We start from the raw sequence: 57,671 nt of genomic DNA on the forward strand, positions 1-57,671 counted from the left end.
GAGGTATAGGTGCTATGATAGGCATCACTCAGTCCGTGTTGGGGTTTGGGATTTTTCGCAATTGATCAGATCGCAAAAATCGGACTGAGTTCCCTCCAAGTGATCTATTATTTTGAAAAGTTATTTATATCACATTAATAATAATGCCGAAAAACATATAATATATATTTTTTTATTATATTTGATTTTAAATTTTAACTAATGTAAAAATCAATTATCTTATTTTCTATTATTTCTTTATAATTTTCCGCTTATAAGAATCATAACCTGATGTGCTCGTATCTGACGAGTCTAACACAAGCCTCAGTAGTCAGAAATGACGAATCCGGCCGCCTTTAAATCTATTATGCCTTTATTTCGTATGTTCATTACTGGAACAATAAAAGTGAATAAAACATGAGGAACATCACTATTTACGGTAAAAAATCTTACAGCATTAATCATGCAATAGTGGTAAAAATAACATCAATAAATTATCAAAAATGAGGTTTTTTATGTCAAATAGCATTTTACAAGCACTCACTTTATTGAAGTCAAAAAAATGGGTCGATTTGACGCATAGCTTCGATAAAGATTCTCCACATTTTTTTATGCTTGATTCAGCAGAGTTTAAAACACTTTTTGATTACAAAGATGGCTTTTTTGTTCAGCAATTTTCTTTTCCCGGCCAATATGGGACTCACATTGACGCTCCCTGCCATTTTGTTCCTAATACCCGTTATGTTGATGAACTGGAATTAAAAGAATTAGTTTTACCTTTAATCGTGCTTAATCAATCAGAAAGAGCAAAACAGGACCCCAACTTTTCACTTTCTAAAGAAGATATTCTTAAATTTGAAGAAGAATATGGAATTATTGAGGCAGGTACTTTCGTTGCGCTCAGAACTGACTGGAGTAAACGCTGGTCATCTCAGGAAAAAATGGACAATAAAGATGATTCTGGTAATAACCAAATACCTGGGTGGGGAATAGATGCCCTTAAATTTTTATTTGAGGAGCGTCATATTAAAGCCATCGGACATGAAACATTTGATACCGACGCCGCTAAAGATTTTAGAAAGAATAATGCCTTGTTGGGCGAAGATTATGTATTAAAGCAAGATACTTATCAGATAGAACTTTTGGCTAATTTGGACCAAGTACCTGTACGTGGCGCAGTTATTTTCAATATTGTAGCCAAACCTAAAAAAGCCTCTGGTTTTCCTGTTCGTTCGTTTGCCATACTGCCATGACTACTCCATCCTTGTGCCGTATATTCATTACGGCATTATATACCCGTTATCTTTCAAGCTGCCTCTTTGTTGGCTGCACTCGCTCACCCCGGTCACATCGTTACCTATGCTCCCGGGGATTCACTCCCTTGCCGTCGCGATCCATCTTGAAATCCATAGGGTATAGTCACCATCATGATTTTTCGATGAAATGCGTTTTTTATCTCCGTAACTTGGCACAAAGCAACAGTAAAGTGGTATGTCATGTGTTGAATATGGTATAAAACCCGCCGTTTTTTCTTATGAACCATTTTGCAAAGGATATTGTTTGCTACAATATACCTATTTCTTGTTCGTCATTTAAGGTAACCAGGTGAATATTCAGGCGATTCTTTCAGAAAAAGTCAGCCAAGCGCTGATTGCAGCAGGTGCTCCAGCCGACAGCGAAGCTCACATCCGCCAATCCGCGAAAGCGCAATTTGGCGACTATCAGGCCAATGGTGTTATGGCCGCCGCGAAAAAAGTGGGTATGCCTCCCCGACAACTGGCAGAAAAAGTTGTTAACCTGCTAAATCTGCAAGGTATCGCCAATAAAGTTGAAATCGCTGGCCCCGGCTTTATCAATATTTTCCTTGATAAAGCGTGGATTGCAGCCAATATCGAAACTGCACTGAAAGATGAAAAGCTGGGCGTTACGCCAGCCAAACCACAAACTATTGTTGTCGATTATTCCGCCCCCAATGTTGCGAAACAGATGCACGTTGGTCATTTGCGCTCCACGATTATTGGTGATGCCGCCGTCCGCACACTTGAATTCCTCGGTCATAAGATTATCCGCGCTAACCATGTGGGTGACTGGGGAACCCAGTTCGGCATGCTAATTGCCTATTTGGAAAAAGTGCAAAACGAAAATGCCAGCGATATGGCATTGTCCGATCTGGAAGCTTTCTATCGCGAAGCCAAAAAGCATTACGATGAAGATGAAGCGTTTGCCATCCGCGCCCGTAGCTATGTCGTAAAACTACAAGGCGGTGATGAATATTGCCGTACCATGTGGCGCAAGCTAGTGGATATCACGATGGCCCAAAATCAGCAAACCTATGATCGTCTAAATGTCACGCTGACTAAAGATTCTGTCATGGGTGAAAGTCTGTACAACGATCTGCTACCCGGTATTGTCGCTGATCTGAAACAGCAAGGGCTGGCAGTGGAAAGCGATGGTGCAACCGTGGTTTACCTTGATGAATATAAAAACAAAGAAGGTGAACCGATGGGCGTTATTATCCAAAAGAAGGATGGAGGTTATCTTTACACCACAACCGATATCGCCTGCGCAAAATACCGTTATGAAACCCTGCACGCGGACCGCGTTCTTTACTACATCGATTCCCGTCAACATCAACATTTGATGCAAGCCTGGACCATCGTTCGTAAAGCTGGTTATGTACCAAAATCCGTGTCACTGGAACACCATATGTTCGGCATGATGTTGGGCAAAGATGGCAAACCATTTAAAACTCGCGCCGGCGGTACTGTCAGATTGACCGATCTATTGGATGAAGCTATTGAACGTGCCAACACCCTTATCCGTGAAAAGAACCCGGATATGCCAGAAGATGAATTGAAAAAAGTGGTTGAAGCTGTCGGTATCGGTGCCGTGAAATACGCTGATCTCTCCAAGAGCCGTACCACAGATTACATCTTCGATTGGGATAATATGCTCGCCTTTGAAGGCAATACCGCGCCTTATATGCAATATGCTTACACCCGTGTTGCCTCCATCTTTAAACGTGCCGAAATCGATGAAAGCAGTCTGACCCTACCGGTTATCCTAAATGAAGATCGTGAACAAACATTGGCCACCCGTTTGTTACAATTTGAAGAGGCCATTACCACCGTCGCCCGTGAAGGTACACCACATGTGATGTGTGCTTACCTGTACGATTTGGCTGGTCTATTCTCCTGTTTCTATGAACACTGCCAAATCCTCAATGCGGAAAGCGAAGAGTTGCGTCAAAGCCGCCTGAAACTGGCGCTCCTGACCGCTAAGACATTGAAGCAAGGTCTGAATACATTGGGGATTGAGACGATAGAGCGGATGTAACAGGATAATCGCTGTTTTTCTGAAAAATTGGCGTGATTGGGCATATCTATTATCGCCTTATCACGCCTGTCACAATAGGCACTGCCACTCTTTATAATCCCCAACGCGACCACCACCCGCTGAGCGAATCCGCTTGTTACAATTAATGTTCATATATACCCTATGGATTTCAAGATGCATCGCGACGGCAAGGGAGCGAATCCCCGGGAGCATAGGTAACTATGTGACCGGGGTGAGTGAGTGCAGCCAATAAAGAGGCAACTTGAAAGATAACGGGTATAAGCTAACTCAGCGTCTGACGTGGATATTCAACCTGAGTGTCATTCCAACGTCGGATTGCATCATTATTGTGCTACTGTGATTGTGCTACTGGCAAAGCTGGAGTAGGAAAAGCCACCTGTTGCCAATCACGCTCAGCAACTAATCGAATCAATTGACAATAGCTGTCATGCATGGCCTTGATGGTATCGGCTTCAAACAGTTGTTCGACGTAATCCCATTCAGCAACAAATCCTTCATCAGTTTCATAAGCCCTATGATCCAGCCAGACCTGTGGAGTTTGGGAAATGGAATATTGCATCCCCTGATAGCTTTCATCCAACGGTAACTCAAACATGCTGGCTTTGCTACTCACCCCCAATACACTGGTTAACATAACCGGAGCAATAACGGTATTGTCTGGTAGCTCTCTCTGCTGTTTCAACATACGTTGTACATCAACCCCATCAAACAGATTATGTTCAATATCCTGCAACAGTGCGCCATGAACCTGTTCAAGTTGCTGACAAATCGAAATATCCGTACGATTTTGGTAAGCGAAGAGACTTAAGACGGTAAAATCACCAATAATCTGATTAACCTGCGGATGAAGTGGCAAGCGATTAAACCGTGTCAAATTAAGGCAAATCTGCTCTTGTCCGGCCCAATAGCAAAGGGTTCGGCTATAAAGTTCAACAATCAACGCCGTTGGGCTAATACTGTAATGTTGACATTTATCCAATAATTTCTGCCATATCGATTGTGGAATAACGCCACTGATACGTTGGAAATGAGGTTTACCCATTACAGCAGGACGTATTGCCAAAGGCAGATTCATTTCAAGTGACATGGAGCTGGCTTTCTGTCGCCAATAATTCTCAGCTTGCGTGAACAACGCACTGTTCCGTGCCCGCTCATACTGCAAATGATAATCACGATAGGTAATATCCAACACCGGTAACGGCAATTCTGGCTGCTGATAGAGCTGAATCCATTCTGAAAACAGAATTTCAAAGCTGGTCATATCAATGATGATCGCATCAAAGCTGATATGCAGAATGTATTTGCCTGCGTACTCACTTAACAGAATGTCGAATAGCGGATAACGTTCTGGCGCATAAACTTTATGTGAAAATTGTTCGCGCAGTGCCATAAATTCGGTATCCGTTGTGATCTGCCGATATGAGATATTGTAGTAAGGCACACTGTTTAGATAACGCTGTTCACCATTTTCAAATATCGTGCATAACGAAGGATGACGTGAGATAAGTTGGTTGAATGTCAGTTCTAAATGCCGATGATCCAATTGTCCAAAGACAAATTCACTGTAGATATGGGTTGATACCTCACTCAGTTCAAAACTCTTGAAGCGACCCAAATAGTAAGTTTGTTGAACATTATTCAGTGGGAACGGATGATAACGGTGTTCCAAATCAGCACGTTTAATCAGGTAATCCCGATACATGAATTCGCCACGACCCACCTCCACCAATGGAACTAAGCGAGAGATCATTTTCTGCTGGAAAATATCTCTAATTTTCAGATCACAATTCAACTCAGTATTTATCTGATTAACCAGATGAATCGCTGATAGGCTACTTCCTCCCAAACTAAAAAAGTCGTCAGTAATGCCAACTTGAGTTTGCCCATCACCTAATACCTGACTAAAGATCCGACACAATATCCGCTGGCACTCCGTGTAAGGCGCAACATAGTGTTGCTGCTCATGTAACTGAATGGCTGGCAGCGCTTTGCGATCCACCTTGCCGTTGGCATTTAACGGAATATTTGCCAGGAACATATAGGTACTGGGCAACATATAATCAGGCAGCAACGGCGTGAAAAAATCCGTCAGCAGTTGGCGATCCAAAGGCGCATTAGCCTGATAATAAGCAGCAAGGAAAGGTTCCCCGCCCGGAGTAACGGATTGCTGTAAAGCCACCACCGCACGCTGGATACCCGGATATTGCTGTAATACCGACTCAATTTCCCCCAATTCAATCCGGTGCCCACGCAATTTAATCTGATTGTCAACTCGACTGATATATTCCAGATTACCGCAAGGTAAATAACGAACCCGATCACCGGTTTTATACATGATTGGCCCAGGCCAGTTTTCCCCTGTGCAATAGAATGGGTTAGATATAAATTGACTACGGGTCAACTGTGGATTACCAAAATACCCACGTGCCACACCGGCCCCTGAAATATGCAGCTCACCAATCACACCAGGAGGAACCGGACAACCTGACTCATCTAAAACATAACACTGGGTATTGGCTATCGGTTTGCCGATTAGCACCTGTGGCTGTTCAACATTTAGTAAGCAACCCGTTGACCAAACACACGTTTCCGTCGGGCCATACATATTCCATGTCTGCATGGTCATCTTCGCTAACCGCCGTGCCAAATCATTGGAGACCGCTTCTCCGCCACATATCGCCCGAACTGGCAGAAATTGCCCATCCATCTGTAAAATGATCTGTTGCCAGAATGAAGGAGTTCCTTGCATCAAGCTGACACGGTACGTTTCCAGATAATGTTTTAGCCTATTCGTTTCGAGTAATTGACGTTGATCCGCTAATACCACGGTGGCACCAAACATTAGTGGCATAAAAATTTCCAATTTGCATATATCAAACGCCAACGTCGTAATAGCCAAAAAGCGATCCTGAGATGTCAATGCAATACGCCGCTGCACATCATTAAACACATTCAGAAGATTGCCGTGTTCGATGGCGACACCTTTCGGCTTACCCGTTGTACCGGAAGTATAGGTAACATAGGCTAAATCATGAGGTTGCACTTTTAATTCAGGGTTGCTGGTCGGTTCATCAGAGAAAATATCACTGCCCGCCTGACTATTGAGATATAAATGCTGCACGCCCTGAGGTAAAAAACCTGTAGGAACAGGCTGCGAAGTCAATAGCAACACCGGCTGGGCGTCTTCAAGAATCGAATGAGTTCTGATAGCCGGTGACTGGGTATCAATGGGAACGTAAGCGCATCCCAATTTAAGTATCGCCAACAATGCGACGAACAAATCGGCTTCACGGGACATCATGATCGCCACCCGATCACCAATTTCCAGACAATAGTGCCGCATCATATAGCTCGCAAGCTGATTGGCTCGCTGATTCAGTTCGCCGTAACTCATCGCAACTTGTTCAGTCAATACCGCCGGATGGTCTGGTGCCAAATTGACTTGCTGTTCAAACAGCGCGGGGATGGTGGTGTGCGGATAATCGCATTGTGTTTGATTATTCTGATAATAATAACGTTGCAACAAGTTTTCCGGTAACTGCGCCAATGCCATAAAACTGACTTTTCCCTGCTTAAAATCAGGCAAGCGACGCATAAATTCGGCAATATAATCGGCAACCGCACTGAAAAAAGGTATCCCCTGACGGAAGTTCAGCGTCAAGCTTTGGCTAACACTGTGCCAATTCAGACTCAGATTAAGATTCTCTTGGTCCCAATTCGGCTGGCAATCCACAAACACCGCGACACCCGGTACAGGCAGTGCGGATGAAACGCTTAAAGGATCATAAAAGGGGTTATCCAATTCACCGGACCAAAGGCAATCTATCTCATTTCGCAAACCGACATATTTCTCAACGCCTGTTAGTAACTGATAGTGATTCAACCGACGCTGATCATGATTCCAATCGAAACTGTAAAGTACAGAGCGGCGGGCATTAAATAAGAACTGTAGCAACAACGCCAATAACGCAACATCTTCCTGTTGGAAAATCCCCGTAACCGGTAATGTGACAATTTCTCTTTCACTTTGCTCAAGGTTAATTTCATCTTGCAGAACAAAACAGGTGTAATGTTGGCTCTGCTCGGCCAACACCCATTGCTGGTTACGCATCTGTTCCTGCGCCTGATACCATAGCGATATATCATTTTTACTGGGATACCACTGGGGTGTATGCTCCAAATCGTAACGGCAAAAAGTAATCAAACCGTCAATAAAAAGTTCCGCCAACAATTCATGAGCCTGTACTGATCGATACGCTTCCCAAGCCAATTTTTTTTCTGCCAATATCTGCCAACTTCCACCATGCTCACCCACAACCTGAAATAAAGCGGCCTCTTCTTGGTTAAAAGCCACTAACTTAATCGCAGCCGCCGCAGAAATCGCGGGCATCATGCCGTAACAAAACTCGCAATCAATAGCATAATCCGCAATATGCTCATGTGAAATCAGCATGAAATTATGCTTAAATGCGGCTTGCCAGGCTGCTTGCTGCTCTACATCATCGGCTACCACATAAACAAAGTGTCCCGCGTCCAATAGATAACGGACAACATGAGAGCTTAGCTGATCCAAATGAGCGCCAGTGAGTATGTTAAGTATTCTCATAACGTATCACTCCCTCACCGAGCTGACATGATGAGGGTTAACGGCAACCAGAACAGGTACCCCCCTATTTTCGTTATAATTAACTTCCTGTATCAAAATTAAGCTTTGACGATTAATCAAACGGGTTTTAATTTCTTTTACCACACTCTTGAGTTCTGCCATTGATACGGTTTGATGAGACATTACATTACTCATTTCCTCGGCTCCTCTCATGAAATAACCCATCCAATATTTTCAAAACCACGCCGAACCGCTTGATGTTCAAGCACCCCCGCTCTCTTTAATGCCAATAAAACATTTTTTACAATAGGGACATCGGGCGTTACCTCAAATCCCTGATATATTCTCTGTACTGACTTCTCACTATAAGCCCGATCATTCGTAATACTGCTTAGGAGTTCGGTATTAAACTGTTTCTCTGATTCAATATTAAGATAAAGTTTAACGAAGTCAGCAATATGCTGACCAATTCCATAAGTTTCATCATCACTCATATGATGCCAGGTATATTGTAATAATTCATGGAAATATAGATAATGCCTGGATTCATCATTCATGTGGTCATTAACATAATATTTTATTGAAGGATGAACATTTTCACTGTTGAAAAACTCCACCAACTCTTTCACCAGCGTTGTTTCAAAAATACAGACTGCAATTATTTCAAACAAATCATGGTAACGAGGAGAAAGACGCGACATTATCTCTGAAACCGCAACATAAGCATCTGATATAGGATAAGATAACTCTTTTATATCAGGAAATTTAGCCTTCAACTGGTTCATCATATTTCTGGCAATATAAACATGATAATATTCATCAATCACAATCGTATAAGCATTAATTTTCATCTGCTCATGATATTTCACTGATAAATCATTATAGATGATTTTATTACAGGCTGAATTAATGAGTTTAATTTCAAGATTAATAATATCATTCAAATATTTAAAAAATGCTTGTATCAAAATCTCATTTTTAATTTCATAACTAATATGTTGTAAACTCTCATCAAGTAACAAAGGCTGTTTTTCTTCAGGAAAGAAAAAACCGGGTATATCAAAGTCAATATACTTCTCTGGCCGGGTTCTTATTGAAGCCCGTTGTTCCCATTTAGCGGTATAAGAGGACAATAATCCCCCCTTTGACAATACATTGCCAATCAGTTCTGAACTCATGTGTCGTTCCTTATTTTAGGATAAAGCTGCTCCTCAATGTACATTCCAGTATCTGAACACTATTCATGCCCATTATTTTGACAATAATGGTCTGCTGCATCAATAACGCCTACTGGAATAAGCTCTCGATGTTATATAAGGTAAGATATTCACCCCAACTTAATAGAGAATACTATTCATAATTCATACCAACGGCTCCGTTAATTTCCATAATTAAAAAGACTAAGACTGATTACCCCTGATAAAACAATCTACAGAGAAAAAATTGACAAGTTGAGAGTGGTTAGCAACCTATTTCATTAGGTGACGTTATTTACCCATTTTCCTCCTATGTTACCCAGAAATTTTAACATCATCCATCTCATAATTTCCTATTTTCACCCATAGGAACATTGATTAATAATAACATAAATATCAATACGATAGATAAAGAAACATACAATTCAGTTTCTAAAGAATTAGAGATAACAATCTGCTGAATAACCCCGCCAGCAACACTAAAATTAACTGTCATATCAGCAAAGCCAATAACAGATCTATCAGCTTCGACATCTCCAAGCAGTAAAGAGATATTTGAGATTATTGATGATGGGAAAAATTTATAACACATAGTTCCATATATTCCTTAGAAATAGTTTACTAGTATTACAAATATCTAATTAATATCACATAACGAATATAGTCTATATGATAACTATGTTCCAGAACAGCATTCCTTATAATATTTATAGAAGAAATACGACCTGACACACATAATTAATTTTTCAATAAAATACTATTCAATCGAGTGACTATAATAGTCTAGTTACCACTGATTTATAAAAACTTATAACAATTAAATATATTACTTTTCATTCATAAATCGGATAAAAAATCAAATTGAACAATTGAGCATGTCAATAATTTCAACACAGAGAAATATAAATACAGCAAAATAACTTACCTGACAGGCATAAATAATCAATAGATAATAGATATATACTCAAGATACTTCAAAGTGCATGTTTGAAAAACGATTATGTTGTTGAATTTAAATGTTTTTATGTCTGACGACTCAAGCATCTTGAAGTTCATTCGGTATATACCCGTCATCTTTCAAGTTGCCTCTTTGTTGGCTGCACTCGCTCACCCCGGTCACATAGTTACCTATGCTCCCGGGGATTCACTCCCTTGCCGTCGCGATGCATCTTGAAATCCATGGGGTATAGTAGTAAACTCTAGAAAAAACAAGTAAAAGTCATAAATAAATCAATACATTACTCCCGGGGATTTGCTCCCTTGCCATCGCGATGCATCTTAAAATCCATAGGGTATGTAATCATTAGCTGATATCCCAGTAACCTCAGAAAACTCAAGCTCAGCTTGAGCTAACAATAACTACCGGGATACCTCAATTTATTAAAAACTGCGGTGGGCAAAATCTTTTAGCCGAAAACCCATCAGCACCAACGCAGCAAAATAGCTGCTTGCCCCGGCGATAACGACCACCATCAATCGCAACAGGCGCATAGCCATATTTCCCTGCTCCCATGCTGGCATTAACCATAAAGTAACAGCTAATACGGTAATCATTACCGCAATTGCCACAACCAGTTTAAATAAGAACCCCCCCCAACCCGCTAACGGCTTAAAAATATTTTTCTTACGTAATTGCCAGTAAAGCATACTAGCATTGAAACAAGATGCCAGGCCAATAGACAAGGCTAACCCGGCATGTTTCAGCGGGCCAACAAAAGCAAGGTTCATGAGCTGAGTCAGAATCAAAGTGACAATCGCAATTTTTACCGGAGTTTTAATATCTCGACGAGAATAAAAACCCGGCGCCAGCACCTTGACAATAATTAGCCCCATCAATCCAAAACAGTAAGCAATTAACGCTTTTTGGGTCATTACTGCATCAAATGCAGTAAAATTACCGTATTGGAATAGAGAAACTGTTAAAGGTTCTGCCAGCATACCTAAAGCAACAGCACAAGGCAGCGCTAATAAAAAACAGAGCCTCAACCCCCAATCCATTAATTTGGTATATTCCTCATGATTTCCGCTGGAAAAACTTTTCGCCAGTGAAGGTAAAAGAATTGTCCCAAGCGCAACCCCCAATACACCTGAAGGTAATTCCATCAAACGGTCAGCGTAATACATCCAGGAGACAGAACCGGACACCAGAAATGAGGCGAAAATCGTATTAATAATTAATGAAATCTGGCTGACTGAAACCCCAAGAAGTGCTGGCCCCATCTGCCGCATAACCCGCCATACGCCACTGTCGCGGAAAGAAATACGCGGTAATACCAGCATGCCGATCTTTTTTAAATGAGGAAGCTGATATAGAAGTTGCAAAATCCCTCCAGCAACAACCGCCCAACCTAATGCCATCACCGGCGGATTACAATAAGGGGCGACAAATAATGCAAACACAATCATGCTGATATTAAGTAACGTCGGAGCGAAGGCAGGAACAGAAAATCGATTCCAGGTATTTAATATCGCGCCTACCAACGAGGCCAGCGATATCAGAAAAATATAGGGGAAAGTAATTCTTAACAGATTTGTTGTCAGCGTAAATTTATCGGCGGTGTCGGTAAAACCTGGCGCGGTAACATAAATCACCCACGGCGCCGCTAAAACTCCCAGTACGGTAACAATTGCCAGAATTAACGTCAGCATACCGGAAACATAAGCAATAAACGTCCGGGTCGCTTCATCACCTTGCTGATTCTTATATTCCGCCAAAATGGGTACAAATGCCTGAGAAAAGGCGCCTTCTGCAAAAATACGGCGCAGTAAATTAGGCAATTTAAATGCAACAAAAAAAGCATCCGCTGCAACACCTGCCCCAAATATGCGGGCAATAATGGCATCTCGGATAAAGCCCAAAACCCGAGAGAACATGGTCATAGAGCTAACCGCAGCCAGCGATTTCAATAAATTCATCGTATTTATCTCAAAATCATGTTAGTTGATTTCCGAACTGCCTATACGACAGTGCAAAAATGGAAAATGAATTATACACGACTGAGATACTTGTAAGCTGTCTATACTTTTTAAGCCGCCTGTGTGTTAGTATAAAAAACAACCAAATTACACCATCTTAATCCAGCTTGCTAAACTACCTATCCAACAGTGCACTGTTGGATATTAACTTTAACCTACTGACGGTTAAAGTTAATATCGATAAAACAATAAAAAACCTTTTTTAAGATAAATAAATTATTATCCAACACAAAACTATGTACAGACGCAAGTTATATACCCTATGAATTTCAAGATGCATCGCGACGGCAAGGGAGCGAATCCCCGGGAGCATAGATAACTATGAGACCGGGGTGAGTGAGTGCAGCCAACAAAGAGGCAACTTGAAAGATGACGGGTATATAATTATTTATTTTCACTCACTCTTTATTTATCTATTTTTTCAATTCAATTACTATTCTTATTAAATAGACCAATCAGAATAATATCTATTTTATGGAATCAAGAAACCATTAAAATTATTTTCATGACAATTAGCCAATAATAAAATATCCAATGAATTATTTAAAGGAATACGGACATGTTTACTTCCAGAGTAACAATTTTACACTTATTATTCGAATCCACTCTTGACTGTTATTTTCCATAAGAAAAGGCAAAATATAATTAAAAAGCCCTTCTGGAAAAAATGAAAGGGCTTATTGTCATATACCTACCAAATTGTCCAACCGGGCATTTTGGCTTAACCCAACGGTGTTACCTGTTTATTAGGGTCTAATATCTTATTAGGGTCTACCGTCTTATTAGGGTCTAACATCAGAATAATTGTATTTGTTACTTGATTCTGAGATGACCCAGCATTCGCTGGTTTCTGAGGCACTTCAGCACTCACTGGTTTTTGAGGTAAATGGGCGTTCACTGCTTTTGGATGCAACGTATACATCCCGCCATTAAATGGATCAAATAAGAGCCAACCAATTAAACCACCAAATAAAAAATTACCCCCAATATACCAACCATTGGCGCTCGCCTTAATTGGTAATGTTACAGACTCCGAATCCTCTCTAGTAAAAGTAACCAGATAGTCTTTCTTACCAAAATAACTTCCATCGGATTTCTCTAAAAGTACATCTTGAGGCGTTTTCCCTTGAGCAACAACCCTACCTAATTCATCTTTGATAGAGAATGTGGCCCCTGATGGATTACTATCAACCTGAACATGCTGAGTTTTATCACCCACAATCGTAGCGCAACCGCTAGTAAACATCACAGCAGCCAAAGACAAGGCAGCAATATTATTCATGGTTAATCATTCACTTTGCTAACAAAAGCGGCGAGTATACATAAATTCATGCTTATGCACTAGAAATCATTAACTTTTATAAGCTGCCAATGTAGCATTGTACCTAGCCTTACTACAAAAAGCTCAAATAGCCACTTCAAAAAACGCACCAATCGAAGTCAGTGCGTCAAAATAAGTCAACTCATTGGAGCTTACTCAGGATAGAACTCTTGGGAAAAGATCTGATTTATATTCCAGATACATTCATCCGGGAACATATCCAGCCCTGTTTCATCGATAGCGGAAGAAACTGCATCAGCCCAAACTTTAGCAAACCAGTTTTCATCAGCAATTGTGCTTTTCAAGCTGGGTGTCTCTTTTATATGCAATGCCAGCGCTTTTCTCCGCTCTTTAATAGTTCGTTGCCAACTTGAACCACGACGCCCAGATTGAAATTGCCACTTCAAAAGATGGGATAACAAAACTGACATACGACTTGCTAGTTCACGTTTTTCACTTTTACCCACGTCCTCAATTTCCTCGGCAATATTAACTATATCGATCTCAGAGAGTTTACCTGCACGCAATAATGCTGCTTGCTCATTCGCCCAAACGACCACATCAGTTTCGTAACAGGTATGACTCATGATTGCCTCCGTTAATAAAAGCTGCCTGTACGGCAGTGAACTTCTTCTCCGTGAAAAGCAACCGTTTGAGATGTTTCTAAGCTGCCTGTACGGCAGTGAACGCCGTGCGGTTGTTGAACGATATCGGGGGGCGTTTCTAAGCTGCCTGTACGGCAGTGAACAGGCCATTATCAGACGGCTTCGTTTATTTTTGTTTCTAAGCTGCCTGTACGGCAGTGAACCAGCCGCGTGATGGATATATACATTTCACTTTTTTCTAAGCTGCCTGTACGGCAGTGAACAAAGTGGTGCAAATTCAAAGTCAATCCCGTCTTTTCTAAGCTGCCTGTACGGCAGTGAACTTGTTTTTACCCCGGTCAAATCTGGCTTGTCCTTTCTAAGCTGCCTGTACGGCAGTGAACAAAAATACCCGCGGCATAAGCTAGCCAATGACTTTCTAAGCTGCCTGTACGGCAGTGAACGTGACTTGACAAGCTTAAACGCGTTCTCAAATTTTCTAAGCTGCCTGTACGGCAGTGAACTGTCAAAATGAAGGTAAGCATTATTTCACATTTTTCTAAGCTGCCTGTACGGCAGTGAACATTCAGCCCATCCACATAATGCGGCTTCAATTTTTCTAAGCTGCCTGTACGGCAGTGAACGCTAGATTATGCAGTTGCTATTTGCGAGGGATTTTCTAAGCTGCCTGTACGGCAGTGAACGATGAGTGTATGTCTTTAAATTAGACAAGTAATTTCTAAGCTGCCTGTACGGCAGTGAACAATCTCATCTACTAATAATGGTCCCACTGTACTTTCTAAGCTGCCTGTACGGCAGTGAACTGTTACATATTAACTTTAAGCTACTGACAGTTAAAGCATATATTGATAAAACAATGAAAAAACCCTTTTTTACAGGAGAAATAATATTCCATTAAAAATCAATAGATTAAAATCCACCCTCAAAAAAGGGTCAAAAATAAGGTGTGGAGAAGGCAGATTTTCAATGGTGATTTAATTCATCATGACTAATTTACTTTATCTGGTGACAGTGCAGCTTAACAATCAACTTTTTCCACTCCATTTTTCATCTGTCAATGCGGTTAATACGTGATCCTGCCAAACGCCATTAATCATCAGGTATTTCTTAGCATAGCCTTCACGTTCAAAACCCAATCGTTCCAATAACTTCCCACTACGATGATTATCCGGCATATAATTAGCCATAATCCGATGCATCCCCTGTTGGCGTTGCATATAACGGATAGCTGGTTGTAAAGCTTCATACATCAACCCTTTTCCCTGCCACTTTTCACCAAGCGAATATCCCAAATAACAGGCATGAAAAGCACCACGCAGAATATTACTGAAATTGGCAACACCAATAACTTCACTCTCATTTGAATCAAGCAGCAGAAAATGAAAAGCCGCACCCTGTCTTTGCATTTCTATGATTAAATTCAATCGATTTATCCAACCGGAAGGCTGACAATGACTTCTATCTCTGGTCGGCTCCCAAGGTTTAAGAAACTCGTGATTTTCTGAATAGTACTCAGCCAAACGATAAGCATCCCGCTCGTACACCAAACGCACCACCATTCGTTCCGTGATCAGACGAACTTTCGGTAAAGTGGAATGATAACCAAACATTATTTCTCCCTAACTATACCTGTCATCCTTCAAGTTGCCTCTTTGTTGGCTACACTCACTCACCCCGGTCACATAGTTATCTATGCTCCCGGGGATTCGCTCCCTTGCCGCCGCGATGCATCTTGAAATCCATAAGGTATATGTTAATTTATCAGTTAAAAATTTAAGTTATTTATCTGTAAAAAACAGCTTCCAGTCATTACTTTACGACAAAAAAATATTATCCATAATTCACTATCCTAGTGTCCGAATTAAGTACAGAATATATAAAGAACTCTATTGTCCTCTCTTCTTACTACTCCAATGGTGAGCAATGTCACTGGTTTCACAAGCACGTAGCCTGGGTAAGTACTTCCTGTTATTCGATAACATGCTGGTCGTTCTGGGTTTCTTCGTCGTTTTTCCTTTAATATCAATACATTTCGTTGAGCAACTGGGTTGGGCGGCGCTGGTTGTCGGTTTTGCGCTTGGTTTACGTCAGTTTGTACAACAAGGTTTAGGCATTTTTGGTGGCGCAATCGCAGACCGTTTTGGCGCGAAGCCGATGATCGTCACCGGCATGCTGTTACGCGCTCTTGGTTTTGCTTTAATCGCCTTAGCCACCGAACCGTGGATACTGTGGCTTGCCTGCATATTATCCGCACTGGGGGGTACCTTATTTGATCCTCCCCGGACCGCACTGGTCATCAAACTAACCCGACCACACGAGCGCGGCCGTTTCTTCTCGCTGCTGTTGATGCAGGACAGTGCCGGCGCGGTTATCGGCGCACTGATTGGTAGCTGGCTGCTGCAATATGATTTCCAACTTGTCTGCTGGACAGGTGCCGGTGTTTTCGTTCTGGCAGCCATCTGGAATGCATTATTTCTCCCTGCCTACCGGATTTCTACTACCCGCACTCCCATCTGGGAAGGGATGGAGCGCGTTATTAAAGATCGTCGCTTCTTCACCTATGTGTTGACGTTGACCGGCTACTTTATGCTGTCTGTCCAGGTGATGTTAATGTTCCCGATTATCGTCAACGAAATCGCCGGAACACCCGCTGCGGTAAAATGGATGTACGCAATTGAAGCAACCCTATCGCTCACTTTGCTGTATCCGATCGCCCGTTGGAGCGAAAAACGATTCCGGCTAGAACAGCGTCTAATGGCCGGGCTTTTCCTAATGAGCCTGAGTATGTTCCCTGTCGGTTTGATTGGTGAAATAAATACCTTGTTTGGCCTTATTTGCCTGTTCTATCTCGGCACCATCACCGCTGAACCTGCCCGTGAGACATTAAGTGCTTCACTAGCTGATCCACGTGCGCGTGGTAGTTATATGGGATTCAGCCGTCTTGGTCTGGCATTGGGTGGTGCCTTGGGTTATACCGGCGGTGGTTGGTTATATGATACCGGCCATGCGCTGAACATTCCGCAATTGCCTTGGTTTCTGCTTGGGATTATTGGCTTGATAACGCTGTATGCCCTGCACCGTCAATTTAACCAACGTAAGATTGAATCTGCCATGCTGAGTGGCAATTAATGAGGTAAAATCCGCCCTCCAAAATAAAGGAGTCGATATGAGAAAATTTTTCTTGGGGGCAGTCTTGCTGCTAGCGGGGTTAATCAGTGGTTGTGATCAGTTCAAAGATGTCAGTATCAGCGAAGAGTTAATTAATGGTTATCTAGCAAAACACGTCCATTACCAGAAACAGATCGAATTACATGGTATTGCCAATGCGGATATTGAATTGACAGAACTATCCAGCCAAATTGGTCGAACAGAACCAAACAAAATAGCGTTAACTGGCCGTGCAAATGTAAATATTACATCCTTGCTTGGCCCAGCTAAAGCCGATATGAAACTCACCCTGAAAGCACAACCTGTTTTTGAGCAGGAAAAAGGGGCTATTTTTCTGAAAGAGTTGGAAATCGTTGATTACCAAATCACACCGGAAAAAATGGAAAAACCGATTAACGCATTACTTCCTTATCTGAATAAATCACTCAGTGCTTTCTTTGATATTCATCCTATTTATGTAATAAAAGCAGATCATAGTAAAGCTGAAGCCGCGGCTAAAACATTAGCAAAAAGGTTAGAAGTGAAACCTGGCAAATTAGTTATTATGCTGACCGATAAATAATTTTCATCAAAATATAGTAAAAAGGCAAATAATTCGACATTATTTGCCTTTTTATCATTTAAAAATTAAGAATCCAGTTCTTCTCTTAACGCCTGTAACGCTTCACGGGTAATCATTGCTAATGTCCGGTAGAAACCGGTTATTGCATGAGCTTCCACTTTCCCCAGAAATTGCCCACACCATGGCAGCAAATATTCATCAAACAGCACAATTTGCCCCTGAACCTCATCTTCTGCTGCCTGATCTTCCAGCCATGAAGCCCCTAATAGCAGAGAACCAAACTGATCGACTGGCCCATCGGACAATGGCATTCCTCGTTCAGTCAAAAATTGACGAATATCGTTTTCACTCTCCCCGGTATAGTCAGAACGGCGGCCTGGCACGCTAGCATTATCGCCATAAAACAGTGCCATATAATCAGCTTGCATTGCGGATAGATCGCAGTTTTGTTGCAAACGATCCAACAATGCATCTTGCTCCAATGGCCATAATTGCTTCAATTTACCTTCGACAATCATCGTCAGAAGTGGTTTCAGAATCGGGTCTTGCGGTTGACGATTAAATAAAGTCCCTAAAATACGGCAGACTATTGAAAATTCATTCATCTCAGTTTCCAAATAAATAGCAATTTTGCCGTTATTGTCTCCAATAGCCGCCCCTATTGTAAAGAGACGTTATTAATACCCTAGTTTTATATCCACAACTCCGGTTGATAATTCCCCTTGTTCAATTCGTCGAATATTTTCACTAATCGTATCCATAGCAATATCGGGAATAGTAATAGCCGCAATATGTGGCGTCACCGTTATACGGGGGTGAGTCCAGAATGGGTGCATCTCTGGTAGTGGTTCCTCAACAAACACATCCAATGAAGCCCCGGCGATATAACCTTTATCAATCGCCACCAACAGATCATGTTCTACTAAATGGGCACCCCGTGCGATATTAATCAGATATGATTTTGGTTTTAGCTGGCTAAACAGCGATAAACTCAGAATACCACGGGTTTTTGGTGTATCGGGCAGCAAATTGATAAGCACCTTGCTACCGGAGAGAAAATCGCCCAATTGATCTTCACCGTGAAAGCTAACTACATTATTAACCTGTTTTGGAGTACGGCTCCAACAACGCACAATAAAGCCCCATTCAACTAACGTCTGTGCAACACGGCCGCCCAGAACACCGGCACCCAACACACCCACAACAAAATCCTTGCGATCATGAGGTTCGAGTTGTTTCCACATCCTCTGCCCTTGTTGCAGCTTATACTCATCCATGCGTCGCAAATAATGTAAAACCGTTGCTACCGCATACTCCTGCATTTGCAGCCCCATGCCTGCATCTTCAAGCCGCATCAGTGGCACACCGGCGGGTAACATCCCTGGTTTTTGCTGTTCCTGCTTTAAAATCGCCTCGACTCCTGCTCCTAAAATAAAAATCCCCTTCAATCCAGAGCGATTTTCCAACATCTCATAGGGGGGAGCCCAAACCATTGCATAATCCGCATGCTTATTATCGCCGCGTTTCCATTGGCGGATATTGACATTGGGCAATCGTTGCTGCATACCTTGAATCCACTGAGCAGCATCAAAAAAGGGGTGGTAAAAGATAATCTCCACGATTAGTTATCCTCATCTTATTTTTTCACAAGGGTTATCTGATTGAGTGTAGGTTGCAAGTCCCTTTGTTAATCATCGTTACGAAAATTTTGAGAATGTTAAGTAGTTAACGAATTCATTTTTTTCTTATCAAAGGACTTGTACATTTTCTATTTCAGCTGCATCAGATGGATATCAATTCACCGAATTGACTCTTATTTAGCTAACTAATCAAAAAACCAAAGAAAAATATCAGAAGAGTGTTGACGCTTGTAACGCTTTTCCCTATAGTAGCGCCCCGTTGCAGCGACGATGTTAGACAAAGTTGCTGGGATGAAAAAAGATGGTGAGGTGTCCGAGAGGCTGAAGGAGCACGCCTGGAAAGTGTGTATACGTGAAAACGTATCGAGGGTTCGAATCCCTCCCTCACCGCCAGAATTGAAAGAAAGCTCAGGTTAAATACCTGGGCTTTTTTGCTTGCATATACCCCCGATGCAGGGAGGGTCGAGAACCCTCGAACAGGGTTCGACAAAACGGCTTGCCGTTTTGGACCGCCAACGGCGGCCCGTAGGGTGAGCGCAGCGAATCCATCCCTCCCTCACCGCCAGAATTGAAAGAAAGCTCAGGTTAAATGCCTGGGCTTTTTTACTTGCATATACCCCCGATGCAGGGAGGGTCGAGAACCCTCGAACAGGGTTCGACAAAACGGCTTGCCGTTAACTATGAGGATTATCATTAATGAAAATGTTTAACCCACCTCACCCAGGCGAAATTATTGCTGACTCTTTGGAAGAACTAGGTTTAGGAATTCGTGATCTAGCGCGAGCATTGAATGTTGCTCCGTCTACGGCTCAACGTCTAGTATCGTGCAAAGCAGCAGTCACACCAGAGATGGCAATAAAACTGTCAAAAGTACTTGGTAGTTCTCCACGGTTGTGGCTAAAACTGCAAGAAACTTATAGCCTCGATAAAGCAGAAAAGACAGTTGATATTTCCAAACTGACTCCGTTATTTAAACCAGTCCATTTATCTCATACCTAAAAATCAACAACCTCATCTCAGGTTTACCACCAGGGCTTTTTACTTGCATATACCCCTGATCCAATGAGGACGGATATATACCCGTCATCTTTCAAGTTACCTCTTTGTTGGCTGCACTCACTCACCCCGGTCACATAGTTATCTATGCTCCCGGGGATTCGCTCCCTTGCCGCCGCGATGCATCTTGAAATCCATAGGGTATAACAACAATTATACGGATAAAACTATTCAATCGAAATCCCATAGTAATCCCATCGCTTAAATGCTTCTTCTTTACTTACTACGCCTAAATGAGATAAATAATCAATGCCATTTACAGCCCGATAAAAACCAAGAAAATTAGAAATTAAATCCTCACTTTCCTGCCAGGGAATTAATTTGCTTATGGACCTTTGACAACCCCTCTTCCTAAAGAAGCTGCCACAAAAGAGTCAGGAGAATATCAACTATTAAATGCTTGGTTTAAGCTTAAAGCACACCCTTTTTGTGTCCTCGTATTGACACGACGTAAAATTTCAACGAGCACGCCGGGATACTTACCATATTCTCTGCTAATTATCCCGACATCATCAGTAACAATAAATGCTGGGTAACTCGTTGATGACGCATCCATATAACTCATCAAACCCGGCGTTCCATCAGGTACAGGTTTCAATGTTTCAGGATCAAGTGCTCGCGCATATACCCACGGCGGAACACGTTTACGTTGCATCTCATCTTCAAAGAAACACGTGTTGAGTTCAACTTGATTAAATATATCGCGAATCTGACTAATATCACTGAGATTGAAAGTGTCGAATAAAAGATGATTAAAGTCGTCGCGTTTCAGGGATTCTTTTTCGTAACTTTTCCAGCCGCCCCCCGTTATGATATACAGATTTTTATCCCCAGAAAATAAGATATTTTTATCTTTCATATACTGGCAGAGCAAATAAATAAAGTATGGTGAACCGATAAGACAAATATCTTTCCCTCGATTTTTTATTCGTTCAAGACTATTCAATGTCTTAACAAAATCTATTCGCTCTTCTGTTACGGTAAATGTCGTGGGATATAATAATTCTACCAAGCTCATAACATATTTAAACCAAATGTTATGAGCATTAAATCTATCTGGCCCCAAGTTGACCAACTCCATTTGATGATCAAACCAACTACCAACATATTTCATGCCATAACTCACAGAGCCTAAGAGTCTCTCAATACTTAGTCTATCACGCGCCACCTGACTTTTTAAACCACTCGTGCCGCTACTGGTAAACCAACTTTCAATCTCGTTCTCCTGAGAAGTTAATAAGCGAGTAAACTTAAAAACTGATGTTGGGAATACAGGTATGTCATCAATTTCCGTAATATTGTCATCTACTTTGTGTGCCTGACAGTAGTGACGGTATTCTTGACAATGTTTATAGTGATTACGAAATGCATCAAGCACAAGTTTGTTTCTGATTTTTTCCTGCTCATCGTAAGACCAGGCTAATGGATCGCTCGAAAAAATCAAATCATCAATTTCTGAGCTTGCTGTGATGTCTTGTTTATCAATATATGAAGTCATACCTGTTTTACCCCTCCCGATAATTTAGAGAGTATGGCAACATACGCTGCCATACTCTTTTACTACATGTGGTACTTTTTAATATTATCATTAACAATATTGATTACATTTTTTTGGTGCATCAAGTCATTCATTGGTTCAAAGGATAGCAATACACCTTTTGCACCACACTTTTCAATTGCCAGCTTAGCCGCAGCTATACATTCCGTATAATCTCCGACAGCGTTTTCTGTGATTATCTCTTCAAGTTTATTTTCGAGATTTTCATTAGGATACATTTCAAGAACATAATCACGGATAAATTCCCGTGTCTCTTGTTTAGCTTTCTTACTATCTTCGTTATAGTTAACCAATACCATTAACTGATGATCTATCACTGATAAGTCAATGCCATATTCATCAGCAACGGCTTTATACCTTTCAGCATATTCATATCTAACATCATTGGAGTCATCCCACTTAAAGATGAGAGGAATGCCTTTTTTAGCAGCCCACTCAACAATATGATGACTGGTTGCCGTGACATATCTCCGAGGCCCGCCTTGGGTATAAGCATGGGGGTTTACAGATATTTTAGGGAAACTATAAAAATCGTTATCGGGATTACAATAGCCTGTTGTTAAAGCATCGTTAATGATTTCATAACACTCTTCAAACAGTTGCTGTTGATATTCAACAGGGCGATTAAAAAGACGCATTTCATCTTTTTTTTCACAATCACTAAACCCGAAAATAAATCTCCCTTCGCTCAATTGATCCAATAAACAAGCCTCCTCCGCTATTCGGACAGGATGATGAGTTGTAATGATGTGATTCAATGAGCCAATTTTAATTTTTTCTGTTAAACCGAGCAAAAAACCAGAAACAGTCAGAGGAGCACCGACAATACCATTACCTGAAAAATGATTTTCATACACCAAAATCTGTTCAAAATTCAACGTGTCAACATGCTCCGTTATTTCCTGCATGCGAACTATACTTTGTTCTTGAGCAGTTGTTGAATTGATGAAGTTAAGGAAGAACAATCCAAATTTCATTTCTTTTTCCTTAGCTAATATAATAGCGATCGTTGTTTTTCTTTAAGAAACGGCATGACATCAGACTGGAAGAGCTTCATGGAGGCAATAATTTCGTCTACTGTTCCATTAGCTTCAAACCCACAACAGATATTTGATATTCCTGTGGCGTCAATGTCTTTTTGAATTATGTCAATGCATTCCTGCGGGGTTCCCACGGGATTGATTTCGTAACTATAATCAATGCGGCGATTAGTATCTTTATGTCCTTTTAATACAAAGTCACGCCACTGCCCTTTATTGAAATCATAACCTCTTGTTTTGTCTGAATCATCAAAAATAGTCGTGGCATTCACATAAGAGTCATACCAATACCCTAGAAAATTCCGACAAATCTCTTTCGCTTTATTTGAGTCATGATCTACAGATGTTATATATGATAAGCAATGGTCGATATTATGAATATCGTGCCCATATTCTTGAGCCACCTCGTTATAGAGCTCAAGTTGTGCTTTCTTTTCGTTAGTATTTATAATCCAACTTAATATCATCGGTAAACCAAATTGAGCGGCCCATTCAGTAGTCGAGGCTGATTCAGCAACCACATAAACAGGTGCTCCACCTTTACTATATGCTGTCGGGTTTACTTTTACCTTATGGAACTTGATATGTTCATTATCAGCTTCCATATATCCCTCTGTCATGCCATTTTTTATCAACCCGTACCAGCATTCCGCTAAAGCGCGACTGTTATTCATATCTGTGCCAAATACGCGAAAGTCTTTGTTGTAAAGCCCCCGACAAATACCAAACCGAAATCGTCCTTTTGACATTTGATCCAATAAATTCACATCTTCAAGTTGGCGCACTGGATGAGCTGTGGGAAGAACAATAGCCGCAGTCCCTACATTCAATTTTTTGGTTGCACCAAGTAAATACGCGGCAGCGACATAAGGGTTACCAAGCAAACCAAACTCCGTGAAATGGTGCTCCAGTAACCATACAGTATCAAAACCACACTCCTCAGAAATACGACCTAATTTAACCAAACGTTTCATTACTTCTGTTTGAGAAAATTGGGGGGGTTGGTATGTAAGCAAAAAATTTCCAAATTTCATAGTGAGTCCTTATATTTCTATTTGAGTGATAGAATTAACTATCTATCCCAATAGGTTTTAAGACAGCGAAATCGCTTGATTTTCAATCTCAATTTTCATTCGACGTTCATTGACTGTCGCAATAGTTAGATGTTCAAATGATGGTTCAATAATATCAACATCAATATCCAGACGATCATTATCCATCGCGATAGCGGCCTTCGTAACCGATTGATAAAAATTGCGCAGGACCACTAAGTTTTCACCCAAGTCATGAGAGCTTCCCAGCAAAGAATATATCTTGCATCGATTACTACGAATATTTGATAACAATGTGATAACTTCATCTTGCTTTACCCAATTGTCATTATTTGCAGTAAAAGCAATAAACGGTATATCAAGATACATCATGCTATTGATTGTAGAAGTTAAATCTTCCCAGCCAAAATCAAGGCAATCTCTCGCAAAGACTTCAGCACCCAATTTATGGCCTTCAAAATCCAGATTATTCGGCAGTTCATCAATGGGTAAACTGAGATAATCAAATCCTAAAGCTCTTTCAAGCGTATATCTTAAGTTAACAACACCGACCGCGGTGATTAAAAACGAAACATTAATTTCAGATAGACTTGCATAAACTATCCGTGCAGATAAGCTTGAAGCCAAAACACCACGGTTATTTATTTTTCGTGTATTTAACCAATCAACAACTGCTAATAGGCTCTGTTTTCCTATAGACATTGTAAATTCATCAATTGTCCCTGAACTCAACCCAACGTGGTGAAGTGAATCATAGCGAATCACATGAAACCCATTCTGCGATAAATATTCCGCCAGGCCAGCAAAATGATCCATCCTTCGGGCAAAGCCCGACGCAATAATAATGGTATTCTTTCTCTTTGGGCTGTTTTCTTCTGGCAGCGTTTCCCAAACATGAATTTTTTTATTTCCTTCAACACAAAGAACATGGTCGATGGTTTTATATTTGGATTTATTTTCCATACTTTTTACCTATTATGGGACAAATACAAGGAATTTATCTTCTTCCAGGAATCGAGTCTGTTCTATTTCAACCGCAACATCCTTAGCAGTATAGTTAGATGGCCTCTCATGAGAAATATATGTCACTAATCGTTGTAACGGCCTCATTCCGTCATGAGATCCACCAACTCGAAATATGTTATTCATTCCTGCTTCTACAATCCTTTCCGCACCTCTTAATGCCAACGCATCTCGATACTTAAATGCTGATTCCCAAGGAAAAATAGATATGGTTTGCGTCCTGTTTTTTTGAACATAAGGCAATATTTGCTCAATATTATCGACGTGATGAAGATACACACATCTGCCAAGTGGTTGATTAAATTCCACACCCGCATTTGATTCAATAATCATCCAACGTTGATGAATATCCACCTCTACTTTTAATCCAGCAAACAAGCTCTCTTTTTGGACTAAAGAATAGGCCGCCTTTTCATCAAAATCTTTTTTGGCGTTTGGTAATATATGCGCATATAGATTAAGTTTTTCTATCAACGCTAGCTTAAATTCTTCATAATGACTTCCCATGTAGTATATGTTTTGGGTGGAAAAACAAGCTCGCTGATCGTAAAAACAAATATCATGAGCCGCACCGGTAGCTGCTGATGTCAAGTCAACTGGGTCATCAATAATGCAAAAACTCTTCTTAGAACCAAATTTAATCACGTCAACATAAGGTGGTGCCTGTTCTACAGCCCAATTAATCGCATCTTCTCCTCCCCAAGCAACAACGACATCCGCATGTTGCATAATTTCTTTTGCGAGTGATGTATCCCCTTGATGTTGCCAATATACAACAGACAAAGAGCGCGTTATCGGATGATTAGGGTCTACATCGATAAAGCTTAACGCTAATGCATGAGCTGTAAAAGGATCGGTTGATGATGTTTTTATAATACACTGATTCTTGGTTAAAATTGCGCGCAATATAGACATGATCCCAGATAATGGAACATTACCTGCCAACAGATGTACAGACTTACCTTTTGGGAAAGCCTTAATATAACTCTCATCCTGAGGCAGCCACTCATCCATGATATGGCGAGAACCAAGCTCATTATTTACAACATCATAAAGGCCACCTTTAGAACATAAAATCATAGATATCCAGTTGGCCTCTAGCTTTGCCATTTCTTCTGAATATCCCATATATTTTTTTAAGTCACGAATATATGTCCTGCGTCTTGAATATTCTTCATTTTTCCATCTTTGCCCTACCGTATAGAGAAAATTGACAATATTATGCAACCGTAATTTATTATTTTCATTATAATCAATAATGTTTTTCACATGAGAATCATTCAATATTGGCAGGTAAACACTATTATCACCAAAGTCAATGGATTGCACTAAATCATCACTTTCAGGAAAGATTTCGACCTGGCCGTTAATAATGAATGAAATTTTTTTAGTCATATTTGCCATCCATTTAATAGGGTAATTTCAACTTAAATTGTTGTTTAACCATCTTGCAAACTGGTCGTACCAACTCTTACTTCTTGTATTTTTATATTAAGATAATGTAAGTGACAAAATATCCATAAAATTCAGATTCTTACTACCGGACTCCTGAACTGTGAATTTCGTTAGGATTATGATAATAATATGAATCTTCTGCTCAAGGCTGTTAATGTGAATGAGTAGATCGTCAATATAATTTCTGCTCCAGTTTTAATACCTGTTAAAATAGCAAAGGAAAATTTTCATATCAACAAGATTTGTTAATGAAAAGTTTAAATTAAAAGAGCCACGATTTTCTTATGCGTGATAATACTTATGTAAATTATTAGCTTGTTTATCTTATTCAAGATGCCTTAGCACTATTTCACAAATACCAGTTCGTTCACAAATACCAGTTCACAAATACCGGCAGAATGCATGAAGGGCAATGCTGCTTTTTGAGATATGCCGCGGCTTGTCGCACAGTGTCATAGTAGCTGGCTGGCAGTGTCCCCATACGCGGCGTCACAGGGATTGGCAACGTGCGCCAGGCTGGCGCAACCTCAAACCAGTTAGAATCATAAAATAGTTTTACTCGTGGCTAAGGTCGAATTTCGTGTCGTAAGCAAGGCCCATCAGTTCAAAATCAACATTCGTTGTCTGATGGAAAAGATGTGTTCCTATGTCATCAAATATCATCTCCAGATATTCTCCTCTGACGACAAAGAAACACATTTCATCCCAAAATCAATTAACTGACATTTTAATCAGAAAGCCAAGGGTTATTCTTTCCAGACAACAAACCCCTCAATATAAAGCTTATCCAGCGAGGTTTTCAAAAATGTTTCTATTGCAATCTCCGGTGACATAATAAGCGGCTGCCCCTGAATGTTAAATGAAGTATTCACCAGACAGCCATAACCGGTTATCTTCTGTACCTCTTTCAATAATCGCCAAAAAGTTGCGTTAAAAGTACGTTCAACAAGCTGAATACGCGCCGTCCCATCAGCATGAACAATACCAGACACCGGCCCCATCATTTCTGGTTTTACTTTGGCGGTGCAAAGCATATATCGAGTCGGTATTAAATTACGCGTCTCAAAAATAGTGTCGCAATCCTCATCCAAAATTGCCGGAGCAAATGGACGGAAAGCCTCACGGAATTTTACTGTGCTATTAATTCTATCCTTTATTCTTTCACCTGCCGGCAGAGCTAAAATCGAACGGTTGCCAAGTGCCCTTGGACCAAATTCCATTCGACCATGGAACCAGGCAATGATTTTATCTTCTGCGATATCTTTAGCCGCAGAAGCAAAATAATCATCATTCAGTCCTAAATAACGCCATTTCATTCCCGCATTGCCACCATGTCGGAATAATACATTACGGACTTCATCGGTGGAGAAGCGTGGGCCAAGATAAGGATTAAAGCAAGGATCTGCACCATTGTGGTAGCCACCAGCCACAAAAAGCGCCGCGCCCAAAGCCGACCCATCATCCCCCGATGCCGGTTGAATAAAGATGTTTTCCACACCATCAAGCTGACAAAGGACTTGGTTTGCTTTGCAGTTTAAGAATGATCCTCCAGCAAGACAGAGTGATGTTTCACCCGTTTTTCGCAGCCAATAGGTCACTAACTGTTTCAGCAGCAGTGTAAATTTTTCCTGTAATCCGGCAGCAAAATCCTGATGAACATCCAGTAAAGTGTCATCTTCTCTTCTCGGCGTAAAACCAAACATATCGCTAAGTTGTGCCATTGCACCGGGAAAACCATATTCCGCATTATCAAATGCTTGCGGTAACCAGTTTATCTGTATCGTTCCGCTCTCTGCATCGAATTGAGCTAATTCATTGAAAATATCGCGGTATCGCTCAGGGTTACCATACGCAGAAAGTCCCATGACTTTATATTCATCGCTATTTAATACAAAGCCAAGGAACCGGGTACAGATAGAATAAAATATTCCTAATGAAGAGCTAATTGGTTGACTGTACAATTTCTGGAATTGTTGGTCTTTAGCAAGATAAACACTTAGGGATTCTATTTCACCCATACCGTCTGAAATAATACACAATGCAGACGTGAAACCACTGGGATAAAAGGTTGATGCCGCATGAGCCAAATGATGATCTACCCCTTGAAAACGTGATTCAATATTTTGCCATCCCTTATCAGCTAATGCATTAATTACGGTTTTCCCACTAAAAACCTCCTCGAATAACGCTTCATTAGACATGAAAAATCGGCGATAATTATCATAATTAAAACCGTGGGCAATAACCTGTATATCATCTTGCGTAAGACCTGCTTCCACTAAACAATAATTAATGGCATTAGCAGGAAACCGGCCTGTTCCTTTCTCTCCCGTAAAACGCTCTTCCGCCGCCGCTGCAACAATTTTTCCATCAATAATCACACAGGCCGCACTATCGACTCCCTGGCAAATACGTTCGTCTAATTTACTTACCTCTGGATTATTCTCTCGCAGAAAACGTTGAGCATTAGGAAGGCCACTGATACCTAATATAACCATTTTCTTCACCTCCAAATTGTTATTTTTCTTTCATAAAAATTAAACGCTCCCGGGAATTCGCGCCCTTGCCGTCGCAATGCATCTTGAAATCCATAGGGTATATATACCCGTCATCTTTCAAGCTGCCTCTTTGTTGGCTGCACTCGCTCACCCAGGTCACATAGTTATCTATGCTCCCAGGGATTCACTCCCTTGCCGTCGCGATGCATCTTGAAATCCATAGGGTATAAGTAATTAAATTAATATTTAAAACCCTCCGGAAAAATATATATCGAAAAACTCACTCTGACTAACTGCCTGCAACAATTATGCCTATTATGATATACCCGTTATCTTTCAAGTTGCCTCTTTGTTGGCTGCACTCACTCACCCCGGTCACATAGTTATCTATGCTCCCGGGGATTCGCTCCCTTTCCGCCGCAATGCATCTTGAAATCCATAGGGTATAGACTCTCATTTACCCAAAAAAAATAACTCACAAACGATATAAAAATAAAGATATCTGATAATCAGTTTCTATTAAAAATAGCGTAAACAACATTGGAATAATAACCAATAACCTTTTCTCATTAAAACGATTGGCAATATTATGCCAGGTGAAGAAATACATTTATTATATACCTGTCATCCTTCAAGTTGCCTCTTTGTTGGCTGCACTCACTCACCCCGGTCACATCGTTATCTATGCTCCCGGAGATTCGCTCCCTTGCCGCCGCGATGCATCTTGAAATCCATAGGGTATAAATAAATTTCTTCATTACGCGGTTTACGTGAAGTGCCTAATACTTGATAACCACTTGCAACCGCATGTCGGCAAATTGCATTCCCAATTTCACTTGATGAACCAATAATAAGTATTTTATGCATTTAAATATTCCCACCCTATCTAAAAGTTATTTTCCAACAGTAATCCCTACTTTAAATAAAGCATTCTGAATAAATATTATCTAAACAAAAAAACATTTTTAATTTATATATTATTAACGTATATATTTTTAGCTTACCTATTTTCAATTCACTTGTTCAATCTCATTCTATGAGTCACCCTAAATAATAGGGTGAGTTCTTATATCTGTCAAATTATTAATCTAATATTTAAGATATATCAAAGCGTTGGTTAAATTACACCCAAAAATTAAATAAAAAAACATTATGCGTAAAAACGTTCAATACAGCTAGTTTAATTCAGTCATAATCAATACTTGTGGCGAATGCATAATTAATTATTTAACTTTCTAACAATAACAATTAAAAATTACAATCAATTATGTGAATCCAAATAGCTTCAATTTTAAAAATATTAATTAAATTCTTTATGAAGTTAATTCAATAATATTCACCAATAAGAATAGATACTTAATAGAATCGGTTTCAGCCTATTTTATGGTGATAAGAACACTATTCTCCCTTTTACTTTTCACTTTCCTGACGTTAAGCTATTAACATTAAGTTTGATCTATAGCGCTATCGCTTTGAACTAAAAGCACTATTTTTACAATTCGGTCTTGCAATTTGGTTGTAACAACCTTATTGCTTTTTCCCTCTATATTTTTGGTTTATGCACAGATGAAAACTCGTAGAATGAACGGTATACGGCCGTTTAGTGCTGTAATTGATGCTTGTTGGAAGGAATCTTACTCTTTTGCTCGTTTAACTAAAGATATTATCGCCGGTATTACTGTCGGTATTATCGCCATCCCGCTCGCGATGGCGCTAGCCATCGGGAGTGGTGTCGCGCCACAATATGGGCTTTACACCGCCGCAATTGCCGGGATAGTTATCGCGATAACCGGCGGTTCACGCTATAGTGTTTCCGGCCCTACCGCCGCTTTCGTTGTCATTCTCTATCCGGTCTCTCAACAATTTGGTCTGAGTGGCTTGCTCATTGCAACATTAATGTCAGGCATTATTTTGCTGGTGATGGGATTAGCCCGCGTTGGTAAATTGATCGAGTATATTCCGCTACCCGTAACACTCGGTTTTACTTCTGGGATCGCGATAACTATCGCAACCATGCAAGTAAAAGATTTTTTTGGTCTGCGATTGGAACATATGCCAGAGAATTATATCAATAAGGTTGCGGTTCTGTTTCAAGCTCTGCCAACGCTGTATTTGAGTGATACGCTAATTGGCCTGACGACACTTGCCGTTCTGATTTATTGGCCTAAGCTTGGGCTGAAATTACCCGGGCATCTTCCTGCTCTCATTGCAGGAACTGCTGTGATGGGGATCATGAACTTATTCGATCAACATGTTGCTACTATTGGTTCTGAATTTAGTTATATATTGAATGACGGTACACAAGGACAAGGCATCCCACCCATCCTACCGCAATTTGTTTTACCGTGGCATTTACCTGATATGGATGCTCATCAGGTTGATATCAGTTGGGCAACAATTTCAGCCCTATTACCCGCCGCCTTTTCAATGGCAATGTTAGGCGCTATTGAATCACTGCTTTGCGCCGTGGTTTTGGATGGTATGACCGGCAAGAAGCATCACTCAAACAGTGAATTGATTGGTCAAGGATTGGGAAATATTGTCGTACCATTCTTCGGTGGTATTACAGCTACCGCCGCAATCGCCCGCTCAGCCGCAAATATCAGGGCCGGCGCAACATCACCGGTTTCAGCCATTGTTCACTCTCTGCTCGTCTTATTGACTTTACTGGCATTGGCCCCCATGCTCTCCTATCTTCCTCTGGCCGCTATGTCCGCCTTGTTGCTCATGGTCGCCTGGAATATGAGCGAAATACATAAAGTTATCGATCTGATCCGCCGTGCGCCAAGGGATGACATTATTGTGCTGGTACTTTGTATGTCGCTCACAGTACTGTTTGACATGGTTATCGCCATTACGATTGGTATCGTATTAGCTTCACTGCTGTTTATGCGTCGGATAGCCAATATGACTCGCATCAGTCAATTGCCACAAACAAATGTCGATAAAGCTCTGCTGGTTGTTCGTATCAATGGCCCACTATTCTTTGCCGCCGCTGAACGTATCTTCACAGAATTAAAGGAAGAAAGCGCCAGTTATCAGACAATCCTCATGCAATGGGATGCCGTGCCAGTACTGGATGCGGGTGGGCTGCACGCTTTCCAACGTTTTATTGATGAAGTGGGTAAGGATAAATATATTGCTGTTTGTGATATTCCATTTCAGCCGTTAAAAACATTGGCCAGAGCCAGAATCCAGTTGGTTGAAAATCACCTTAGCTTCCATGCGACATTACCACGAGCAATGGAAGAGTTGAATTTCAATGGCAAAATGGATAGCTGAAATTGCCAGATAAAAGTTTGCTAGCTCTGTTTCCAATAACTCTTTTTTCAAAAACTCTTTTTTTAAAATCATGGCGCTGTAAACCAGCGCCAAATCTATTCATCACCAAATTTCGTCATCATTTGATGTCATGACATCAAAAAGCCACTTTATTTACTGGTATCCAATTGAGGGAGGCTTTTCACCACATCATCAATGGCTTTCATCTGGCTCAAGAATGGCTCAAGTTTTGCCAACGGCAATGCTGATGGACCATCACACCTCGCATTCGCAGGATCAGGATGAGCTTCAAGAAACAAGCCGGCAATACCGACCGCCATTCCCGCACGCGCCAGTTCAGCAACTTGAGCGCGACGACCACCGGACGCCGCGCCAAATGGATCACGGCATTGGAGTGAATGAGTGACATCAAAAATGACCGGATGCCCCCCCGTTGCCTGAGCCATAACATTGAAGCCCAACATATCCACCACCAAATTGTCATAACCAAAGTTGCTGCCACGGTCACATAAGATCACCTGATCGTTACCGCCTTCTTTGAATTTATCCACAATATTTCCCATCTGACTTGGGCTGATAAACTGGGGTTTTTTAACGTTGATCACCGCACCAGTACGAGCCATCGCCTCAACTAAATCAGTCTGACGCGCCAGAAATGCTGGCAGTTGGATAACATCAACCACTTCCGCCACTGGCTGGGCCTGTGCCGGCTCATGCACATCAGTGATGATTTTCACACCGAAAGTCTGTTTCAGCTCCTGAAAAATCTTCATTCCCTCTTCCAGACCGGGACCACGGTAAGAGTGAATTGATGATCGGTTTGCTTTATCAAAGGAGGCTTTGAAAACATAAGGAATGCCCAATTTTTGTGTCACTGTCACATAGTGCTCACAAATACTCATGGCCAAATCCCGTGACTCAAGGACATTCATACCACCAAAGAGAACAAACGGTAGATCATTCGCGACCTTGATATCACCAATATGAACCACTTTCTGTTGCATACTTATACCTTCCGTTAAGGACCAATAAATTAATGAAATAAATCAGTGCAAAACAATATCTTAGTGTAAAACAAGGCATTGCTGCTTAATAGCGTATATTTGCATTCTGATCATTTCTGCCACCGGGTCTTCCGGGCAGTTCTCCACAAAATAATTTAAATCAGAAACCGCAATATGATTACAATCAAGTTCCGCATAAATCAGCCCTCTATCACGTATTTCATAGGGGTTATCGGGATCAAATATCAGCACAGCTTCACTCGTTCTCAGTGCCAGTTCCATTTGCCCTTCGTCCATTAACGCGACTTTTATTGTATCCAGCACTTTACGTACAATGCTGGCGTTATCAGCTCCTTGCAAATCATCGGCTGCTAATTTAACTGTCTGACTAATGTTACCTTTAAGCCACACATCAAGCACATATTCACTTAACGCTTCACCATTGAGTGGATTAATAAACCTCGCCGTGTTATCTGGATAATCAACACGCAAAATCAACTGTGTTGGAAAAACAACCGGCATAAACGGTAGCTCTAAAGCCTGAGCAATATGGATAAGAATTACCCCTAAAACAACAGAGGAACCTTGGCGGGTTTGCAGTACTTTATCTAGCCATAATGTATCTGACAGACAATAAACACCGCTGGCACCGCCGAATTTCCAGCTTTGATAAAAAAGCCTCAGTAATTTTTCCAACCGTTCTTCTATATTTAGCTGCGGAGATATTTCACGTCTGGCTTCATCAATCAATGCTTGAAGCTGCATTTCCACTGAATGCTGAGGAAAATCAGAACGTAATGTTCGGGAAATTAACAGGATACCGCTACTTAACGATGCATTATTAAATTCATAATCAGCTATGGCTTTCATCACTTTTCCACTGACCCAGTGTTATTCGCTCATTACCGCCATAATCCTGAAAAGTAGCCACCTGCCGATAACCACTTTCAGAAAACAGGCTTCTTACAACATTTCCCTGTTTCCAACCATGTTCCAATAACAACCACCCACCAAGTAACAAAAAATGGCGAGATAGATCAATAATGGTATTTAGATCAGCAATTCCCTGTTTTGCCGCAATTAATGCACTATCTGGCTCAAACCGAACATCGCCCTGAGATAGATGTGGATCGGTTTCATCTATGTAAGGCGGATTACTGACAATCATACCAAACTGTTGATTATTCAACGAAGAAAACCAATTACTTAACAAAAAATCCACATTTTGTATTTTGAGTTTTTCAGCATTGCCCCGCGCCAGCATCACCGCATCAGGATTGATATCAACCCCGGTAACCCGGCAATCAGAGCGCTCACTGGCGATTGCCAATGCAATTGCGCCGGTTCCCGTTCCCAAATCCAAAATGTGGCAAGGTGTCAACGATAACCGTTCAAGCGCCTTTTCTACCAGACATTCTGTGTCAGGACGCGGGATTAACGTAGCGGGAGAGACATTTAATGGCAACGACCAGAATTCACGCTCACCGGTGATGTAGGCAATGGGTTCACCTTTCACCCGACGAGCGAGTAAAGCCTCCAACTGGCTGAACTGCTCTGGAGCTAGCTGCGTTTCACCGAATGCCAATATATAAGTTCGGGAATGGTGAGTGACAAACCCCAACAAAATTTCCGCATCTCGTTTAGGAGTGTCACTTGCCGATAACTGTCTTGTGGCTTGTTTAAGCCAAGATAGATAATCCATCAATCCTGCTCTGACAAAGCCGATAATAGATCAGCCTGATACTCATTCACGATCGGCTGAACAAGCATATCCAATTTGCCTTCCATCACTTCATCAAGGCGGTACAACGTGAGGTTAATGCGGTGATCCGTCACCCGTCCTTGCGGGAAATTGTAAGTACGATTGCGATCTGAACGATCACCGGAACCCAGCAAGTTACGGCGCTCAGAAGCTTCCGCTTCCTGACGTTTACGAACCTCAGCAGCGCGAATACGGGCCGCCAATACAGACATCGCTTTCGCTTTGTTTTTATGCTGTGAACGTTCATCCTGACATTCAACGACAATGCCAGTTGGAATATGAGTGATACGGATGGCTGAATCCGTGGTGTTTACATGCTGTCCACCCGCCCCCGATGAACGGAACGTATCAATACGCAGATCACTTGGACTGATTTCCGGCAACTCGGCTTCCGGGATCTCGGGCAAAACCGCAACGGTACAAGCAGAAGTGTGAATACGCCCTTGCGATTCAGTTTCCGGTACACGTTGAACACGATGACCACCCGATTCAAATTTTAAATGACCATAAACCTGCTCACCGGAAACTTTAGCAATAATTTCCTTATAGCCACCATGCTCACCATCGTTAGCACTGATGACCTCAACTTTCCAACGACGGGATTCAGCATAACGGCTGTACATACGAAACAGATCCCCGGCGAAAATAGCCGCTTCATCACCACCAGTTCCTGCACGCACTTCAAGAAAACAGTTACGCTCATCATCAGGATCTTTCGGCAACAGCAACAATTGTAGTTGCTGCTCTAATTCTTCATTGCGAACCTTAGCGTCCCTGATCTCTTCCTGTGCCATTTCCCGCATTTCAGGGTCATCAAGCATTATTTCAGCTGCTTTAAGATCATCCTGAACAGCACACCAGGCCTTAAAGCAGTTCGTCACATCAGTCAGTTGAGCATATTCCCGCGACAAAGCACGAAAACGTTCTTGATCAGCAATCACATCGGCATCACCGAGATGAGCCAAAACTTCCTCGTGACGTTCTTGCAATGCTTCCAATTTAGCAACAATAGAAGGCTTCATTCTTGGTTTCAGACCCTATTCCGAGATATGGTTAATTATGTTCCAGCCCTAGGCTGTCACGTAATAAATTAAGGCGCTCCAGGTCACCATTGCTGGCTGCTTGCTGGAGTGATTTGGTAGGAGCATGTATCAGGCGGTTCATCAATTGATGAGTCAATTGATTGATTGCCTGTTCTACGTCAGCTCCCTGATTGATAGCAGTCAGTGCCTTGGCAGCCATTTCAGCTCGCACCTGTTCTGCCTGATTACGATACTCACGGATTGAATTCACTGCGCCCTGCGAACGCAACCAGTCCATAAAATAACGGCTTTCCTGCTGAACAATACATTCAGCCTGCACCGCCGCTGCTTTGCGCTGCGCAAGATTCTGCTGAATAATTGCCTGCAAATCGTCAACACTGTAGAGATAGACGTTATTGAGTTTTTCCACATCAGGCTCTATATCACGAGGAACCGCAATGTCAATGAGCAACATCGGTTGGTTACGGCGTAACTTTAATGCACGTTCAACCATCCCTTTACCGATAATAGGCAACGGGCTGGCAGTCGAACTAATAACAATATCAGCTTCAGCTAAACGTATGTCAATTTCAGGCAAGGTGATCACTTCCGCCTGAACTTCATCAGCCAATATCTGTGCTTTCTCTTTTGTCCTGTTAGCAATCATCATATGGTGCACACGATGCTCTTTCAAATGACGAGCCGCTAGCTCAATTGTTTCTCCGGCACCGACCAGCAAAATATTCAGTTCAGAAAGTGATTCAAAAATCTGCCGCGCCAGGGTACAAGCGGCAAATGCAACAGAAACCGCATTCGAACCAATCTCTGTTTCCGTTCTTATGCGCTTGGCGACAGAAAATGATTTCTGAAATAGTCGCTCCAGTTCACTCGATAAAGAGCGGCTGTGCTGCGACTCGGCAAATGCTTTCTTCACTTGCCCAAGAATCTGAGGTTCTCCAAGTACCAACGAGTCCAGCCCACTCGCCACTCTCATCAAGTGGCTAACAGCTTCATTATCACAATGCCAGTAAATACTGGATTTTAGATCTCTGGGATTTAGTTGATGATATTCACACAACCAGCCAATTAACTGCTCATACAGATTATCTTGCTGTTCTACGCTGAGATAAAGCTCTGTACGATTACACGTTGACAACACAACCCCCCCTTTCACCAGGGGATGCTGGAGGAGGTTATCAAGCGCTTCACCAATCGTGTCTGGAGAAAAAGTCACCCGTTCACGCAAGGATACAGGAGCCGTTTTATGGTTAATACCAAGTGCTAATAAAGTCATATCAACTTCATTGAGTTATCAGCAGAGAGACCGTTCATCGTAAAAAACATTCTATATTGATGAAATCATCACCCTTAATAAGGACTCTTATAAGCTGTGCATTCTACTTGATACCTCAGCTCAATAAAAGACAATCAGCAGTGTCTGATATCATTATTCAGAACATTTTTTTGAAATTTAACTGGATTAATAGTTCATTCTTCATTATTAAGTGATGTAAAAGTTTTCACGTTATTAAACAGGGATTATCGATGAAGCCAATACAAAAATTATCACTATTCCGCCTATTGCCACTCTCTTGTGTACTGTTGACCGCCTGTACATTAACGCAACCTGGCGGAACAGGTTCGGTGGATTCTCCCCAATGGCGAGCACATACCCAACAGCTACAGCAATTAAATCAATATCAAACACGTGGATCTTTTGCCTATCTGTCTAATGAGAAAAAAGTTTATGCCCGCTTTTTCTGGCAACAATATCATCCTGAACGCTACCGTTTATTACTGACTAACCCACTGGGCAGCACTGAATTAGAGCTGATCGTTCAGCCAAGCATGACGCAATTAACCGATAGCCAAGGTAAAAAATATTTTAGTGATAATCCCGAAGAGATAATTTATCAGTTCACCAATATGGATATTCCATTAGATAATCTGCGGCATTGGATAACGGGTCTCCCCGGTGATGCCAAAAATTTTAAACTGGATGCTAGCTATCTATTGAAAACCGTCAATTATCAGCAAAATGGCGCGACATGGCAGGTTAACTATCAATCCTACGATACCTCAACAACCCCCGCCCTTCCCAACCGTCTGGAACTGATTCAGGGTGATCGCCGCATTAAACTGAAAATGGATAACTGGACCACAAAATAATGACATTAACTTGGCCCTCACCGGCAAAACTTAACCTATTTCTCTATATCACCGGTCATCGAGCTGACGGTTACCACCAGTTGCAAACGCTGTTTCAATTTCTTAATTATGGTGATGAAATTACGGTTACCCCTCGTCAGGATAATGAAATCCGTTTACTGACACCCGTAGAGGGGGTGGAACACGATAACAACCTGATTGTTCGCGCAGCACATCTTTTACAATCCTACAGCGACAAACACCATGCGGGTATTGCTCATAAAGGTGCTGATATTCAGATCAACAAACGTCTGCCAATGGGCGGTGGGTTAGGCGGAGGTTCATCCAATGCGGCTACCGTACTCATTGCCCTGAATTATCACTGGCAAACCGGTTTCACAGACGAAACACTGGCAGCCCTCGGCGTGAGCCTTGGTGCGGATGTGCCCATCTTTGTCAAAGGGCATGCCGCATTCGCGGAAGGTATTGGTGAAATCCTGCACATAGCAGAGCCGGAAGAAAAGTGGTATCTGGTTGCGCATCCTGGTATTGAAATCTCAACTCTGCGTGTCTTCACAGATCCAGAATTAAAACGTGATACACCAATTCGCCCTCTGGCCGCATTATTAAAGGCTCCGTACGTAAATGATTGTGAATCTCTTGTAAGAAAACGTTTCCGTAAGGTTGAACAGCTTCTTTCATGGCTGCTAGAATACGCGCCGTCACGCCTGACCGGAACCGGTGCATGTGTATTCGGTGAGTTTGAATCAGAAGCATCGGCCCGTAAGGTGTTAAATCAAGCCCCTGAGTGGTTGCAGGGTTTTGTTGCGCGTGGCGTTAACAATTCACCTTTGCACAGTTTCCGCTCTGGGATACCCGTGTTATTGAACCAATGAATAAATATGTTATTTAACATTGGTCAACAATATCTCTCTGGACGCAAGCCTGAGGTCTTTCTCGTGCCCGATATGAAGCTTTTTGCTGGTAACGCTATCCCGGAACTAGCACAACGTGTTGCCAACCGCCTGTACACTAATCTTGGAGATGCTGCTGTCGGCCGTTTCAGCGACGGTGAAGTCAGCGTGCAAGTTAACGAAAATGTGCGCGGTGGTGATATTTTCATCATCCAGTCCACTTGTGCACCGACTAACGACAACCTGATGGAATTAGTCGTTATGGTTGATGCACTGCGTCGTGCTTCCGCAGGACGTATTACCGCAGTAATCCCTTATTTCGGTTATGCTCGTCAGGACCGTCGAGTCCGTTCCGCCCGTGTGCCAATTACCGCCAAAGTTGTTGCAGACTTCCTGTCCAGTGTCGGTGTAGACCGCGTACTGACTGTTGATCTGCATGCTGAGCAAATCCAAGGTTTCTTTGATGTTCCGGTTGATAACGTATTTGGCAGCCCAATTCTGCTGGAAGATATGCTACAGAAAGAGTTAGAAAACCCTATCGTTGTTTCCCCGGATATTGGCGGGGTTGTCCGCGCACGTGCTATTGCTAAGCTGCTGAATGATACGGATATGGCAATCATCGATAAACGCCGCCCACGCGCCAACGTTTCTCAAGTGATGCATATTATCGGTGATGTCTCTGGCCGCGACTGCGTGCTAGTCGATGACATGATCGATACCGGTGGCACCTTATGCAAAGCGGCTGAAGCATTAAAAGAACGCGGAGCAAAACGTGTCTTCGCCTATGCTACTCACCCGATTTTCTCCGGCAATGCGGTGGACAACATTAAAAACTCGGTGATTGATGAAGTGGTTGTCTGTGACACCATCCCATTGTCTGCTGAGATCAAAGCGCTCAATAAAGTTCGTACTCTCACTTTGTCCGGTATGCTAGCTGAAGCGATCCGGCGTATCAGTAATGAAGAGTCAATTTCTGCGATGTTTGAGCACTAATAAATAAGTTGTACTCATATATCGCTATTTAAGAAAAAACCCGTTGTACAAGAGCTTCAACGGGTTTTCTGCTTACTCTGGAAGAATAATACTTCTCCATTTTTGTTATGGATACCGATGACTACCACGACGATAACGCTCATCATAGTTTCTTAGCCACCAGTAACGATCTGCCACACCTTCCCGGCCTCCCACACCGGCACCAGCCAACCAAACAAGCGCACCAATAAAAACGCCCAATAGCGCTGCTTCAGATAAAAACTCAGGCCAGCCAAAACCGAAGATGTGAGGCAGTAATGTATAAACCAGGCTACTCACTATGGTGAACATACCGACACCCATCAATACATTACCGACTATGAAGGCACTTTGACGTTTCATATGTTACCTCCAACATTCTTCGTAAATACACACTATCCGTGAACACACACTCTCCGTGAACACTAAGAACCGAAAATTTAACAGCTAACGTTAATTGACTCTATATAACTTTATAGCCTATTTATAGTATAGCCCTATTTCATAAAAGGTCATTGCGGACACGATCACAACTAAAGGAGATTTAATAACAATTCCCTCATCATTGTGAGAAATAACATGAAGAAATAATGAATTACATAGCCTGAACTTCGCTTAAAGAGAAGTTCAGGTTTTTAACTAAATATTGATGTATAACAATGATAGTTGTGAAATTCCATCCAGGTTATATATTCTTAATCAATGATTCCTACCGGGATAATAAAAATCATCTTATTTTCACACTGCATGATAACGGCTAAAAACAGGGGATTTGTCTAATTTTTCAATGAGTAACCATCAATCAGCATCCCCAAATATCCAACGCCTAATATAGCCCTGGGGTTAATTCTATCCACCTTTGAGAATATACCCGCCCATCAATACAACTTATATACACCGATGCAGATTCATTCATGGGATGTACATGATTATGAGGCGAATACCCACGAGTATAAGAAGAAGAAACTCTAAAGCTAAAATAGCCATTTTTATCGGTAGTCATATGTTTGTCTTGATCACTCAATGACAGATAAGATCCCATAGATATTCCTATGGTTACATTAGGTTCACCTACGCCATTCTTATATAAATATCCAGCTATAATACCGCTTGAAAATGAATACAGCACAGCCGGAAATTTTATAATCTTTAACTGATATGGATTATACGTGAAACACATAGCTATAGCCTTTTCAATAGCTCCCGCTTGTGCCATTAGCATCACTTCACCAGCACTACTAGATTGTATTGACGCCGTTATCTTACCCTCTTTATCTGTCATCCCCGACGACGGAACTACTGTTGCCCCACTATCTGCATAGAAGGTTATTTCTTGGTTTTTAATTCCATTACCCAACCGATCATACACCGTTGCAACTACCTTATTCTCATCGGGACTATTAATCCATGCATTATTTTTTTCTAAGTCAAGATTAAGCACGGCCACCGATTGAGGAGCAACAGTAAACTCGACCTGGAGAGGAGAGGCTTCTATTTGAGTATCATCTTCCAAGCAAGCATACACATTCCCTTGACACGGAGTTGAATCAGTAGAGATTATTTCAACTGATACCTTACCCAGTACTCCTGTACCTTTTATAATTTTACGATCATTATTCTCTTTAAATACCATAGATTGATTATCTAACGTAAAAATTATATTCACCCCATGCAATAAATAACCATCCTGGATTGCGCTTACACCGATATCTATCGGTTTATCCGCAGTTTCCGTTTTTTCACTTGATAGCCAATTTAATGTTTTAGCCTCTTTTGGTGCTTGATCGTCATTCATTTTATTCTCCTAATTTATCACTATCATGTATATATCCGTCATCTTTCAAGTTGATAACATTATACTAATTAACAATATTCCTTACGCTAAACAAAAGGAAAGTGTTTAAAATTAATAGAAAATTGAATCGACTTATCAGTATCGGGTAAACTTATTATCACATTATTTTTTTCTGCTTTGGTATTAGTTATATGGAAAGTTGTACAACCATCTTTACTAATCGCAACCTGCAACTCTCTTTCATTATCACCATAACCTGAAATTATCGCGGAGCCATCAGTACGAACAAGTAATCTTTTACCGGAATAGACAGTACGGTCCACAATAACATAACCACTACACACACTCACGCCATCAGCAGGGACTTCAGAGGTAAATGCATAAGCACTGATAATATTTCCTCCATCTCTCCACTCACTAAATACTGCCTGACTTACACCCGGTGTTATAGAACCATCCTCTGCCGAAACAGTACAACGAAAACTACCCGCTACCTCAGATTGCAAATGGAAATAAGCCAGCCCGAAACTATTAGGGGCAAACTGATATTTTGCACCACCCCCTTCAACAATACTGCCTGATTCAACACTGGCCGATAATCTCTTTCCTGGCGGCCCATAAACCGCAACCAAATTTTTCGGGTTTATTCTGGGATATTCATTAGACACCATCGGCGCACCTTCACTAATTGATATCATGGCAGATGACATATCCATTAATGACAAGATCACTGAACCTGGAGCAGAACTATTATTACCAACCTCATAATACCCTGTTCCCACACCCTCTTGCCCCAAACAAAGCACATTTTCCGCCGGCACCACTAAAGAGACATAACCCTGCTTAACATCCTCATCACTGACTGTTATTGGTTGTGCATCCCAGTCAGACCTCGCAATTGGCTCATAGTCAAAATTATGTCCTCGCCAGTGGAATATGACGCTATCGCCTTTCTGCATCTGCTGATAACTGATATGCACATTTAACCCATGATGTTGTACAAGAGATGAATAGTGAATAACGCCAGATGTTGAATCTGGATAAATCGATGGTAATAATTTTATCGATGGAGAATTAATAACTTTAATAACAGCCGGTTTAGAGAAATTTTCATTCTCAAAATCATCGGCTGATGTATAAGTCACATTATAGCAACCATCCGGTATTTCAGAGAACGGAATAGTTACAGTAAAAAAATCAAGATTAATATTCTGAATATAATAGGGGCGAGAAAATATTCCCCCAACATTTACCACAATCATATCCCCGATTCTTAGCCACTCATGATAAGGTACTTTGATAATTAAATCTTGGTTCTGTTGAACAGAAACATCAATCAGGCCATCATGATCTGCTTGCGGCAACTCTGGCGACGATAAAGAAATAGGTGTATTGTCGTTATTAGTAATCATATTTCACCTCCCATTGGAATCGGTCTGAACGATAAAACAAAATTGACTTTATCCCCTGAATCTGAATCAGGCGCTGTTAGCCAAACACTAACTTTACCTACTGTGTCGCTAGTCACATTCACTGTCGCACTACCATCCTCCTTTAATGGAATATCTGCCCAGTTCTTATTATAACCATCGATGAGTGCATTATTATTAACTCTTACACGGATTTGATTAATATCATCATTATTTTTACGATCAATAAAAAGATATATCGAGCAAGGCGTCTTCCCATCCGCCGGAGCGCCTGTAGTATAATTATAGGCGGTAAATACTATAGCTTCATCAGACTGACGATAATTACCAAAAGTAAGCGGAAAAGACATTACTTTATTGATATCCTCTTGCGGGGCAATCACCACAAAAGCCGAAAATTCTTCGCTATTTTCAATATTTTTATGTTCAAACGGAGAACGAACATAAAAATGTCCTTTTCCAGTCTCATCTAACGTCAATATGATCTGATCTAAATTAATGTTATCGTCTACAATGAAAGCACCGATAGATGTCGTAGCATAGAATTTATGCCCAGGCAGACCATATACAGTCACAATATTTTGAGGGTTAAGATTAGGGTAATCGGTTAAATCACTCATCGCCGCGTTTTCTGTGATAATCACACTTGATATGCCGTTATTCATATTGTCACCATTAACTCCATGATTTATTAATTTAAAATAAAATAAAATAAAATAAAATAATAACGTTTAAGAAGATATTACAGTTATGCAACAAAGAAATAGCCAGTTTACAAATAAGAAACATGTCCGGGGAAATGGAAAACGCTTACGCATCTTCCATAAACAGGTAAAAGCTCAATCAGTTAAATTTATTGTCCGGGGGGAACCGTATCAATGCGTCCAAACCAAATCTTGGAGTTCTTTATATTTACACTATAAGTGACATAAACTAATCCTGGTCCATCATCATACGAGTCCACACCGGTAAAAGGTGCCTGACCAAGCAGAATAATAGCCTCTCCTGCCGTCACTTCGTCGGCAGTTACCGTATGAGGTTCAAGAGAATAAATTTTTGAAGATGGACTATGATTGACAACACCACTAACGTAAATACATACCTTGATAATACTATCCACATCTATTCCATTTTTTTTACCCACAGCAATACGCGCATCCAGCCCTCCCCCTAAAATTTTTACAAGATTGATCTTACCTCTCTGTTTAAGTTCGGTCTGATCTTTATGAGTGAAAATTCTAGGTGCCGCCAATGTACGCCTAATCTCTGGTGGTTGATTCGGTACTGACTTTGTTAAATAAAAATAGAGGGCTGTTGACATACTAACGTTTCCAATTGCATCAACAACATAATAATACAACTCATTATCGCCAATATTTGGAATATTAGAATATGGAACTAAGATAAATGGCATATCAAACTGATTCATATTAGAAATCACAGCAGATTGACTTTGAGTTTCTTCACTATCTTCTCTAATCACTAAGAAAATTTGATCTTGTAGATTAGCACCTGCATAAGATGGGATAATCACATGAAAACCTGTATTACTATTTCCTATCTGTGGTGTTAATTTATCACCAATCAATTCTTCAATATTTGGTGCAGGAAGATTTGGAACAATATCTTCTGTAATAAATAGAATATTTGATGAAGCATTTCTTAACAAATATGGCAGTTTTGTGAACATACGTACTGAATAGTTACCCTTAAATTTTTTAGGGAAAATTCTTAAAGCAACAGAACCTCTACTACTGGTATTAATATAATATTGATAATTACCATTTTCACTAATAAAAGGCAATATTTCTGTCGTAAGTTGCTCTCTATCATCCTCAAAAATACGTACCGGCTTATCCGTTACCAGAGGAATCTGAAAATAGGGTAACGGATCATTTGTTTTACTCTGAGCATATATATTAACAAAGAGGCTGCCATTGAAGAATTTAGAGGGTTGTTCATCATCTTCTGCCGGAGAGAGGTCTTTTATCCACGAATCGCCAATAATTATCGGTTCAAATGCGGCATATGAAAAACCATTTTTATCAATAGGATGAAACACAATCTCCAATTTAGCATTGGGGTCCGTAGCCTTATCCATTGAAAACATTATGGTGAAATCACTAGCACCGGAATGAGCAGTCACAACAAATTTCGCAACACAGGTATTTTTCTCGGTATCCCTTGAAATACCGTGATTACAATCAAAACTAGTATTTTTTGGTAGACTGTACACTATATCAGTCGTTTCCGTTACTCTATGAACATCATCACCTGAATAAGTCACAGTGATAACAACTGGGCATTCTTCTAAAACCGTTATTCCTGAGACGATATCTGCTGTAAGTGTCGACATATGAAACCTCATATTAAAGTTAAACACCAATAAGTAACAAACGTCTAATTTTCCTACCAAAATAATGAGCTTCTACAATGATGCTAACTACCTATTACCTCCTTTCTACTTCTCACATAAATAAATTATTTACTTTATCCGTTAATGTAATAACAATAAATTCCCACTAGAAGCATAAGCTTTATATCCTCCATATTTTAGGGCAATTGTCAAATAACTTTCCGCTATGTTTTCCATTTTTCATGCTGTCACTGTTGATACCACGATTCACTGATTAAAAATAACAGGTAGATTCGCATAATAAATAGCATGACCGGAGAAATGGAAAATGCTCACGCATTTTCCAGCAAATAAAAAGTTCAATCAGTTAAATTTATTGTCCAGGTGGAACCGTATCAATACGTCCATACCAGATCTTAGATTCCTTTTGGTCTACGCTGTAAGTGACATAAACTGAACCTGGCCCCCCATCACTATACGAGTCCACACCAGAAAAAGGTGCCTGACCAAGCAGAATAATAGTTTCTCCAGCCGCTGCTTCGTCGGCAGTTACCGTATGAGGCTTAAGAGAATAAAGTTGCGAAAACGGATTCGCATCTACAATACCATTAACGTAAACACTCACCTTGATAACACTATCTACATCTATTCCATCTTTTTTATCCAGAACAATATGCGCATCCAACCCACCACCTAAAATACTTTCAAGATTGATCCTGCCTTTTTGTCCAAGTTCTTCCTGATCTTTATGAGTGAAAATTCTAGGTGCTGCTAATGTACGCTCAATCTCCGGTGGTACATTCGGTACTGACCGCGTTAAATTAAAATAGAGGGCTGGTGACACCGTGATATTTCCATTTGCATCAACCACATAATAAGACAACCTATTATCACCAGTATTTGGAACACTGGCATACGGAACTAAAATAAATGGCATATCCAACTGATACGGCTCAGTGATTACAGCAGACTGGCTTTCTACTTGTCTATCACCCTCTTCAACTATTAAGAAAATTTGATCACGTGGTTTAGCACCTTCATAAGATGGAATAATCACATGAAAACCTGTATTCCTATTTCCTATCGGTGGTGTTAATTTATCTCCAACCAATTCTTCAATTCCCAGAGCTGGAAGAATTGGGTAAATATTCCGTGTAATCATCAAAATACTTGATGAAGCGTTTCTTAAAAAATATGGCAGTTTTGTGAGCATACTCACTGAATAGTTCCCTTTAGATTTCTTAGGGAAAACTCTTAAGGCAACAAAACCATCACTATTCGTATTAATATAATATTGATAATTATCTTTCCCGCTAATAAAAGGAAATATTTCTTCCGTCATTTTTCCTTGCTTCATCCCAAAAATACGCACTGGTTTATCTGTCACCAGAGGAATCTGAAAATAGGGTAACGCTTCTTTATTTTTACCTAGTGCATATATATTAACAAGGAAGTTGCCATTAGATTTAGAAGGTTGCTTATCATCTTCTGCCGGAGATAAATCTTTTATCAGCGAATCGCCAATAATGATAGGTTCAAATGCTGAATACGAAAAATCATTTCCACCAATAGAATGAAACGTAATCTCTAATTTAGCATCGGGATCTGTAGCCTTATCCATCGAAAATGTTACAGTGAAATCACTGGCACCGGAATGAGCAGTAACAACAAACTTTGCAGTGCAGGTATTTTTCTCGATATCTCTTGAAATATGAGGGGTATCATCAAAACTGGCATCTTGTAGGTCACTGTAAACTATGCCAGTTGTTTCTGTTACTTTATGAGTATCATCACCCAAATAAGTCACAGTAATAACAACCGGGCATTCTTCTAAAACCGTTATTCCTGAAACGATATCTGCTGTAAGTGTAGACATATTAAGCCTCATATTAAAGTTAAACACCAATAAGTAACAAGCACCTAATTTCCTATCAAAATTATGCATTTACACAACGATGCTTACTCTCTATTATCTCCTTCCTGTTTGTCACACAAATAAATTATTCACTTTAGCTATTAATATAATAGCAATAAACCCACCACTCATAACATAAGCTTTATATCCAAGTATATCCTATATAGTTACAATATATCTGGGGTTAAAATTACGGTAATTGTTAGATCACTGTTCGCTATGTTGACTATTATTCATCCTGTCACCATTAGTTCCATGATTCCTTGGTTGAAAATAAAATAAAAACGATTAATAAAACATTATAGTATGTAATAAAGAAATCGCCAGTTCACCAATAAGAAATATGTTCGGAAAAATGGAAAATGCTTACGAATTTTCCAGCAAATAAATAAAATCTCAATCAGTTAAGTTTATTATCCAGGTGGAACAGTATCAAGATATCCAAACCAAATCTTAGATTCCTTCTGGCCTAGCTTGGCACATCATCACGATATGAGTCTACGGAACAGTATCAATGTATCCAAATAAAATCTTAGATTCTTTTTTTCCTACGCTATAAGTGATATAAACCGAGCCTGGTGTACCATCACGATGTGAGTCTATATTAGTAAAAGGCGTCTGACCAAGCGGAATAATAGTTTCTCCTGCCGCCACTTCTTCGGCAGTTACCGTATGAGGTTCGATAAAATAAAGTTTCGAAGATGGATTACCATTTACAATACCATTAACGTAAATACATACATTGATAACATTATTTACCTCTATTCCATTGTTTTTACCTACAGCAATATGGGCATCCAATCCTCCACCTAAGATATCGTTAAGATTGATCCAAGCTGGCCAGCCAAAATCCAACTGTAGCATATGACTAAAAATTCTAGGTACAGCTAATGTACGCTTAATCTCTGGTGGTACATTTGGTGCTGACCTCGTTAAATTAAAATAGAGGGCAGATGACATAGTGATATTTCCCATTGCGTCAGCAATATAATAATATAACTCATTACCGCCAATATTTGGAACACTGGCATATGGAACTAAAATAAACGAATTATCCAACTGATTCAGATCAGTAATGACAGCAGACGCACTTGGCGTTTCGTCATTATCTTCTCTGATCATTAAGAAAACTGAGTCTTTCAGTCCAGCACCTTTATAAAATGGGATACTCACATGAAAACCTGTACTGCTATATCCTATTGATGGCGTTAATTTATTACCATTCAGTTCTTCAATATCTGGCGTTGCCAGCGTTGGAGCAATGTCTTCTGTAATAAATAGAATATTTGATAAAGGTTTTTTCGAAAAATCCGGCAATTCTGTGAACATATTAACTGAATAGTTACTATTCTCTTTCTGACTGGGGAAAACCCTTAAAGCAACAAAACCTTTTTTATCCGTATTGATATAATATTTATTAATACTTAATTTTCGAATAAAAGGAGATATATCTTCCGTAATTTTTTCTCCATCATACCCAAAAATACGCACTGGCTTATCCGTTACCAGAGGAATTTGAAAATAGGGTAATGGCTCATTTGTTTTACTTAATGCATAGATATTAATAAGCAGGCTGCCATTAAATTCAGAAGGTCGTTCATCATCCGCTGCCGGAAATAAATCTTTTATCAACGAATCGCCAATAATGATAGGTTCAAACGCTGCATATGAAAAACCATTTTTATCAATAGGATGAAATGCAATCTCCAATTTAGCATCAGGGTCCGTAACCTTATCCATTGAGAATGTTATGGTGAAATCACTGGTGCCAGAATTAGCAGTAACAACAAATTTCGCAATGCAGATATTATTTTCGACATCTCTTAAAATACGAGGAGTCTTATCAATACGGATATTTTCTAGGTTACTATACACTATATCAGTCGTTTCCGTTACTTTATGTATATCATCACCTGAATAAGTCACAGTAATGCCAACCGGGCACTCTTCTAAAACCGTTATTCCTGAAACGATATCTGTTGTAAGTGTCGACATATTAAACCTCATATTAAAGTTAAACACCAATAAGTAAAAATCGCCTAATTTTCTATCAAAATAATGGGTTTACACAATGATGCTTACTCTCTATTACCTCATTCCTATTTGTCACAGGCGGATTCGACTAATAAGTGCCATTATTCATAATGTCACCATTAACCTCATGATTCATTGATTAAAAATAAAACAACAACGCTTAAGAAAATATTATAGCTCGGTAATAAAGAAATCGCCAGTTCACCAATAAGAAATATGTCCGTAAAAATGGAAAACGCTTACGCATTTTCCATAAGCAGGTAAACGATCAATTAGTTAAATTTATTGTCCAGGCGGAACAGTATCAATATATCCAAACCAAATCTTAGATTCTTTTTGGCCTACACTGTAAGTGATATAAATCGAGCCTGGCGTACCATCACGATGTGAGTCTATATTACTAAAAGGCGCCTGACCAAGCCGAATAATAGCCTCTCCTGCCACCACTTCTTCGGCAGTTACCGTATGAGGATCAACAGAATAAAGTTTCGAAGATGGATTATCATTTACAATACCATTAACGTAAATACGTACATTAATGACATCATTTACCTCTATTCTGTTGTTTTTACCCACAGCAATATAGGCATCCAACCCTCCTCCTAAGATACCGTTAAGATTAATTGTACCTGGACAGCTAAATTCCAACTGCGTTCTATGATTAAAAATTATAGGTCTCGCTAATATACGCCTAATCTCTGGTGGTACATTTGGTACTGACCGCGTTAAATTAAAATAGAGGGAGGATGACATAGTTACGTTTCCCATTACATCAGCTATGTAATAGTATAACTCATTATTGCCAATATTTGGAACACTAGCATATGGAACTAAAATAAATGGTATATCCAACTGATTCAGATCAGTAATTACAGCAGACGCACTTAGCGTTTCGTCATTACCTTCTCTGATCATTAAGAAAACTCTATCTTTCGGTCTAACACCTTCATAGAACGGGATACTCACATGAAAACCCGTGCTACTATTTCCTATTGATGGAGTTAATCTATCACCGTCCAGCTCTTCTATATCTGGCACCACAAGCGTTGGAGCAATGTCTTCTGTAATAAACAGAATATTTGATGAAGATTTCCTTGAAAAACCCTGTAATTCAGTGAACATATTAACTACGTAATTCCCCGTTTCCTCCTGACTGGGAAAAATCTTTAAGGCAACAAAACCTTTATCATCGGTATTAATATAGTATTTGTTATTACTGAGCTCTTGAATAAAAGGAAATATTTCTTTCGTAAGTTTCTTTCCATCATACCCAAAAATACGCACTAACTTATCCGTTACCAGAGGGATTTGAAAATAGGGTAACGGATCATTTGTTTTACTCAGCGCATATAGATTAATAAGGAGGCTACCATTGAATGGTGAAGGTTTCTCATTATCCGCTGCCGGAGATAAGTCTTTTATCAACGAATCGCCAATAATGACAGGTTCAAACGCTGCATGCGAAAAACCATTTTTATCAATAGTATGAAATGCTCTCTCCAATTTAGCATCGGGGTCCGTAGCCTTATCCATTGAAAATTCTATGGTGAAATCACCAGCGCCAGAACCAGCAGTAACAACAAATTTTGCAGTACAGGTATTATTCTCGACATCTCTTGAAATACGAGGGATCTTATCAAAACTGGTATTTTCCGGGTTATTGTATACTATGTAAGTCGATTCCGTTACTTTGTGAGTATCATCGCCTGAATAAGTCACAGTGATAGCAACTGGGCACTCCTCTAAAACCGTTATTCCTGAAATTATATCTGCTTTAAGTATTGACATATTAAACCTCATGTTAAAGTTAAACACCAATAAGTAACAAACACTTAATTTCTATCAAAATAATGTTCTTCTACAATGATGCTGACTACCTATTATTCTCCTTCCTGTTTGTCACGTAAATAAATTATCTACTTTAGCCATTACTGTAATAGCAATGTATTCTTTATCCAAAAGGTATTATAAAGTGGGATACAGCGCTTCTTCCTCATATTCAAGAAACTAAGTCAGAAACTACCAGCATATGAGTCCACATATAAAAAAAGCGACTGACCAAGCTGAATAACACCTACTCCAACCTCCGCATCTTTCTTGATTCATGTATGAGGATCAATAGCAATAAATACTTAATCTAACTCCTCTCACACAATATCATCAGCGTAAACACTTACATTAATAACATCATCTACATTGATTTCAACTTCCGGCCCTACCTTTGTGATCGCTCATTAGGGACTGAATCGCTTAAAATAACGAGAAGGTAGCATGTCTATGTTTTCACTATAAGTCACAGTAATGGCAATTGGGCACTCTTCTAAAATCGTCATTCCTGAAATTATATCTGCTGTAAGTGTTAACATATTAAACCTAATATTAGAATTAAACACCAATAAGTAACAAACGCCTAATTTTCTATCAAAATAATGCGCTTCAACAATAATGCCTACTACCTATTATTCCCTCCCTACTCCTCACATAAAACTACATAAGCCATTGTCTTTAAATTGCTATTGTTCAACAAATGAGCCTGAATTTTTTTGTTATTCACTTGCAGCCCTCCCATTCTTATTCCATCAGAACTTAATCCGTCAATTGGATCACCTAATAAACCCTTTTGAATAAGATCTAAATCCAAATTATTAACCAGATAATCAATTGAACCACCAAGATCACTCTCCTTTATCCTATTTCCTCTTGTACAAATAGGTAAAGGTAGACTCTCGTCAATACGAGTCTGCAGCGAAGAAACGTAACCAATCCCCGCCCCTATGTAGCTAGAATCATCAATAATTACAAAGTGGTCAATTTTCACATTGGGAATAACATATTTTAAATATCGACCAGATATTGAGTGTGTAAACGTCGCAGTTAATGTAGCCGTTCCTGCTTTTTTAACGCTAAAATCACCTTGTAACGCCTCAACATCAACTACACTCTTATTACTTGAATCATATACTTCATTATAATCAGCCATATGTGATTCCCTCGACAAATACTCAGGTTTAAACATCATTCCTTTCCAGCCAAAGTTCATTCTTTCCTTTGGTACTGAACGCCCGAGCGATTCTCCATCTTTATGTTGATAATCCAATATAAAGAAGTTAGCAACATCCTGCTCATTAGCCTTAATTTCTACCGTCTTATTCTTAGAACCAACAGATGAATCATTCACTTTGGCCGTTACCATAACAGCAACAAACCCGCCACTTTTGCTATATATCTGATATTGCGCTTTCCCATCAGCATCTGTTTTACCATCACCCACTACCTGAGTAACCAAGTTTTCATCAGCAATGGTAACTCCCTTACTATTTGTTGCACTCCAGGCCACCGCAACACCGCTTTTCGCCTGCCCGGAAAAATCTTTTACTGTGGCAGTGAATGTGTAAGTATGTTCCGCTCCCTCTCCTTCTGTTACGTGATCCGGGCTAACAGTCAAAGAAGCAAGCTCATCAGGGCTGATAAAACTGACTTTTTTATCTACATTCACCGGCGTCTGCTGAGTAGCTGTTTTTGCGGACACTTGTACATCAATCGCTACCACTGTACTGGTTAAGGTCGCCGTCACCTGCCCCTGCGCGTTACTCACCGAATTGCTCTGTTTCGTCAGTTTTAACCCGTCAACCGTTGGATCTGTCTGCCAGTCAATATCAATCGGTTTATCCGCCACCAGATTGCCATATGCATCTTCCACTGTCGCCGTGAAGGTGTAAGTATCAGTGCCTCCGTTGTAGAGCGGACCATCTTTGTCCACCGTTACATGGGTAACATGATAGCTAGTGCTCAGCTCCTCAAAGCTGACTTTTCGATCAGCATTGACCCACGACGAATTTGCCGCCGCCTTCGCCGATACCTGCACATCAGAGACCTTCGCCGTGCTGGTTAAGGTCGCGGTAACCTGTCCCTGCGCGTTACTCACCGAGTTGTTCTGTTTCGTCAGGGTTAACCCCTCAACCTTTGGATCTGTCTGCCAGTCAATCTCAATCGGTTTATCCGCTACCGGCCTGCCATGCGCATCCACCACCGTCGCCGTGAAGGTATAACTGTCCGTGCCGTTGTTGTAGCGCTTCTTGTCTTTATCCACTTCCACCGTTACGCCGGTGACCCGATAACTGTGACTCAGCTCCTCAAAGCTGACCTTTTGATCAGCGTCAACCCACGACGGGTTCGCCGCCGCCTTCGCCGATACCTGCACATCAGAAACCTTCGCCGTGCTGGTTAAGGTCGCCGTCACCTGTCCCTGCGCGTTACTCACCGAATTGCTCTGTTTCGTCAGTTTTAACCCGTCAGCTTTTGAATCGGTCTGCCAGTCAATCTCAATCGGTTTATCCGCTACCGGCCTGCCATGCGCATCCACCACCGTCGCCGTAAAGGTATAACTGTCACTGCCGTTGTTGTAGCGCTTCTTGTCTTTATCCACTTCCACCGTTACGCCGGTGACCCGATAACTGTGACTCAGCTCCTCAAAGCTGACCTTTTGATCAGCGTCAACCCACGACGGGTTCGCCGCCGCCTTCGCCGATACCTGCACATCAGAAACCTTCGCCGTGCTGGTTAAGGTCGCCGTCACCTGTCCCTGCGCGTTACTCACCGAATTGCTCTGTTTCGTCAGTTTTAACCCGTCAGCTTTTGAATCGGTCTGCCAGTCAATGTCGACCGGCTTACCCACCACCAGATTGCCGTGCCCGTCCTTCACTGTCGCCGTAAAGGTATAACTGTCACTGCCGTTGTTGTAGCGTACTTTGTCTTTATCCACTTCCACCGTTACGCCGGTGACCCGATAACTGTGACTCAGCTCCTCAAAGCTGACCTTTTGATCAGCGTCAACCCACGACGGGTTCGCCGCCGCCTTCGCCGATACCTGCACATCAGATACCGCCACCGTGCTGGTTAAGGTCGCCGTCACCTGCCCCTGTGCGTTACTCACCGAATCGCTCTGTTTCGTCAGTTTTAACCCGTCAGCTTTTGAATCGGTCTGCCAGTCAATGTCGACCGGCTTACCCACCACCAGATTGCCGTGTCCGTCCTTCACCGTCGCCGTGAAGGTATAACTGTCACTGCCGTTGTTGTAATGCGCCTTGTCTTTATCCACATCCACCGTCACGCTGGCGACATAATAGCTGGCGCTGTACTCCGTAAAACTGACTTTTTCGTTCGCGTTCTCCGCCGTCTGCTGGGTAGCCGTTTTCGCCGATACCTGCACATCAGATACCGCCACCGTGCTGGTTAAGGTCGCCGTCACCTGCCCCTGTGCGTTACTCACCGAATTGTTCTGTTTCGTCAGTTTTAATCCGTTAACTTTTGCGTCGGTCTGCCAGTCAATGTCGACCGGTTTACCCACCACCAGATTGCCGTGCCCGTCCTTCACCGTCGCCGTGAAGGTATAACTGTCACTGCCGTTGTTGTAGTGTTCTTTGTCTTTATCCACTTCCACCGTCACGCCGGTGACCCGATAACTGTGGCTCAGCTCCTCAAAGCTCACCGGGCTATCAGCCTTGACCCACGATTGGTTCGCCGCCGTCTTCGCCGATACCCGCACACCAGTCACCGCCGCCGTGCTGGTTAAGGTCGCGGTAACCTGTCCCTGCGCGTTACTCATCGGGCTGCTCTGCTTCGTCAGTTTTAACCCGTCAACCGTTGGATCTGTCTGCCAGTCAATGTCGATCGGTTGACCCACCACCAGATTGCCGTGCCCATCCTTCACCGTCGCCGTGAAGGTATAACTGTCACTGCCGTTGTTGTAATGCGCCTTGTCTTTATCCACATCCACCGTCACGCTGGCAACATAATAGCTGGTGCTCAGCTCCTCAAAGCTCACCGGGCTATCAGCCTTGACCCATGATTGGTTCGCCGCCGTCTTCGCCGATACCCGCACACCCGTCACCGCCGCCGTGCTGGTTAACGTCGCGGTAACCTGTCCCTGCGCGTTACTCATCGGGCTGCTCTGTTTCGTCAAGGTTAACCCCTCAACCTTTGGATCTGTCTGCCAGTCAATGTCGACCGGTTTACCCACCACCAGATTGCCATGCCCGTCCTTCACTGTCGCCGTGAAGGTATAACTGTCACTGCCGTTGTTGTAGTGTTCTTTGTCTTTATCCACTTCCACCGTCACGCCGGTGACCCGATAACTGTGGCTCAGCTCCTCAAAGCTCACCGGGCTATCAGCCTTGACCCACGATTGGTTCGCCGCCGTTTTCGCCGATACCTGCACATCTTTCACCGCCGCCGTGCTGGTTAACGTCGCGGTAACCTGTCCCTGCGCGTTACTCACCGAGTTGCTCTGTTTCGTCAAGGTTAACCCCTCAACCTTTGGATCTGTCTGCCAGTCAATCTCAATCGGTTTATCCGCTACCGGCCTGCCATGCGCATCCACTACCGTCGCCGTGAAGGTATAACTGTCCGCGCCGTTGTTATAGCGCTTCTTGTCTTTATCCACTTCCACTGTCACGCCGGTGACTTGATAACTGCTACTCAGCTCCTCAAAGCTCACCGGGCTATCGGCCTTGACCCATGACGGGTTCGCCGCCGCTTTCGCCGATACCTGCACATCCTTCACCGCCGCCGTGCTGGTTAACGTCGCGGTAACCTGTCCCTGCGCGTTACTCATCGGGCTGCTCTGTTTCGTCAGTTTTAACCCGTCAGCCTTTGCGTCGGTCTGCCAGTCAATGTCGATCGGTTTACCCACCACCAGATTGCCGTGCCCATCCACCACCGTCGCCGTGAAGGTATAACTGTCACTACCGTTGTTGTAGCGCTTCTTGTCTTTATCCACTTCCACCGTCACGCCGGTGACATAATAGCTGGTGCTGAACTCCGTAAAACTGACTTTCCCGTTCGCGTTCACTGCCGTCTGCTGAGCAGCCGTCTTCGCCGACACCTGCACATCTTTCACCGCCGCCGTGCTGGTTAACGTCGCGGTAACCTGCCCCTGCGCGTTACTCACCGGGCTGCTCTGTTTCGTCAGTTTTAATCCGTCAGCCTTTGGATCTGTCTGCCAGTCAATGTCGATCGGTTGACCCACCACCAGATTGCCGTGCCCATCCTTCACCGTCGCCGTGAAGATATAACTGTCGGTACCGTTGTTGTAGCGCTTCTTGTCTTTATCCACTTCCACCGTCACGCTAGAGACTCGATAGCTGCTGCTGGACTCTGTAAAACTGACTTTTTTATCCGTAGTAACACGTTCGCCATTAATACTGACACTGACTTGTATATCGGATAATGGCGTTGTACTTGTTAATGTTGCAGTCTGTTGTCCATTTTTATCTGTTGCCTCTGAATCAGGCTTTAATTTCAATCCAGGATCTTTTTTATCCGTATCCCAAATCAATTTTGCATTTTCTATCGGCGTTTTTTTGTCAGCGCCAAGCAGGGTAGCTGTATAGACATATTTCGCATTTCCATCAGCAATTAAAGGATCGGTTGTATTAACACTCAAAGAGATATTACGTTGTAATACATGAGCTTGTATTTGCACCCTCAGCTGATCATCTTTACTTGTACCTGTTATAGTATAGTCATTTTTTCCATCAGGCTGATATTCCGGTAACTGAATGGTATAACCATGAGTACTTTCTATATTTATCATCCCGCCATTCTTCTGGAATAATTCAGGTATATCCCAAGTCACATTTTTGAATGGAGTATCAGATTGAATTTGTATTGGTTTAACTTCACCACCGTAACTACTAATTTCTATTACAGGGACCAGTAACCTAAAATGTTGCTGTTTTTTCAGATAATTCAAAATAATATTATTATTTCTTTCAACTAAGTCGTAACGACTGCCGGCCAAGCTTCGTAGTGAAGAGACATTTTCTGGTGAAAGTTGTTCTGACAACGGAACACCAAATCGGTAATTCACATTGAATGAAAATATACCATCACTTTTTCCCTCTTT

General features: G+C 41.3%; 44 protein-coding genes, 1 tRNA gene, 1 other RNA gene, 1 pseudogene and 1 CRISPR repeat array (1 of these 48 running past the window's edge). Of the genes and pseudogenes, 13 read left to right on the forward strand and 34 right to left on the reverse strand.

The features are described 5' to 3' along the window. The first annotated feature begins 494 nt into the window (after window positions 1-494). Together CKY02_RS13250 and argS are read left to right on the forward strand one after the other, a co-directional pair. On the forward strand, window positions 495-1,232 hold the full coding sequence (locus CKY02_RS13250; protein WP_112895637.1) for a cyclase family protein: 738 nt from the start codon (window positions 495-497) through the stop codon (window positions 1,230-1,232). A gap of 352 nt (window positions 1,233-1,584) precedes the next feature. Continuing rightward, the gene (gene argS, locus CKY02_RS13255) at window positions 1,585-3,315 is read left to right on the forward strand and encodes an arginine--tRNA ligase (RefSeq protein WP_112895638.1); all 1,731 of its coding nucleotides are present in this window, start codon (window positions 1,585-1,587) and stop codon (window positions 3,313-3,315) included. Window positions 3,316-3,667: 352 nt separating this feature from the next. Here the strand turns inward: argS and CKY02_RS13260 are convergent, their stop codons facing one another. The 4 genes from CKY02_RS13260 to CKY02_RS13275 form a co-directional block, all read right to left on the reverse strand. Beyond that, entirely contained in the window at window positions 3,668-7,942 is a 4,275-nt protein-coding gene (locus CKY02_RS13260; protein WP_112895639.1) for a non-ribosomal peptide synthetase, read from the reverse strand. Between the two features lie 6 nt (window positions 7,943-7,948). Beyond that, window positions 7,949-8,137, reverse strand: coding sequence for a hypothetical protein (locus CKY02_RS13265; RefSeq protein WP_112895640.1), 189 nt, complete (start codon window positions 8,135-8,137; stop codon window positions 7,949-7,951). A gap of 14 nt (window positions 8,138-8,151) precedes the next feature. After that, window positions 8,152-9,120 (reverse strand): diiron oxygenase, encoded by a 969-nt coding sequence (locus CKY02_RS13270; protein WP_112895641.1) that lies wholly within the window; start codon window positions 9,118-9,120, stop codon window positions 8,152-8,154. A gap of 361 nt (window positions 9,121-9,481) precedes the next feature. Continuing rightward, a complete protein-coding gene (locus CKY02_RS13275; protein WP_112895642.1) occupies window positions 9,482-9,730 on the reverse strand; it encodes a hypothetical protein in 249 nt (82 codons plus the stop codon). 432 nt (window positions 9,731-10,162) lie between these two features. On the opposite strand from CKY02_RS13275, the gene CKY02_RS24650 reads away from it, so the two are divergent. Next, the gene (locus CKY02_RS24650; protein ID WP_167405309.1) at window positions 10,163-10,312 is read left to right on the forward strand and encodes a hypothetical protein; all 150 of its coding nucleotides are present in this window, start codon (window positions 10,163-10,165) and stop codon (window positions 10,310-10,312) included. A gap of 206 nt (window positions 10,313-10,518) precedes the next feature. Here CKY02_RS24650 and murJ read toward each other — a convergent pair whose 3' ends face one another. From murJ to rimJ, 5 genes and pseudogenes are all read right to left on the reverse strand, one after another. Continuing rightward, a complete protein-coding gene (murJ, locus tag CKY02_RS13280) occupies window positions 10,519-12,054 on the reverse strand; it encodes a murein biosynthesis integral membrane protein MurJ (RefSeq protein ID WP_112895643.1) in 1,536 nt (511 codons plus the stop codon). A 329-nt stretch (window positions 12,055-12,383) separates the two neighbouring features. After that, window positions 12,384-12,512, reverse strand: coding sequence for a hypothetical protein (locus CKY02_RS26310; protein ID WP_275658219.1), 129 nt, complete (start codon window positions 12,510-12,512; stop codon window positions 12,384-12,386). Between the two features lie 485 nt (window positions 12,513-12,997). Beyond that, window positions 12,998-13,396 (reverse strand): annotated as a pseudogene (locus CKY02_RS13285) (hypothetical protein); the annotation flags it as partial. 191 nt (window positions 13,397-13,587) lie between these two features. Then, a complete protein-coding gene (locus CKY02_RS13290) occupies window positions 13,588-14,022 on the reverse strand; it encodes a DUF29 domain-containing protein (protein ID WP_112895644.1) in 435 nt (144 codons plus the stop codon). 13 nt (window positions 14,023-14,035) lie between these two features. Then, a CRISPR array of direct repeats spans window positions 14,036-14,843; the repeat unit is 28 nt; unit sequence TTTCTAAGCTGCCTGTACGGCAGTGAAC. Window positions 14,844-15,065: 222 nt separating this feature from the next. Next, window positions 15,066-15,650 carry a ribosomal protein S5-alanine N-acetyltransferase gene (gene rimJ / locus CKY02_RS13295; RefSeq protein WP_112895645.1) on the reverse strand — a complete coding sequence of 195 codons (585 nt, stop codon included), beginning with the start codon at window positions 15,648-15,650 and terminating at the stop codon, window positions 15,066-15,068. Between rimJ and CKY02_RS24655 the strand changes: the two genes are divergently transcribed. The 3 genes from CKY02_RS24655 (at window position 15,636) to CKY02_RS13305 (ending at window position 17,770) form a co-directional block, all read left to right on the forward strand. After that, window positions 15,636-15,776: a hypothetical protein gene (locus tag CKY02_RS24655; protein WP_167405310.1), complete on the forward strand. Its 141-nt coding sequence runs from the start codon at window positions 15,636-15,638 to the stop codon at window positions 15,774-15,776. The genes rimJ and CKY02_RS24655 overlap by 15 nt on opposite strands. Before the next feature lie 187 nt (window positions 15,777-15,963). Next, window positions 15,964-17,169, forward strand: coding sequence for a multidrug efflux MFS transporter MdtH (gene mdtH, locus CKY02_RS13300; protein ID WP_112876077.1), 1,206 nt, complete (start codon window positions 15,964-15,966; stop codon window positions 17,167-17,169). 37 nt (window positions 17,170-17,206) lie between these two features. Continuing rightward, window positions 17,207-17,770: a lipoprotein gene (locus CKY02_RS13305; RefSeq protein ID WP_112895646.1), complete on the forward strand. Its 564-nt coding sequence runs from the start codon at window positions 17,207-17,209 to the stop codon at window positions 17,768-17,770. A 65-nt stretch (window positions 17,771-17,835) separates the two neighbouring features. On the opposite strand, the gene CKY02_RS13310 is transcribed toward CKY02_RS13305, so the two are convergent. Together CKY02_RS13310 and ghrA are read right to left on the reverse strand one after the other, a co-directional pair. Further along, on the reverse strand, window positions 17,836-18,375 hold the full coding sequence (locus tag CKY02_RS13310; protein ID WP_112895647.1) for a TorD/DmsD family molecular chaperone: 540 nt from the start codon (window positions 18,373-18,375) through the stop codon (window positions 17,836-17,838). Between the two features lie 72 nt (window positions 18,376-18,447). Beyond that, window positions 18,448-19,389 (reverse strand): glyoxylate/hydroxypyruvate reductase GhrA, encoded by a 942-nt coding sequence (gene ghrA / locus CKY02_RS13315; protein ID WP_112895648.1) that lies wholly within the window; start codon window positions 19,387-19,389, stop codon window positions 18,448-18,450. A 324-nt stretch (window positions 19,390-19,713) separates the two neighbouring features. Between ghrA and CKY02_RS13320 the strand changes: the two genes are divergently transcribed. From CKY02_RS13320 to CKY02_RS13330, 3 genes are all read left to right on the forward strand, one after another. After that, window positions 19,714-19,803: transfer RNA gene (locus tag CKY02_RS13320), tRNA-Ser, on the forward strand. A gap of 48 nt (window positions 19,804-19,851) precedes the next feature. After that, a non-coding RNA gene (locus CKY02_RS13325) (RtT sRNA) lies at window positions 19,852-19,975 on the forward strand. A 131-nt stretch (window positions 19,976-20,106) separates the two neighbouring features. After that, window positions 20,107-20,409 carry a HigA family addiction module antitoxin gene (locus CKY02_RS13330; protein WP_011146340.1) on the forward strand — a complete coding sequence of 101 codons (303 nt, stop codon included), beginning with the start codon at window positions 20,107-20,109 and terminating at the stop codon, window positions 20,407-20,409. 442 nt (window positions 20,410-20,851) lie between these two features. On the opposite strand, the gene luxE is transcribed toward CKY02_RS13330, so the two are convergent. The 9 genes from luxE to CKY02_RS24670 form a co-directional block, all read right to left on the reverse strand. Next, window positions 20,852-21,964: a long-chain-fatty-acid--protein ligase LuxE gene (gene luxE, locus CKY02_RS13335; RefSeq protein ID WP_112895649.1), complete on the reverse strand. Its 1,113-nt coding sequence runs from the start codon at window positions 21,962-21,964 to the stop codon at window positions 20,852-20,854. A gap of 62 nt (window positions 21,965-22,026) precedes the next feature. Then, a complete protein-coding gene (gene luxB / locus CKY02_RS13340) occupies window positions 22,027-23,001 on the reverse strand; it encodes a luciferase subunit beta (protein ID WP_112895650.1) in 975 nt (324 codons plus the stop codon). 14 nt (window positions 23,002-23,015) lie between these two features. Beyond that, window positions 23,016-24,098: a luciferase subunit alpha gene (gene luxA / locus CKY02_RS13345; protein ID WP_112876084.1), complete on the reverse strand. Its 1,083-nt coding sequence runs from the start codon at window positions 24,096-24,098 to the stop codon at window positions 23,016-23,018. Between the two features lie 57 nt (window positions 24,099-24,155). Next, a complete protein-coding gene (locus CKY02_RS13350; protein WP_112895651.1) occupies window positions 24,156-25,079 on the reverse strand; it encodes an acyl transferase in 924 nt (307 codons plus the stop codon). A 12-nt stretch (window positions 25,080-25,091) separates the two neighbouring features. Continuing rightward, window positions 25,092-26,534: a long-chain-fatty-acyl-CoA reductase LuxC gene (gene luxC, locus CKY02_RS13355; RefSeq protein ID WP_112895652.1), complete on the reverse strand. Its 1,443-nt coding sequence runs from the start codon at window positions 26,532-26,534 to the stop codon at window positions 25,092-25,094. Between the two features lie 806 nt (window positions 26,535-27,340). Then, window positions 27,341-29,092, reverse strand: a complete 1,752-nt coding sequence (locus CKY02_RS13360; RefSeq protein WP_112895653.1) for a carbamoyltransferase family protein — start codon at window positions 29,090-29,092, stop codon at window positions 27,341-27,343. 19 nt (window positions 29,093-29,111) lie between these two features. Further along, entirely contained in the window at window positions 29,112-29,252 is a 141-nt protein-coding gene (locus CKY02_RS24660) for a hypothetical protein (RefSeq protein WP_162120914.1), read from the reverse strand. Between the two features lie 129 nt (window positions 29,253-29,381). Next, entirely contained in the window at window positions 29,382-29,549 is a 168-nt protein-coding gene (locus CKY02_RS24665; RefSeq protein WP_162120915.1) for a hypothetical protein, read from the reverse strand. 130 nt (window positions 29,550-29,679) lie between these two features. Next, the gene (locus CKY02_RS24670; RefSeq protein WP_162120916.1) at window positions 29,680-29,850 is read right to left on the reverse strand and encodes a hypothetical protein; all 171 of its coding nucleotides are present in this window, start codon (window positions 29,848-29,850) and stop codon (window positions 29,680-29,682) included. 808 nt (window positions 29,851-30,658) lie between these two features. Here CKY02_RS24670 and dauA point away from each other — a divergent pair. Further along, window positions 30,659-32,374: a C4-dicarboxylic acid transporter DauA gene (gene dauA, locus CKY02_RS13365; protein WP_112895654.1), complete on the forward strand. Its 1,716-nt coding sequence runs from the start codon at window positions 30,659-30,661 to the stop codon at window positions 32,372-32,374. A 149-nt stretch (window positions 32,375-32,523) separates the two neighbouring features. Here the strand turns inward: dauA and kdsA are convergent, their stop codons facing one another. The 5 genes from kdsA to hemA are packed head-to-tail and all read right to left on the reverse strand — an operon-like array spanning window position 32,524 to window position 37,456. Continuing rightward, window positions 32,524-33,378 (reverse strand): 3-deoxy-8-phosphooctulonate synthase, encoded by an 855-nt coding sequence (gene kdsA / locus CKY02_RS13370; RefSeq protein ID WP_112895655.1) that lies wholly within the window; start codon window positions 33,376-33,378, stop codon window positions 32,524-32,526. A 60-nt stretch (window positions 33,379-33,438) separates the two neighbouring features. Beyond that, window positions 33,439-34,248: an invasion regulator SirB1 gene (gene sirB1 / locus CKY02_RS13375; RefSeq protein WP_112895656.1), complete on the reverse strand. Its 810-nt coding sequence runs from the start codon at window positions 34,246-34,248 to the stop codon at window positions 33,439-33,441. Further along, complete coding sequence (prmC, locus tag CKY02_RS13380) at window positions 34,232-35,080, reverse strand: peptide chain release factor N(5)-glutamine methyltransferase (RefSeq protein WP_112895657.1); 849 nt, start codon at window positions 35,078-35,080, stop codon at window positions 34,232-34,234. Before prmC ends, sirB1 begins: the two co-directional genes overlap by 17 nt. Next, a complete protein-coding gene (prfA, locus tag CKY02_RS13385; RefSeq protein ID WP_112879577.1) occupies window positions 35,080-36,162 on the reverse strand; it encodes a peptide chain release factor 1 in 1,083 nt (360 codons plus the stop codon). Before prfA ends, prmC begins: the two co-directional genes overlap by 1 nt. 31 nt (window positions 36,163-36,193) lie before the next feature. Beyond that, complete coding sequence (gene hemA / locus CKY02_RS13390; protein ID WP_112879576.1) at window positions 36,194-37,456, reverse strand: glutamyl-tRNA reductase; 1,263 nt, start codon at window positions 37,454-37,456, stop codon at window positions 36,194-36,196. A gap of 251 nt (window positions 37,457-37,707) precedes the next feature. Between hemA and lolB the strand changes: the two genes are divergently transcribed. The 3 genes from lolB (at window position 37,708) to prs (ending at window position 40,217) form a co-directional block, all read left to right on the forward strand. After that, window positions 37,708-38,331, forward strand: a complete 624-nt coding sequence (gene lolB, locus CKY02_RS13395) for a lipoprotein insertase outer membrane protein LolB (protein ID WP_112895658.1) — start codon at window positions 37,708-37,710, stop codon at window positions 38,329-38,331. Next, entirely contained in the window at window positions 38,331-39,206 is an 876-nt protein-coding gene (gene ispE, locus CKY02_RS13400; protein ID WP_112895659.1) for a 4-(cytidine 5'-diphospho)-2-C-methyl-D-erythritol kinase, read from the forward strand. The genes lolB and ispE overlap by 1 nt, the downstream gene beginning before the upstream one ends. Before the next feature lie 63 nt (window positions 39,207-39,269). Beyond that, window positions 39,270-40,217: a ribose-phosphate diphosphokinase gene (gene prs / locus CKY02_RS13405; RefSeq protein ID WP_146747441.1), complete on the forward strand. Its 948-nt coding sequence runs from the start codon at window positions 39,270-39,272 to the stop codon at window positions 40,215-40,217. A 105-nt stretch (window positions 40,218-40,322) separates the two neighbouring features. Here prs and ychH read toward each other — a convergent pair whose 3' ends face one another. From ychH to CKY02_RS13450, 9 genes are all read right to left on the reverse strand, one after another. After that, window positions 40,323-40,598, reverse strand: coding sequence for a stress-induced protein YchH (gene ychH, locus CKY02_RS13410; RefSeq protein WP_011146320.1), 276 nt, complete (start codon window positions 40,596-40,598; stop codon window positions 40,323-40,325). A gap of 463 nt (window positions 40,599-41,061) precedes the next feature. Continuing rightward, window positions 41,062-42,030, reverse strand: coding sequence for an Ig-like domain-containing protein (locus CKY02_RS13415; RefSeq protein ID WP_112895661.1), 969 nt, complete (start codon window positions 42,028-42,030; stop codon window positions 41,062-41,064). An 86-nt stretch (window positions 42,031-42,116) separates the two neighbouring features. After that, window positions 42,117-43,442, reverse strand: coding sequence for a hypothetical protein (locus CKY02_RS13420; RefSeq protein WP_112895662.1), 1,326 nt, complete (start codon window positions 43,440-43,442; stop codon window positions 42,117-42,119). After that, a complete protein-coding gene (locus CKY02_RS13425) occupies window positions 43,439-44,125 on the reverse strand; it encodes a hypothetical protein (RefSeq protein ID WP_112895663.1) in 687 nt (228 codons plus the stop codon). The genes CKY02_RS13420 and CKY02_RS13425 overlap by 4 nt, the downstream gene beginning before the upstream one ends. A 188-nt stretch (window positions 44,126-44,313) precedes the next feature. Further along, window positions 44,314-45,816, reverse strand: coding sequence for a hypothetical protein (locus CKY02_RS13430; RefSeq protein WP_112895664.1), 1,503 nt, complete (start codon window positions 45,814-45,816; stop codon window positions 44,314-44,316). A 373-nt stretch (window positions 45,817-46,189) separates the two neighbouring features. Then, entirely contained in the window at window positions 46,190-47,692 is a 1,503-nt protein-coding gene (locus CKY02_RS13435; protein ID WP_112895671.1) for a hypothetical protein, read from the reverse strand. Window positions 47,693-48,229: 537 nt separating this feature from the next. Beyond that, window positions 48,230-49,726, reverse strand: a complete 1,497-nt coding sequence (locus CKY02_RS13440) for a hypothetical protein (protein WP_112895665.1) — start codon at window positions 49,724-49,726, stop codon at window positions 48,230-48,232. Between the two features lie 321 nt (window positions 49,727-50,047). After that, entirely contained in the window at window positions 50,048-51,553 is a 1,506-nt protein-coding gene (locus CKY02_RS13445; protein WP_112895666.1) for a hypothetical protein, read from the reverse strand. A gap of 682 nt (window positions 51,554-52,235) precedes the next feature. Next, window positions 52,236-57,671, reverse strand: the 3' portion of a protein-coding gene (locus tag CKY02_RS13450; RefSeq protein WP_146747440.1) for an Ig-like domain-containing protein. The gene runs 1,074 nt beyond the window's last position; the window shows 5,436 of its 6,510 coding nt (coding positions 1,075-6,510); its start codon lies beyond the right edge, outside the window; the stop codon is at window positions 52,236-52,238.

The sequence above is a fragment of the Photorhabdus bodei genome, assembly GCF_003287735.1.
GTDB lineage: Bacteria > Pseudomonadota > Gammaproteobacteria > Enterobacterales > Enterobacteriaceae > Photorhabdus > Photorhabdus kayaii.

Coding starts and splice junctions, on each gene's coding strand:
- CKY02_RS13250 (WP_112895637.1), top strand. CDS start 495: ATGTCAAATAGCATTTTACAAGCACTCACTTTATTGAAGTCAAAAAAA.
- CKY02_RS13260 (WP_112895639.1), bottom strand. CDS start 7,942: ATGAGAATACTTAACATACTCACTGGCGCTCATTTGGATCAGCTAAGC.
- CKY02_RS13265 (WP_112895640.1), bottom strand. CDS start 8,137: ATGAGTAATGTAATGTCTCATCAAACCGTATCAATGGCAGAACTCAAG.
- CKY02_RS13270 (WP_112895641.1), bottom strand. CDS start 9,120: ATGAGTTCAGAACTGATTGGCAATGTATTGTCAAAGGGGGGATTATTG.
- CKY02_RS13275 (WP_112895642.1), bottom strand. CDS start 9,730: ATGTGTTATAAATTTTTCCCATCATCAATAATCTCAAATATCTCTTTA.
- CKY02_RS24650 (WP_167405309.1), top strand. CDS start 10,163: ATGTCTGACGACTCAAGCATCTTGAAGTTCATTCGGTATATACCCGTC.
- murJ (WP_112895643.1), bottom strand. CDS start 12,054: ATGAATTTATTGAAATCGCTGGCTGCGGTTAGCTCTATGACCATGTTC.
- CKY02_RS13290 (WP_112895644.1), bottom strand. CDS start 14,022: ATGAGTCATACCTGTTACGAAACTGATGTGGTCGTTTGGGCGAATGAG.
- CKY02_RS24655 (WP_167405310.1), top strand. CDS start 15,636: ATGATAACCAAACATTATTTCTCCCTAACTATACCTGTCATCCTTCAA.
- rimJ (WP_112895645.1), bottom strand. CDS start 15,650: ATGTTTGGTTATCATTCCACTTTACCGAAAGTTCGTCTGATCACGGAA.
- mdtH (WP_112876077.1), top strand. CDS start 15,964: ATGTCACTGGTTTCACAAGCACGTAGCCTGGGTAAGTACTTCCTGTTA.
- CKY02_RS13305 (WP_112895646.1), top strand. CDS start 17,207: ATGAGAAAATTTTTCTTGGGGGCAGTCTTGCTGCTAGCGGGGTTAATC.
- CKY02_RS13310 (WP_112895647.1), bottom strand. CDS start 18,375: ATGAATGAATTTTCAATAGTCTGCCGTATTTTAGGGACTTTATTTAAT.
- CKY02_RS13330 (WP_011146340.1), top strand. CDS start 20,107: ATGAAAATGTTTAACCCACCTCACCCAGGCGAAATTATTGCTGACTCT.
- luxE (WP_112895649.1), bottom strand. CDS start 21,964: ATGACTTCATATATTGATAAACAAGACATCACAGCAAGCTCAGAAATT.
- luxB (WP_112895650.1), bottom strand. CDS start 23,001: ATGAAATTTGGATTGTTCTTCCTTAACTTCATCAATTCAACAACTGCT.
- luxA (WP_112876084.1), bottom strand. CDS start 24,098: ATGAAATTTGGAAATTTTTTGCTTACATACCAACCCCCCCAATTTTCT.
- CKY02_RS13350 (WP_112895651.1), bottom strand. CDS start 25,079: ATGGAAAATAAATCCAAATATAAAACCATCGACCATGTTCTTTGTGTT.
- luxC (WP_112895652.1), bottom strand. CDS start 26,534: ATGACTAAAAAAATTTCATTCATTATTAACGGCCAGGTCGAAATCTTT.
- CKY02_RS13360 (WP_112895653.1), bottom strand. CDS start 29,092: ATGGTTATATTAGGTATCAGTGGCCTTCCTAATGCTCAACGTTTTCTG.
- CKY02_RS24665 (WP_162120915.1), bottom strand. CDS start 29,549: ATGAGAGTCTATACCCTATGGATTTCAAGATGCATTGCGGCGGAAAGG.
- CKY02_RS24670 (WP_162120916.1), bottom strand. CDS start 29,850: ATGAAGAAATTTATTTATACCCTATGGATTTCAAGATGCATCGCGGCG.
- dauA (WP_112895654.1), top strand. CDS start 30,659: ATGAAAACTCGTAGAATGAACGGTATACGGCCGTTTAGTGCTGTAATT.
- kdsA (WP_112895655.1), bottom strand. CDS start 33,378: ATGCAACAGAAAGTGGTTCATATTGGTGATATCAAGGTCGCGAATGAT.
- sirB1 (WP_112895656.1), bottom strand. CDS start 34,248: ATGAAAGCCATAGCTGATTATGAATTTAATAATGCATCGTTAAGTAGC.
- prmC (WP_112895657.1), bottom strand. CDS start 35,080: ATGGATTATCTATCTTGGCTTAAACAAGCCACAAGACAGTTATCGGCA.
- prfA (WP_112879577.1), bottom strand. CDS start 36,162: ATGAAGCCTTCTATTGTTGCTAAATTGGAAGCATTGCAAGAACGTCAC.
- hemA (WP_112879576.1), bottom strand. CDS start 37,456: ATGACTTTATTAGCACTTGGTATTAACCATAAAACGGCTCCTGTATCC.
- lolB (WP_112895658.1), top strand. CDS start 37,708: ATGAAGCCAATACAAAAATTATCACTATTCCGCCTATTGCCACTCTCT.
- ispE (WP_112895659.1), top strand. CDS start 38,331: ATGACATTAACTTGGCCCTCACCGGCAAAACTTAACCTATTTCTCTAT.
- ychH (WP_011146320.1), bottom strand. CDS start 40,598: ATGAAACGTCAAAGTGCCTTCATAGTCGGTAATGTATTGATGGGTGTC.
- CKY02_RS13415 (WP_112895661.1), bottom strand. CDS start 42,030: ATGAATGACGATCAAGCACCAAAAGAGGCTAAAACATTAAATTGGCTA.
- CKY02_RS13420 (WP_112895662.1), bottom strand. CDS start 43,442: ATGATTACTAATAACGACAATACACCTATTTCTTTATCGTCGCCAGAG.
- CKY02_RS13425 (WP_112895663.1), bottom strand. CDS start 44,125: ATGAATAACGGCATATCAAGTGTGATTATCACAGAAAACGCGGCGATG.
- CKY02_RS13430 (WP_112895664.1), bottom strand. CDS start 45,816: ATGTCGACACTTACAGCAGATATCGTCTCAGGAATAACGGTTTTAGAA.
- CKY02_RS13435 (WP_112895671.1), bottom strand. CDS start 47,692: ATGTCTACACTTACAGCAGATATCGTTTCAGGAATAACGGTTTTAGAA.
- CKY02_RS13440 (WP_112895665.1), bottom strand. CDS start 49,726: ATGTCGACACTTACAACAGATATCGTTTCAGGAATAACGGTTTTAGAA.
- CKY02_RS13445 (WP_112895666.1), bottom strand. CDS start 51,553: ATGTCAATACTTAAAGCAGATATAATTTCAGGAATAACGGTTTTAGAG.